48 protein-coding genes (2 of these 48 cut by a window edge) are annotated in these 57,671 nt (G+C 57.8%); 6 read left to right on the top strand and 42 right to left on the bottom strand.

Annotation, left to right across the window (positions count from 1 at the left end; all coding sequences use genetic code 11):
• On the top strand, positions 1–1,175 hold the 3' portion of the coding sequence (gene gltA / locus BLS30_RS12775; protein ID WP_046478758.1) for a citrate synthase. Its footprint begins 133 nt before the window's first position; 1,175 of the gene's 1,308 nt are visible here — the last part of the coding sequence; its start codon lies beyond the left edge, outside the window; the stop codon is at positions 1,173–1,175.
• An 84-nt stretch (positions 1,176–1,259) separates the two neighbouring features.
• Here gltA and lpxB read toward each other — a convergent pair whose 3' ends face one another.
• From lpxB to dnaE, 15 genes are all read right to left on the bottom strand, one after another.
• Positions 1,260–2,549 (bottom strand): lipid-A-disaccharide synthase, encoded by a 1,290-nt coding sequence (gene lpxB / locus BLS30_RS12770; protein ID WP_090229212.1) that lies wholly within the window; start codon positions 2,547–2,549, stop codon positions 1,260–1,262.
• Positions 2,546–3,850 (bottom strand): LpxI family protein, encoded by a 1,305-nt coding sequence (locus BLS30_RS12765; protein ID WP_139165346.1) that lies wholly within the window; start codon positions 3,848–3,850, stop codon positions 2,546–2,548. Before BLS30_RS12765 ends, lpxB begins: the two co-directional genes overlap by 4 nt.
• A 69-nt stretch (positions 3,851–3,919) precedes the next feature.
• Complete coding sequence (gene lpxA, locus BLS30_RS12760) at positions 3,920–4,720, bottom strand: acyl-ACP--UDP-N-acetylglucosamine O-acyltransferase (protein ID WP_046478762.1); 801 nt, start codon at positions 4,718–4,720, stop codon at positions 3,920–3,922.
• Positions 4,713–5,213, bottom strand: a complete 501-nt coding sequence (fabZ, locus tag BLS30_RS12755; protein WP_046478764.1) for a 3-hydroxyacyl-ACP dehydratase FabZ — start codon at positions 5,211–5,213, stop codon at positions 4,713–4,715. Before fabZ ends, lpxA begins: the two co-directional genes overlap by 8 nt.
• Before the next feature lie 149 nt (positions 5,214–5,362).
• Complete coding sequence (gene lpxD, locus BLS30_RS12750) at positions 5,363–6,394, bottom strand: UDP-3-O-(3-hydroxymyristoyl)glucosamine N-acyltransferase (protein WP_090229207.1); 1,032 nt, start codon at positions 6,392–6,394, stop codon at positions 5,363–5,365.
• 272 nt (positions 6,395–6,666) lie between these two features.
• On the bottom strand, positions 6,667–9,039 hold the full coding sequence (bamA, locus tag BLS30_RS12745) for an outer membrane protein assembly factor BamA (RefSeq protein ID WP_046478768.1): 2,373 nt from the start codon (positions 9,037–9,039) through the stop codon (positions 6,667–6,669).
• Between the two features lie 307 nt (positions 9,040–9,346).
• Positions 9,347–10,507, bottom strand: a complete 1,161-nt coding sequence (gene rseP / locus BLS30_RS12740) for an RIP metalloprotease RseP (RefSeq protein WP_090229203.1) — start codon at positions 10,505–10,507, stop codon at positions 9,347–9,349.
• Positions 10,508–10,571: 64 nt separating this feature from the next.
• Positions 10,572–11,807, bottom strand: coding sequence for a 1-deoxy-D-xylulose-5-phosphate reductoisomerase (dxr, locus tag BLS30_RS12735; protein WP_046478774.1), 1,236 nt, complete (start codon positions 11,805–11,807; stop codon positions 10,572–10,574).
• 94 nt (positions 11,808–11,901) lie between these two features.
• A complete protein-coding gene (locus tag BLS30_RS12730; RefSeq protein WP_170832469.1) occupies positions 11,902–12,780 on the bottom strand; it encodes a phosphatidate cytidylyltransferase in 879 nt (292 codons plus the stop codon).
• 11 nt (positions 12,781–12,791) lie between these two features.
• On the bottom strand, positions 12,792–13,550 hold the full coding sequence (locus BLS30_RS12725) for an isoprenyl transferase (RefSeq protein WP_046478775.1): 759 nt from the start codon (positions 13,548–13,550) through the stop codon (positions 12,792–12,794).
• A gap of 51 nt (positions 13,551–13,601) precedes the next feature.
• Positions 13,602–14,162 carry a ribosome recycling factor gene (gene frr, locus BLS30_RS12720; RefSeq protein ID WP_046478778.1) on the bottom strand — a complete coding sequence of 187 codons (561 nt, stop codon included), beginning with the start codon at positions 14,160–14,162 and terminating at the stop codon, positions 13,602–13,604.
• Between the two features lie 146 nt (positions 14,163–14,308).
• Positions 14,309–15,040 carry a UMP kinase gene (gene pyrH, locus BLS30_RS12715; protein ID WP_046478780.1) on the bottom strand — a complete coding sequence of 244 codons (732 nt, stop codon included), beginning with the start codon at positions 15,038–15,040 and terminating at the stop codon, positions 14,309–14,311.
• Positions 15,041–15,221: 181 nt separating this feature from the next.
• A complete protein-coding gene (gene tsf / locus BLS30_RS12710; protein WP_046480525.1) occupies positions 15,222–16,154 on the bottom strand; it encodes a translation elongation factor Ts in 933 nt (310 codons plus the stop codon).
• Positions 16,155–16,247: 93 nt separating this feature from the next.
• Positions 16,248–17,243 (bottom strand): 30S ribosomal protein S2, encoded by a 996-nt coding sequence (locus BLS30_RS12705; protein ID WP_046480526.1) that lies wholly within the window; start codon positions 17,241–17,243, stop codon positions 16,248–16,250.
• 267 nt (positions 17,244–17,510) lie between these two features.
• Positions 17,511–21,092 carry a DNA polymerase III subunit alpha gene (gene dnaE / locus BLS30_RS12700; protein ID WP_090229195.1) on the bottom strand — a complete coding sequence of 1,194 codons (3,582 nt, stop codon included), beginning with the start codon at positions 21,090–21,092 and terminating at the stop codon, positions 17,511–17,513.
• 376 nt (positions 21,093–21,468) lie between these two features.
• On the opposite strand from dnaE, the gene BLS30_RS12695 reads away from it, so the two are divergent.
• Both BLS30_RS12695 and BLS30_RS12690 read left to right on the top strand, forming a co-directional pair.
• Positions 21,469–21,996 carry a protein tyrosine phosphatase family protein gene (locus tag BLS30_RS12695; protein ID WP_082101138.1) on the top strand — a complete coding sequence of 176 codons (528 nt, stop codon included), beginning with the start codon at positions 21,469–21,471 and terminating at the stop codon, positions 21,994–21,996.
• Between the two features lie 279 nt (positions 21,997–22,275).
• Positions 22,276–23,235, top strand: coding sequence for a tetratricopeptide repeat protein (locus BLS30_RS12690; protein WP_046478784.1), 960 nt, complete (start codon positions 22,276–22,278; stop codon positions 23,233–23,235).
• Positions 23,236–23,384: 149 nt separating this feature from the next.
• Here BLS30_RS12690 and BLS30_RS12685 read toward each other — a convergent pair whose 3' ends face one another.
• From BLS30_RS12685 to BLS30_RS12665, 5 genes are all read right to left on the bottom strand, one after another.
• Positions 23,385–23,840, bottom strand: a complete 456-nt coding sequence (locus BLS30_RS12685; protein ID WP_046478787.1) for a globin family protein — start codon at positions 23,838–23,840, stop codon at positions 23,385–23,387.
• 84 nt (positions 23,841–23,924) lie between these two features.
• The gene (locus tag BLS30_RS12680) at positions 23,925–24,506 is read right to left on the bottom strand and encodes a Tll0287-like domain-containing protein (RefSeq protein ID WP_090229192.1); all 582 of its coding nucleotides are present in this window, start codon (positions 24,504–24,506) and stop codon (positions 23,925–23,927) included.
• A gap of 64 nt (positions 24,507–24,570) precedes the next feature.
• Complete coding sequence (locus BLS30_RS12675) at positions 24,571–25,998, bottom strand: cytochrome c3 family protein (RefSeq protein WP_090229190.1); 1,428 nt, start codon at positions 25,996–25,998, stop codon at positions 24,571–24,573.
• Between the two features lie 10 nt (positions 25,999–26,008).
• Positions 26,009–28,024 carry an FAD-dependent oxidoreductase gene (locus tag BLS30_RS12670; protein WP_090229187.1) on the bottom strand — a complete coding sequence of 672 codons (2,016 nt, stop codon included), beginning with the start codon at positions 28,022–28,024 and terminating at the stop codon, positions 26,009–26,011.
• Between the two features lie 562 nt (positions 28,025–28,586).
• A complete protein-coding gene (locus BLS30_RS12665; protein ID WP_090229184.1) occupies positions 28,587–30,170 on the bottom strand; it encodes a gamma-glutamyltransferase family protein in 1,584 nt (527 codons plus the stop codon).
• 244 nt (positions 30,171–30,414) lie between these two features.
• On the opposite strand from BLS30_RS12665, the gene BLS30_RS12660 reads away from it, so the two are divergent.
• Genes BLS30_RS12660 through BLS30_RS12650 form a run of 3 tightly spaced genes read left to right on the top strand, consistent with a single transcriptional unit; the run spans position 30,415 to position 33,388 of the window.
• Positions 30,415–31,503, top strand: a complete 1,089-nt coding sequence (locus BLS30_RS12660; protein ID WP_046478798.1) for a TRAP transporter substrate-binding protein — start codon at positions 30,415–30,417, stop codon at positions 31,501–31,503.
• Between the two features lie 21 nt (positions 31,504–31,524).
• Complete coding sequence (locus BLS30_RS12655) at positions 31,525–32,076, top strand: TRAP transporter small permease subunit (protein WP_046478800.1); 552 nt, start codon at positions 31,525–31,527, stop codon at positions 32,074–32,076.
• Complete coding sequence (locus BLS30_RS12650) at positions 32,066–33,388, top strand: TRAP transporter large permease (RefSeq protein ID WP_046478803.1); 1,323 nt, start codon at positions 32,066–32,068, stop codon at positions 33,386–33,388. The genes BLS30_RS12655 and BLS30_RS12650 overlap by 11 nt, the downstream gene beginning before the upstream one ends.
• A gap of 88 nt (positions 33,389–33,476) precedes the next feature.
• Here BLS30_RS12650 and BLS30_RS12645 read toward each other — a convergent pair whose 3' ends face one another.
• From BLS30_RS12645 to BLS30_RS12540, 22 genes are all read right to left on the bottom strand, one after another.
• Positions 33,477–34,190 (bottom strand): ABC transporter ATP-binding protein, encoded by a 714-nt coding sequence (locus tag BLS30_RS12645; RefSeq protein WP_076605337.1) that lies wholly within the window; start codon positions 34,188–34,190, stop codon positions 33,477–33,479.
• An 11-nt stretch (positions 34,191–34,201) separates the two neighbouring features.
• Positions 34,202–35,485, bottom strand: a complete 1,284-nt coding sequence (locus BLS30_RS12640; protein WP_046478807.1) for a lipoprotein-releasing ABC transporter permease subunit — start codon at positions 35,483–35,485, stop codon at positions 34,202–34,204.
• A gap of 38 nt (positions 35,486–35,523) precedes the next feature.
• Positions 35,524–36,870, bottom strand: a complete 1,347-nt coding sequence (gene proS, locus BLS30_RS12635) for a proline--tRNA ligase (RefSeq protein ID WP_046478808.1) — start codon at positions 36,868–36,870, stop codon at positions 35,524–35,526.
• A 558-nt stretch (positions 36,871–37,428) separates the two neighbouring features.
• Positions 37,429–37,698 carry a DUF1467 family protein gene (locus BLS30_RS12630; RefSeq protein WP_046478812.1) on the bottom strand — a complete coding sequence of 90 codons (270 nt, stop codon included), beginning with the start codon at positions 37,696–37,698 and terminating at the stop codon, positions 37,429–37,431.
• A gap of 84 nt (positions 37,699–37,782) precedes the next feature.
• A complete protein-coding gene (gene mce, locus BLS30_RS12625) occupies positions 37,783–38,187 on the bottom strand; it encodes a methylmalonyl-CoA epimerase (protein WP_046478815.1) in 405 nt (134 codons plus the stop codon).
• A 32-nt stretch (positions 38,188–38,219) separates the two neighbouring features.
• A complete protein-coding gene (locus BLS30_RS12620; protein ID WP_090229181.1) occupies positions 38,220–39,929 on the bottom strand; it encodes a ribonuclease J in 1,710 nt (569 codons plus the stop codon).
• 75 nt (positions 39,930–40,004) lie between these two features.
• Positions 40,005–40,766, bottom strand: a complete 762-nt coding sequence (locus tag BLS30_RS12615) for a biotin--[acetyl-CoA-carboxylase] ligase (RefSeq protein WP_090229180.1) — start codon at positions 40,764–40,766, stop codon at positions 40,005–40,007.
• Positions 40,767–40,783: 17 nt separating this feature from the next.
• Positions 40,784–42,238, bottom strand: a complete 1,455-nt coding sequence (nuoN, locus tag BLS30_RS12610; protein ID WP_046478823.1) for an NADH-quinone oxidoreductase subunit NuoN — start codon at positions 42,236–42,238, stop codon at positions 40,784–40,786.
• A gap of 16 nt (positions 42,239–42,254) precedes the next feature.
• Complete coding sequence (locus BLS30_RS12605) at positions 42,255–43,754, bottom strand: NADH-quinone oxidoreductase subunit M (protein ID WP_046480530.1); 1,500 nt, start codon at positions 43,752–43,754, stop codon at positions 42,255–42,257.
• 2 nt (positions 43,755–43,756) lie between these two features.
• Positions 43,757–45,718, bottom strand: coding sequence for an NADH-quinone oxidoreductase subunit L (nuoL, locus tag BLS30_RS12600; protein WP_090229178.1), 1,962 nt, complete (start codon positions 45,716–45,718; stop codon positions 43,757–43,759).
• A 28-nt stretch (positions 45,719–45,746) separates the two neighbouring features.
• The gene (gene nuoK, locus BLS30_RS12595) at positions 45,747–46,055 is read right to left on the bottom strand and encodes an NADH-quinone oxidoreductase subunit NuoK (protein ID WP_046478828.1); all 309 of its coding nucleotides are present in this window, start codon (positions 46,053–46,055) and stop codon (positions 45,747–45,749) included.
• 54 nt (positions 46,056–46,109) lie between these two features.
• A complete protein-coding gene (locus BLS30_RS12590) occupies positions 46,110–46,754 on the bottom strand; it encodes an NADH-quinone oxidoreductase subunit J (protein ID WP_090229175.1) in 645 nt (214 codons plus the stop codon).
• Between the two features lie 63 nt (positions 46,755–46,817).
• A complete protein-coding gene (locus BLS30_RS12585; protein WP_090229173.1) occupies positions 46,818–47,165 on the bottom strand; it encodes a hypothetical protein in 348 nt (115 codons plus the stop codon).
• On the bottom strand, positions 47,140–47,628 hold the full coding sequence (gene nuoI / locus BLS30_RS12580) for an NADH-quinone oxidoreductase subunit NuoI (RefSeq protein ID WP_046478833.1): 489 nt from the start codon (positions 47,626–47,628) through the stop codon (positions 47,140–47,142). The genes BLS30_RS12585 and nuoI overlap by 26 nt, the downstream gene beginning before the upstream one ends.
• A 167-nt stretch (positions 47,629–47,795) precedes the next feature.
• Positions 47,796–48,863 (bottom strand): NADH-quinone oxidoreductase subunit NuoH, encoded by a 1,068-nt coding sequence (gene nuoH, locus BLS30_RS12575; protein WP_090229170.1) that lies wholly within the window; start codon positions 48,861–48,863, stop codon positions 47,796–47,798.
• A complete protein-coding gene (nuoG, locus tag BLS30_RS12570; RefSeq protein ID WP_046478836.1) occupies positions 48,860–51,013 on the bottom strand; it encodes an NADH-quinone oxidoreductase subunit NuoG in 2,154 nt (717 codons plus the stop codon). The genes nuoH and nuoG overlap by 4 nt, the downstream gene beginning before the upstream one ends.
• Before the next feature lie 181 nt (positions 51,014–51,194).
• Positions 51,195–52,121: a GTPase Era gene (era, locus tag BLS30_RS12565; RefSeq protein WP_046478838.1), complete on the bottom strand. Its 927-nt coding sequence runs from the start codon at positions 52,119–52,121 to the stop codon at positions 51,195–51,197.
• Positions 52,114–52,851 (bottom strand): ribonuclease III, encoded by a 738-nt coding sequence (rnc, locus tag BLS30_RS12560; RefSeq protein WP_244466771.1) that lies wholly within the window; start codon positions 52,849–52,851, stop codon positions 52,114–52,116. Before rnc ends, era begins: the two co-directional genes overlap by 8 nt.
• A 10-nt stretch (positions 52,852–52,861) precedes the next feature.
• Entirely contained in the window at positions 52,862–53,632 is a 771-nt protein-coding gene (lepB, locus tag BLS30_RS12555; RefSeq protein ID WP_046478841.1) for a signal peptidase I, read from the bottom strand.
• Positions 53,633–53,964: 332 nt separating this feature from the next.
• The gene (locus BLS30_RS12550; protein WP_090229166.1) at positions 53,965–54,762 is read right to left on the bottom strand and encodes a pyridoxine 5'-phosphate synthase; all 798 of its coding nucleotides are present in this window, start codon (positions 54,760–54,762) and stop codon (positions 53,965–53,967) included.
• Positions 54,759–55,385, bottom strand: coding sequence for a DUF2062 domain-containing protein (locus BLS30_RS12545; protein ID WP_090229164.1), 627 nt, complete (start codon positions 55,383–55,385; stop codon positions 54,759–54,761). Before BLS30_RS12545 ends, BLS30_RS12550 begins: the two co-directional genes overlap by 4 nt.
• A gap of 58 nt (positions 55,386–55,443) precedes the next feature.
• Positions 55,444–57,671, bottom strand: the 3' portion of a protein-coding gene (locus tag BLS30_RS12540; RefSeq protein ID WP_090229161.1) for a RelA/SpoT family protein. It continues 16 nt past the right edge of the window; 2,228 of the gene's 2,244 nt are visible here — the last part of the coding sequence; its start codon lies beyond the right edge, outside the window; its stop codon occupies positions 55,444–55,446.

Raw genomic sequence — 57,671 nt, 5'->3', positions numbered from 1 at the left:
GTTTCACTTACGACCCCGGTTTCACATCAACGGCAAACTGCTCGTCGAAAATCACCTATATCGATGGTGACGCCGGGATCCTGCTGCATCGCGGCTATCCTATTGATCAGCTTGCGGAACAGTCTAACTTCATTGAAGTTTGCTATCTGCTGCTGAACGGAGAACTGCCAAACGAGCAGCAATATCGCGAGTTTGACCGGGCGATCACTCAGCACACCATGGTGCATGAGCAGATGAACCGGTTCTTCACCGGCTTCCGTCGCGACGCGCACCCCATGGCGGTTATCTGCGGTGTCGTTGGTGCGCTCTCGGCCTTCTACCACGACTCCACGGACATTAACGATCCTCACCAGCGGACGGTGGCGGCCCGGCGTATGATCGCGAAAATGCCGACGATTGCCGCTATGGCTTATAAGTATGCCATCGGACAGCCGTTTATCTATCCGCGGAACGATCTCGACTACACGTCGAACTTCTTACAGATGTGCTTTGCGGTTCCTTGCGAGCCATATTACGTCAACCCGGTCGTCTCGCGCGCGCTGGACAAGATCTTCATCTTGCACGCTGACCACGAACAGAACGCTTCGACCTCGACGGTACGGTTGGCCGGTTCGTCCGGAGCTAATCCCTTCGCCTGCATCGCCGCCGGTGTAGCCTGCCTCTGGGGCCCGGCACATGGCGGCGCCAACGAAGCCGCGCTCAACATGCTGGCCGAAATCGGAACGGTCGACCGCATTCCGGAATACATCGACAAGGCGAAAGACAAGACCTCCGGCTTCCGTCTCATGGGCTTTGGCCACCGCGTCTATAAGAACTACGATCCGCGCGCGAAGGTCATGCAGAAAACCTGTCACGAGGTGCTCGATGCGCTTGGTGGGCATGATGAGCCGCTTCTGAAGGTTGCGCTTGAGCTAGAGCGTATTGCCCTTGAGGACGACTACTTCATCGAAAAGAAGTTGTATCCGAATATCGATTTTTATTCGGGCATCACGCTGCGTGCGATGGGCTTCCCGGTTTCTATGTTTACGGCTCTGTTCGCCGTAGCGCGCACCACGGGTTGGATCGCGCAGTGGAATGAGATGATCGAAGATCCCGAGCAACGGATCGGTCGTCCACGGCAGCTTTACATCGGATCGCCGCAGCGCGATTTTGTGCCACTCAATCAGCGTGACTGACCGCCGAACCCTGTGTTCAGTTGTCTCGCTGTAGTTAGGAAATAAGGGCCGGAGGGAAAAAGACGCTCCCGGCCTTTTGCTTTTTTATTCGTCTTTCTTGGCCGCGGCTTCCGCCGACGTTGGCATGGCCGCTTGGCGGCCTTCGAGGATGAACCGGTGAACGATTGCGGCTGCGGTTTCACTTGGACTGTCGCCCTCGAACCGCATTTTATCTGGGAATTTCTCCAGCGCGTTCAGCTGCGCTTGGCGTTCCGGCGTGTCCTTGAGCAGCAACTCTACAGCGTTGGCCAATTTTTCAGGTGAGCACTCTTCCTGGAGGAATTCAGGGAACGCGTTCTCCCCAAGCACGAGGTTGGCAAGAACGACCGACGGCACCTTGAGCAGGAAGCGCAACCGCGCGGCTAGCGGATCGACGCGGTAGGCCACAACCATTGGGGTGCCGACCACGGCAAGCTCCAATGTTACCGTGCCGGACGCAGCAAGGGCCGCATCTGCGAGCGCGAAGGCCTTGAACTTATCTTCTTCACCTTCAACGATATGCACGGGCCCTGGCCAGGAGGCCGCATGCTGATCGATGAGTTCGCGCACCCAGGGTACAGCTGGAATGATGATCTGTGGGAGAGACTCACGTTTTTCCAGGAGAGAAAGTGCCGCGCCAAACGGGCCCATAAGGCGGCTAACTTCAGAGGCACGGCTTCCCGGCAAGACGACCAGAACGGGGCGCTTGGGATCAATCCCGCGACGGCGGGCCAAATCCAGACCATTCATAGCCCTGAGCGATTGCATGCGTTCGCTCAGGGGATGGCCGACATATGTGCAAGGTGGACCGCCGAGCCGTTCATGAGCCTCTGGTTCGAAAGGCAGTAGAGCGAGAAGATGATCGACATAGGCGGCCATTTTTGCCGCCCGACCTTCCCGCCATGCCCAGACGCTGGGGCTCACGTAATTGATAATCGGGATCGCTGGACGACGTTTGCGTATGCGCTTTGCGATGGCGTGTGTGAATTCTGGACTGTCTATGATGACGACAACATCGGGTTCGGCAGCAACGCAGGCGTTGACCGTGTGATACACACGGCGCACGAGACGCGGAAGACGCGATAGAATTGATAACGGCCCCATCACCGCGACATCAGAAAGCGGGAACTGCGAGATCAGTCCGTGCCGCTCCATTTCCTCCCCGCCGACGCCTAGGTAGCGAACACGACCAGAGAGACGCTTGTTTAGCGCTGCCATGAGCGGACCACCAAGCGCGTCGCCGGAGTGTTCCCCAGCAACGATAAAGACGCAGAACTGACGGCTGTCCTCTTCTATGACGAGCTTGCCCCTCTGCTTGATCTTCGCGGCCTCTTTCGTGTCCGCCGAAGCTGTCATCCTGGTTCTCCCTGCCCCCACGTCAAGCCAGCGATGAACAGTCCGCGCTTGTCGGCCTCTTCGATCACCTTCCGTTCGATAGCTAGCGCGGAATCCCCAAGCATGACCGCAATGCCAGCCAAGCCGGTTTCCGCCGCGCGGGCCAGTAAAGTCGCATCCAGGTCACGACTATCGGCCAGAACCGTCACGCCAGCATTACGCATCCATACTCCTCGGCCCCATTGGCGTAAATCGCCACTTCGCAACAGGATCTGATCAATACCTTCGCCTGTTTCGATTGCGAGCACATGCGCGCGATGGACCACCGTAGCGGCTGCGGCCACCCCCTCTTGGGCCAGCACAGTCAGTACGCCACCACCCTTGATGCAATCCGACCGCTGAGTTGCGCTGGCACGGCGCCGTCCAAAGACCTGAAGATCGAGCGTTACCCTGTCGGCCTTGGCGCGTTTCTGCAATTCCCCAAGGGCAACACCTTCAACGTAAACCCCCGCGGCATCAGCCGTATTTCGCAAATCATTGCGTTCTGCCGTCAGCGTGCATCCTACAGCAACGGCGATTCCGGATAATCCTGCCGCTTGAACGTTATGCACCGTGTTTGGACCAATAGTCGGCAAATCGATTCGCATCTCTTGGCCGGGTTTCGGCCCTTTGGTGAGCACGCCGCATTCCAAGTAGTTTTGATTTGCACGCCTCGCGACCAGCCGTTGGAGCATTCTATCGGTGCCTTCGGCTCCCTCTACGGCCAGCACAACGCCCTGTGCGACCACGACACCTTGGCCGACGTCAAAGGGTGCCAGTCTCCGGATGACCGCCAAGCCTTTGGCTATGTCGAGTTTTTGCTGGCTGTTGGCACCGTGACGCCCCAACGGGCCCGAAGATACCAAAAGTTCAGGAACCACATCAGCAGGGCCCACAATGCGAACCCCGTGTTTTTCAAAAAACGCGATGACCCCGCGCAGTACAGCATCGTCTCCGCCGGCGCGGATGAGCCGGATCACTGTTGGGACTGCGCGAAAAAAGCCGAGGTCGGGTTTGATGTTTGCCAGATCCGGGCGCTTGACGGAGCCTATGATGAGCATTTCCGTCAGCTTGTCATTTTTCAGGACGCTGAGAATCTTGCCAATCTGGGCGAAATCGACGCTCGTCTGCAGCGTCGCATCGTCCTTGATCTCAGCTGCGCCATTGATTGCCAGGATGTGGACGTGATCGCCACGCGCCTTAAGGCGATACGCGATTTCTTGCGGCAGGCTGCCGCCTCCTGCCAAGATGGCGATGCGTCGGGGCAAAGGGCTACCTGTCAACGATCCTCTGGCTCCCCAGTGCTCCGTATGTCGAATACGAGCCGGCAGCGAGCGAACATGCGCCCCGAATCAGGGCGCGTCCTTTGGCGTGCATAATGACCGCTTACCGCCTTCGCGTATGAAGTCCAGTATCTCGACGACGATGGCGTGGTCTGCAAATTCCTGCGCGACATCTTCCATTCGTTCGGCGAGGTTACCTTCATCGGCGAACAGCAACCGATATGCGCGTCGTAAATCATGGATTTGCTGGCGGGTAAAACCGCGACGCTGAAGGCCTACGATATTCAGGCCTGACAGGTATGCACGGTTGCCAAGCGCCATGCCGTAAGGGATTAAATCGTTTTCGAGCCCCGACATGCCCCCTAAAAATGCATGCGCGCCGACACGTGCAAATTGGATGACAGCGGCGCCTCCACCCAAAATCACGTAGTCACCGACCTGGCAGTGTCCGGCCAGCATGACATTGTTAGAGAAAATCACATGACTACCGACGTGACAGTCATGCCCGATGTGTGAGTTTGCGAGAAACGCACAATGGTCGCCAACGGTAGTTTCCATACCGCCGCCTTCAGTGCCGGGGTTCATCGTAACACCTTCGCGGATCATACAGTCGGCGCCGATCGTCAACGTCGACGGCTCGCCCTTGTACTTGAGATCCTGCGGCTGATGCCCGATTGACGCGAACGGAAAGATCCGCGTGCGTGCCCCAATTTTTGTGCGCCCCTGCACCACCACATGGCTTAGGAGTTCGACATCCTCGGCCAGTTCGACCTGAGGACCGACGATGCAGTATGGGCCAATGCGGCACCCCGCACCGACCTTGGCTCCATCTTCGATAATTGCCGTGGGATGGATCTGCAGATCAGCCATTCTTACTCGCAAAGGCACGTGCTTCGGCTGTATCAGCCAGCATAGCTGAAATTTCAGCTTCGGCGGCGATTTCACCGTTTACCTTTGCTTCGCCGTAGAATCTCCAGACGCGACCGCGATTGCGGATCTTGCGCACATGGTAGTGGAGTTGGTCGCCGGGGAGTACCGGCTTGCGGAACTTGGCCTTGTCGATTCCCATAAAGTACACGAGCTCGGCCTTATAACCTTCGCCAAGGCTGTGAACGCACAAAGCACCGGCCGTTTGAGCCAAACCTTCAATGATCAGCACACCGGGCATCACGGGATACTGAGGAAAGTGGCCCGTAAAGAACGGCTCGTTGATTGTGACGTTCTTCAGTCCAACCGCACTTTGATCGCCGTCCATATCGTAGATGCGATCAACGAGCAGGAACGGGTATCGATGCGGCAACAGCTGCATGACACGCGCGATGTCCGCCGTGCCCATCACCGGATTCTCGACCACCTCATCCATTTCCTTTTCGCTCCACTTCAATCATTCCGGGCGCGATGGCGAAGTTTTAAAGCACTCGCATCGCTCACGGCAAACTCTTCAATTACCAAGGCTTAGCCTTTGGCAAGTGTTAAACTCGCGACGGCGCATCAGCACACCGCCATAACACGTCAGTCCTCGCGTTTCGCCAGCCGCGTTAAAGCTGCCAGCTCCCGGCCCCATTGACGCAACGGCCGCGCCGGTGTTCCACCGACACGTGCTCCCGCTGGAATATCGTCCTTTGGGTGGGACGCTCCAGCCACCTGGGCGCCGGTGCCAATTTTGATGTGGCCGACGGTGCCCGACTGGCCGCCCATCACTACAAAGTCTCCCAGTTCGGTAGAACCCGAAATACCAGTGTGGGCCACGATCACGCAGTGCCGTCCGATACAGACGTTGTGCCCGATCTGTACAAGATTATCAATTTTCGTGCCCTCACCGATGACGGTATCCTTAAGAGCACCTCTATCTATTGTTGTATTAGCTCCAATCTCAACGTTATCTTGAATGATGACGCGGCCAATTTGCGGCACTTTCAGATGCCCGTCCGGCCCCATGGCGAAGCCGAATCCATCCTGTCCGATGCGTGCTCCGGCGTGGATGATGACTCGGTTGCCGAGCAATGCATGCTGCAGCGTCGATTGCGGACCGATGTAGCTGTCGCGTCCGACGTACACGCGGTACCCGATTACTGCGCCAGCAGCGATGCGGGAGCCGCGGCCGATAGAGGCCTGCGGGCCGATGATCGCGCCAGGTTCGATCGTGCAATCAGGCTCGATATGAGCCGAGGGATCGATGTTGGCACTTCCAGGCTCTGCAACGCGTGGCCAAAGCGCTTGCGGGTAAAAAGTACGAAGCGCGAGCGCAAAGCCGTGATATGGCCGCTTCGTGAGAAGCGGCACGGTCGCTTTCGGAACCCGCTCTACGAACGCAGGCGTCACGAGACAAGCTCCGGCGCGCGTTTCACTCAAGAGCGGCAGATATTTGCGGTTATCGAGAAATGCCACATCGTCGGGTCCTGCGTCGGCGAGGGTGCGGACGTCCGACAGCCTGCGGCTGGCCAATTCATCGGGAAGGCCTGCAGGAAGCGTTGCGGCCGTAGCTTTCGCGACCTCAGATATTGCGATCGGAGCTGCCCGGTCGAAGAAGCCTGGATGATCCATCGGCGCCCCCAAATTCCCGACATATCTTAAGGGTGGTACAGAACGGGCCACCAAGCGGACTATAGTTCCGGAAAGGTGGCTGGCGGGTGTCAATTGATAGCCATGTCCATAGAGGCTGAAAACCCTCTTGGGAAGCGCGATCCATGGACGCGTCACGGCGTTGCCATCTGAGGGATCGCTTTGCGCCAGAACCTTAAGGCGTTGGCTTTTGAGCTGAAACTGCTGAAGTGTAACGAAATAAGGGGGCCGAAGCCCCCTTAAATTCAATGGACTTAGAATTTCGATGAGGCGCCGAAGCGGAACCACTGCTCGTCGTCGTACTCTTCCGATGCGAGAACTTTGGAGAAGTCGACACGCAGCGGACCTACGGGCGAATTCCACAGAAGGCTTGCACCAACGGAAGCACGTACCGAGGCGTCATCTTCAAGGTTGTTGCCCAAAATGTCCTTCACGTGCTGGGAGGCATTAAAGAGCGAACCAGCGTCAGCAAAGACTGCACCACCAAGTCCGAGCTCTTCAGGCACGAACGGGATCGGGAAGCGGAGTTCCGCAGTTGCCGCCCAGTATGTCTTACCGCCGAGCGCGTCACCGGTTCGTGCGTCACGTGGTCCGAAACCCGAGCGGTCAAAGCCACGGACGGTCTCACCACCACGGAAGAACTGGTCGAGCACGCGGACATCCTCATCACCCCAGCCTTCGATATGGCCGCCAACAACGCGGCTGACGAAGGTGATGTTTTCCGTAACCGGGTAGTAGCCACGGGCTTCAGCCTGGACGCGGACGTATTCTGCGTCGCCACCGAGGCCAGCGAAGTCTGCCGTACCTTGCAGGTAGTAGCCGCTCGTTGGGTTGGTTGGGTGATTACGCTTATCGTAGGTGATCATCGTGCCGGCGGACGAAGTCCAGTACGTACCGTCGCCACAGTTAGCTCGGTTTGTCGCCAGGACCGTATCACCGCATGCGTCCTTGATCGCCAGCGATGCGTCATCTTCCACGTCGAAGATCTGATCGCGCGACAGCGAGTAGCTGGTCTGCATCCAGAGATCTTCCGACAGCGGGAAGCCAAGGCGCAGCTGACCGCCGCTCTTACGAGACCGGAAACCCGACTGATCGCGCTGATCGAGTTCCTTGTGATACAGGTCGAAGCCGGCCGACAGGTTACGGTCGAGGAAGCGCGGTTCCGTGAAGCTCAAGTCAACCTGGGCACGCTCGATGGAGCCACCGACACGGAGCCGGATGTACTGACCGTTGCCGAGCAGGTTGCGCTCACTGATGGATACGTCACCGATGACGCCTTCCGCTGTCGAGTAACCGGCACCAAACGAGAGCTCACCAGTTGATTGCTCGGTTACCTGCACGTCAAGAACGACACGATCGGGAGCAGAACCTGGGCGGCGCTTGACGTCGACGGCCTTGAAGAAGCCAAGGGCCTTCAAACGCTTCTCGGCGCGATCAACCATCAGCGGGTTAAAGGCATCACCTTCGGCCAGACGGAACTCACGACGAATAACGTGATCCTTCGTGCGCTCGTTACCCGAGATATTGATACGTTCGATATAAACCCGCGGCCCCTCGTCGATCACATAGTTGATTGCGATCGTGCGAGCGTACATGTCGGGTGTGGCGCGGGGACGGACACGAGCAAAGGCAAAGCCACGTTCCGCGACAGCAAGGGTCAAACGCTCAACGGTCTTGTCGAGCAGCGAGCCGTTATAGACGTCGCCGCTATAGGTCAACAGGTCGCCGCTCAGGGACGCAGCATCCAACCCCGTGAGCGAGCTGTCGATCACGATATTGCCGAAGTGATAGAGCTCGCCCTCTTCAACCGTGAAGGTCAGGAAGAAACCTGAACCGTCGCGATCGAGTTCGGCGTTAGCTGAAGTCACGCGTGCGTCGGCATATCCGTTCTTCAGGTAATACTGACGCAGAAGCTCACGGTCGAGATTCATGCGATCTGGATCGTAGATGCTGGTGCCGGATAGGAAATCGAACCAGCCAGCCTGCGTCGTAGAAATGATGTCGCGCAACTGCGCGTCACTGAAGGCGCGGTTGCCGATGAAGTTGATGCTCTTCACCTTCGTCGCAGAACCTTCCATGATCTCGAAAACGAGATTCACACGGTTCTGCTCAAGCTCGATGATTTTCGGCTCGACGTTGGCGGCATATCGGCCCTGACGGCTATAGACGTCAAGGATGCGCTGAACGTCAGCCTGAACGCGAGCGCGCGTATAGATCGAGCGCGGCTTCAGCTGAACTTCGGCTTGGAGAGTGTTGGTATCGACTTCGGAGTTACCTTCGAAGGCAACTTGGTTGATCACAGGGTTTTCTTCGACCCGGACCCGAACCACATTGCCATCACGGAAAATCTCAACGTCTGCAAACAGTCCCGTCGCGAAAAGTGCGCGCAAAGACTGATCGACGCGTCCAGCGTCGTAGACATCACCCGTCGTGAACTTCAAGTACGACCGAACCGTCTCGGGTTCGACACGCCGATTACCAATAACTTGAATTTCGCTGACAACGACTTGCGCATGCGCCGGAGTCGAAAATCCTACTGCATCGACACTGATGACTACGAACGCAGTCAAGAACAGTGAAAGAGCGACGCGTAGGGCCCCCAACGACATGATCCGATACTGAGACATTCGCGGATCTGCCCTCGTTTTGCCGATCCCCAGAGATGCGGTGCCTGTCGGCAACTGAACACCACACCTTGACCTTCTTTAAGGCGCGCAACCCGCCACCACGATCACTCGTAGTGCTTCCCTCGGGTCGTTACACCAAAGCTCACTATGGGTTTTAACGATTCCGCAAGCAGTAGGGAAGTGGCAAGAATGCGTCACCCGCACTGATTTCACTTCGTTTTCTCGGGTCAGCGCCCCTTTTTTAAGCGCAATAATTGGGAACCAAGACGGCCTGCAACGCACTGTTCGTCCCCAATTTTCTCACCGCTTAGCTGAACCAGGAGAACCATCGCGCCAAAATTCCACGATCGTTGTAGAAGCCGAACACCATCAGCATAACGATCAATGCCAACCCGATTCTGAAACTGAATTCCTGCGCACCCTCACTCATGGGCCGCCCTCGCACGGCCTCGATGCCGTAAAAGAGCAAATGTCCACCATCGAGAAGTGGGATCGGGAAAAGATTTACTAAGCCGATGCTCACTGAAATGAATGCTGTGAACAGAATCAGCTCGGCCACTCCAAGGGCCGCGAACTTACCTGCGGCGTCAGCAATTCTGACAATCCCACCAATCTGTTCCGCGCCCTGGCGGCCCGTAAAGACATCGCCAATGTAGGACAACGTGCCCGCGGCGATATCCCACGTGCGTTCCGTACCTAGCCAAACGGCTTCGAGCGGACCAACATCACGATGAACAATCCGGCTTGTTTCCCCTGAGGCTTCGATCCCGATAACTGGTCGGCGATGTTTCCCGGCTATGGCATCGTTCAGCTCACGCAGAGCTGGTGTTACCATCAAAATGAGCTTTTGCCCGTCACGTTCGACCTCGAACGCGAGTTTTCGCCCGACGCTGGTCGAGACGACCTGCTGAACGGTTGCGAAGCCATCCACCGGTGTTCCATCAATCGCAACGATGAGATCGCCCGCCAGGAAGCCTGCCGAAGCTGCTGGCGAGTCGGGCGCCACACGTCCCACACGCGGTTCCATCGTGCGATTGCCGAACAACCAAAACATCATCGCAAATATCAGAATTGCCAGGATGAAATTGGCCGCCGGGCCTGCAGCGACGACGGCTGCTCGTTGCCACAAAGGCTTGAGCTGAAACGCGCCTTTGCGCTCCTCCTCGGTCAGACCGCTCAGCGCGTCGCGCGATGGGACGCTGGCGGCATTCTCATCGTCCATAAACTTTACGTAGCCACCGACCGGAATCCAGGCGATGCGCCAGCGGGTTCCATGACGATCCGTGAACGAATAAATCTCTTTACCGAAGCCGATTGAGAACGCCTTCACAGTAACGCCGCACCAGCGCGCCACCAAAAAGTGTCCCATCTCATGGATGAAGACGACGATCGTTAAGGCGAACAGGAAACCGATCGCAATGATGAGCGCTCCCGATAGGTTTGCGCCAAGTTGCGAGATGAAATCCATGAACCGAGTTCCTTACGAGTGTGTCGACGGTTGGGGTGCTCGCGGATGTAACGCGACAGGATAATCAGGACAACCGTTCCAGAGCGATGGCGGCCAAGCGCCTCGCTTCGTGATCTATGCTCAGGATGTCGTCGAGACAAGCGGCTGGAGCAATTACACCCGCCCGATCGGCCTGTTCCAGACAGTTTTCTACGGATCTGGCGATATCGAGGAATCTTATACGCCCCGCCAGAAACGCTTCAACGGCTATTTCATTCGCGGCGTTGAACACTGCAGGCGCAGTTTCTCCGCGCGCCAACACTTCACGCGCAAGCCGCATCGCGGGGAATCGGTCTTCATCGGGGGGCTCGAAGGTGAGCTGGCCGATCTCCGCCAGATCAAGTCGCTTCGTCGGTGCCTGCATCCGGGCAGGCCAAGAGAGTGCCAGCGCGATCGGCGTGCGCATATCGGGTTCGGACAGTTGCGCCAATACGGAACCGTCGGCAAAGGCGACTAAGCAGTGCACGATTGACTGCGGATGCACGACAGCGCTGAGTTGATGGGGTTCCACCGGAAACAAGTGATACGCCTCGATCAACTCCAGCGCTTTGTTCATCAAGGTTGCCGAATCGATCGTGATCTTGGCTCCCATCGACCAGTTGGGATGACGGAGCGCCTCTTCACGCGTTGCCTTTTCGAGCCGTTCGCGTGACCACTCTCGGAAGGGTCCACCAGAAGCCGTCAGAGTAATCTTTTCAATTGCCGAGGGCTCTCCTGTTCCAATGAGCTGGAAACAGGCGGAATGCTCGCTGTCGACCGGGACGAGTTCGGCTCCCTGGCGTTCAACTTCGGCCATAAAAACGCTGCCTGCTGAAACGAGGCATTCCTTGTTGGCCAGGGCCAACCGGCTGCCTTGGGCAAGCGCCGCAAACGAGGGCTCAAGGCCCGCAGCCCCAACAATGGCAGCCATGACGCAATCTGCCGGCTCACAGGCCGCCGTTACGAGGGCTTCTGGTCCCGCCGCTGGCTTCACCGACGTTCCAGCCAGCAGACTCTTCAGTTCAGCAAACCGCGTCGCATCACCTATCACTGCGTAAGCCGCGTTGTGCTTGACCGCGAGACGCGCGAGTTCTGCCACGCTGTTTTGCGCCGTGAGAGCAACGATTTCGAACTCTTTGGGCTGGCGAGCGACGAGATCGAGGGTGCTCTGGCCGATCGAACCGGTGGCGCCCAGTATACTTAACCTACGCGCCCGAGGGGAACGGGTGCCGCGCGCCGTCTCGGTCCGATCAGGGACAACGCTGAGCCGTCCTGGTTCCACTCGTCATTTCCTCCAGCGTTGGCCACATCGGCAAAGAATTTTTAGTCTGCCCGAGAACGTAGAAACGAATTCACAGCTTCACGCAAGGCTAGGGTCACGCACCGAACAGGAGCGCCTTGGCAGGCTGGTTGATATCCATCAGCAGGCAGATCAGAGCGGCAAAGGCCGCCGCAGCGGCGATTCCGTCCAGACGATCCATGAATCCGCCATGGCCAGGGATCAGATTACTGGCATCCTTAAGCCTATATACGCGCTTAAATGCGGATTCCGCGAGGTCACCTGCCAGAGCCACCAACCCGAGCACCGTCGTACAGATGACCAGATAGAGTGACGGCGCGCCCGTCAGTAGGAACGAGAATATCGCGCCGACCAACGCACTCGCGACGAGGGCTGAGCAGGTTCCCGCCCACGTCTTATTCGGCGATATACTGGGCCAAAATTTTACTCCACCGACTGTCTTGCCCCCAACATAAGCGGCGGTGTCGGCGGCCCAGACGACAGAAAAGATCAGTAGAATCGCTGTGAAGCCATAAGGGACGTCATTGCGGAGCCAGACGAGTGAAATCGCTGGGATCCCGATGTAAAAAAGCCCGGCGGCCGACATTAGTCCATTCTGCCTGCCATAGGTGGCCGCCATAGCGATCGCAGCCACACCTAACGCGACAAGGGCAAGTTGAGATCTGCCAATTGCGGCGAGCGCAATGCAAACGACGATGGCTGCTGCGTGCAGGAGAAAGCCGAAATCGTAGCGTCGGGAGCGAACGATTCCACCCCATTCCCAAGCCATCATAATCGCCATAACTGCTACGAGCCCAGCGAAGGCATACGACCCGGCGAAGGTTGCGCCGAGGCTCACCAACCCGAGAAAGACACCGGACGCGATACGCGCGATCAACCGGCGCGGATGATGTCCGGTTGCACGTGAACGCGCATCTTCGCCGGTCCAAGGCTCATGCCAGGAGGGTTCGTGCATTGTGGTCATCCTCACGCCGTGGATCGACGCGACAATCCACCGTAACGGCGATCTCGGACGTGATACTTTGCGATTGCTTCTTCAAGCTGGTCTCGCCCGAAATCGGGCCACAGGCAATCCAGGAAGACAAATTCCGTATAGGCCGCCTGCCACAGCAAGAAATTCGACAGCCGTTGTTCCCCACTCGTCCGGATCAGGAGATCCGGATCCGGGACGCCGCTGGTATCGAGAGCCTGAGAGATCGCATCGACATCAATGGATTCCAGGCTCAACCGCCCTTCAGCAACTTCCGTTGCGAGATGCCGGGCCGCACGGGCAATTTCATTGCGGGCGCCATAGTTGAAGGCAATGACCAACGTCAGGCCAGTATTCGTGCTGGTAAGGTCCGTTGTCTCGTCCACAAGAGACAGCAGTTCGGGATCTACGCCTTCTCGGTCTCCAATCACCAGAATGCGGACATTGGCCTGATGAAGTTCGGCCAAGTCCCGGCGGATGAAACGCTTCATCAGCCCCATCAACTCGTCGATTTCTTCCGCAGGCCGTGACCAGTTCTCAGACGAAAAACTGTAAATCGTGAGATAGGGGATGGAGAGTTCGATGGCGGCCTGCACGGTCCGCCGGACGGCTTCGACACCTTCACGATGGCCAATGCTTCGCGGAAGGCCGCGTTTTTTGGCCCAGCGCCCATTGCCGTCCATGATGACCGCGACGTGTCGGGGCGCCTGCGGACCGAGTGGGGGTGTTCGCGGTGTCTGCGATAAATCGGCCAACGACTGGCCCCTATCTAGATGTTGCGGACATGTCTGAGAGAAGTATACGCCTCAAACCGTCTGAATTTCGGTTTCTTTCGTGGCCAACAAATTGTCGATCTCTTTGACGTACTTGTCGGTCAATTCTTGGACCTTGCTCGAGTTTTTGTGCTGCTCGTCCTCGCTCATGTCTCCAGACTTCTCGAGCTTTTTGAGCAGGTCCATACCTTCGCGGCGTACGTTGCGGACTGCAACACGCGACTGCTCGGCGTATTTGTGTGCCACCTTCACGAGCTCTTGACGCCGCTCGGCGGTAAGAGCCGGAATTGGAAGGCGTAAAACAGCTCCGTCGATCACTGGATTAAGGCCCAGGCTCGACTCGCGAATGGCCTTTTCAACGGCGGAGACGTTCGACTTGTCCCAGACCTGGACGGAAATGAGACGAGGCTCCGGAACAGAAACTGTTGCGACCTGGTTGAGAGGCATCCTGGCGCCATAAACCATCACCTGGATAGGATCGAGCAGATGGGTGCTGGCGCGTCCCGTACGCAGGCCACTCAGCTCACGCTTCAAGGCATCCATTGAAGCCATCATGCTTACTTCAAGATCGTCCAAACTAAATGTGTCGCTCATTTCCAATTTCCTTGCCGGTGCCGGCCGAGTTCACCCGACCGACCGAGCCACCTCTTTCGACGGGCTTCATCCCGCTCATAGCGTGCATGGCATCGAAAGACCAGCCGATGCCGCTGTATTCCGTTCAGAACCCCAATTCCCGCGCTTTAGCCGGGCTGGATTACTGTGGCGCGCGCCTCTCCCTTCAATAGTTTGAGGAGATTGCCTGGTTCAGCGATAGAAAACACAACTACCGGAAGACGATTATCGCGGGCAAGTGCGATCGCCGCGCCATCCATCACCTTCAAGTCTCGAGCAAGGACCTCGGAGTAACTCAGCGCATCATAGCGCACCGCATCCGGCGTCGTCTTGGGGTCTGCAGAATATATTCCGTCAACCTGCGTGGCCTTGACGACCGCGTCGCAACCCATCTCGATGGCGCGGAGTGTTGCCGCCGTATCGGTTGTGAAAAACGGATTGCCAGTGCCCGCCGCGAAAATTACGACGCGGCCTTTTCTCAGGTGATGCAAGGCCTTGGGACGAACGTAAGATTCGCAGACGGTCGTCATGGGAATCGCCGAGAGCACGCGCGAAGATGTCTTGAGCTGCGACAGTGCGCCGGATAGGGCCAGCGCGTTCATGACGGTTGCCAGCATTCCCATGTAGTCGGCCGTTGCGCGCTCCATGCCGCGGGCGGCACCCTGCAGGCCACGGAAGATGTTCCCGCCCCCAACGACAACAGAAATTTGGCATCCAGCGGCTGCGGCTTCGGAAATTTCCTTAGCAAGGCGCCCAACGACCTCAGGATCGATGCCGTATGCGCCGTCGCCTGCAAGAGCTTCACCGGAGAGCTTTAATAGAAGACGTTTGTATTTCAGTTCACTCTGGGTCCCGCTCATGATCCCTCCCGTGGCGTGTCCAGTTCAGCAGTGATCGACGACCTTGGGATCGCCCGTTGGCAGCTCATTGGCGGCCAAGACATGCCGCATCCCGGGGTACATGACCAGAGGTTAAAAAATACCGGCTGACTGCGAAAGCAGCCAGCCGGTATCATTTTTTGAATTTTCGCGGGTTATCGGCTTATTTTGCGCCCGAAGCCGCAGCAACTTCAGCAGCGAAGTCGTCTTCCTTCTTTTCGATACCTTCGCCCAGACCATAGCGCACGAAGCCCGTTACCTTGATGGGGGCGCCAACGGTCTTGGCTGCATTGGCAATCGCCTGCTCCACGCTAGCCTTGCCATCGAGCACAAATACCTGCTGAGGCAGAACAACCTGCTGGAAGAATTCCTTCCGCAGGCGGCCTTCCACCATCTTTTCGATGATTTCAGCCGGCTTTCCGGATGCTGCAGCCTGCTCCGTATAGATCGCCCGTTCGCGCTCAATGACGGTGTTGTCGAGTTCTTCCGGAGAGAGTGCCAGCGGGTTTGCCGCGGCGATATGCATAGCGACTTGGCGGCCGAATTCAGCGAGCTTGCTCTTGTCGCCAGAGCTTTCGAGGGCGACGAGAACGCCGATCTTTCCAAGGCCGTCAGCGGCCTTGTTGTGGACGTACTCAGCTACGACGCCATCGCTGACTTTAAGCGTGGCGGTCCGGCGTACCGTCATGTTTTCGCCGATCGTCGCGACCATTTCCTTGACGTAGTCTTCGACGGTCAGGGATTTGCCAGGATAGTTCATCGCCAGCAGCTTTGCGACATCGCCCTGCGCTTCGCTTGCAAGGGACGCAATGGTACGAACCATGTCCTGGAACTGGTCGTTACGTGCAACGAAGTCCGTTTCGGAGTTGACCTCGACAACGGCGCCTTCCGTTCCGGAGGCGGTTACCGCGACCAAACCTTCCGCGGCAACGCGGTCAGACTTCTTAGCAGCCTTTGACAGGCCTTTTTTGCGCAGCCAGTCGATGGCGGCTTCCATATCACCGCCGTTTTCCGTCAGCGCCGCCTTGCAATCCATCATGCCCGCGCCGGTTTTTTCGCGCAGCTCTTTCACCATCGAGGCGGAAATCGTCGTCATATCAATGCTCATTTGTTGGCGGGCTCAGCCAGTGCTAAGCCCGCTGCTTAAAGACTTTGTGACGCCTGCCACCGCTTGGGCGACAATTGCCGTTTAAGCGGCCGACTGTGCAACGATCTTCTTGGCGGCGTCGATCCAACCCTCGGTTGCGATCTGCCCCTTGAGCTTCAGCAGACGGTCAAGCGCTTCAGCCTGCTCTGCGTCAAGATCTGCAATTTGCCAGTAATGGAAGACGCCGGCGTCGTTGAGGCGCTGCTCAAGCTTCGGGTTGATGCCGGTAATCGCCTTGAGATCGTCCGGTTCGCCGCGTGGAGCTTCGATGCCCTTGAACGTCACCACAGCTACTGGCAGATCTTCAGCTACCGGCGCCTCCGAAGCGCCGATATCCACGCCGGATGCGGTTTGGCTGCGTTCTAGACCATCCAGTGCCGCGCGTGAGACCAAGTCGCAGTAAAGAGTGATCGCTCGGCCTGCGTCGTCGTTGCCCGGGATTGGGAAGTCGATGCCGTCAGGATCGCAGTTCGTATCAACGATCGCAATAATCGGGATACCCAACTTACGAGCTTCCTTGATCGCGATAGATTCCTTGTTCGTGTCGATAACGAACAGAAGGTCCGGCACACCACCCATATCCTTAATACCACCCAGGGACTGGTTGAGCTTGTCGCGCTCACGCTGGATGTTGAGGATTTCCTTCTTGGTGCGCCCTGAAGGCTCGGCGAGGATGTCATCAAGCTGACGCAGACGGCGGATTGACTGAGATACGGTCTTCCAGTTCGTCAGCGTACCACCTAGCCAACGGTGGTTCATGAAGTACTGCGCCGAACGCTGAGCAGAATCCGCAATTGCTTCCGAGGCCTGACGCTTTGTCGCGACAAAGAGTACGCGGCCGCCACCAGCAACGGTGTCGGAAATCTTAACCAACGCCTGATGCAGCAGCGGCACCGTTTGCGTCAGGTCGATAATGTGAATGTTATTGCGTGCGCCGTAGATAAAGGGCGCCATCTTGGGGTTCCAGCGGTGTGCCTGGTGACCGAAGTGAACGCCAGCTTCCAATAGCTGACGCATGTTGAAGGCGGGAAGCGCCATCTCGCAAATATCCTTGTTTTCCGGTTGGACCGCCGCGAACCTGGAGAAAGGCGCACCCCATACATATCTGGGGCCGACCTCACCGGAGCGACCGGACGGGGCTTTTAATCCGCCAAGCGCTGAAGGTTCGCGTGTGAAGTGCGACGGCTTATACGAGTCTTCGGCCGTGATTGCAAGAAGGGCGGGCAATTTCGGCTAGCACGCGTTCGTCACGGTCTCAGGGCGAGCCACGGGGCTCTAACTCACTTGTATCAGCGCCCATCCGGATCAGATTTCTACAATCTGCTCAATGCCACGTACGGTTGCCAAGATTCCTGCCTGGGCTGGGGAAACGTCATATTTCCCCGGAAGAGCGAACTCCAGCTCACGGTCTTTGACGGGCAGCACAAAACGCACCTGTCCGCCGCGCGCGCCGGGCGCGGGTGGCTTGAGGTAACTTTTCAACTCGTCGAAAGTTGCATCGGCGTTTTTGATGTGGGCTGGGCTGAAGCGCAGTAACAGTCCACGATCTATGGCCGCCGTGGCCGCATCCAGGCTTTCGAGACGCTGGACGCGCATTTTGACCGTGTCGCCATCGCGTTCGGCTTCGACGGTCACGAGAACGGGCGTGCCCGCCTGGAGCAGATCGCGTCCGGCAGCCAGGGTATCGGAGAAGATGACAGCCTCGAACTGACCGCTGGCATCCGAGAACATTGCAAAGGCAAACTTATTTCCCTTCGCCGAGCGCCGTTCGCGCGCCGATACTACGATGGCCGCAAGTCGGGCCGAGGTTGCCCCCTTCGCCGTTGCGAGCTCGAACTCCGCATAGCGGCGGACGCCGAGCTTTTCGAGAACCATGGCGTACTGGTCCAAGGGGTGACCAGACAGATAGAACCCGACACTGGCAAACTCGTTTTCCAAACGCTCTAAAGGCGTCCAGCCTTTGGCGGGGCGCAATGCCAATGTGGGCTCGGTTTCGCCCAATCCGAACAAGTCGTTTGTGCCCGCTGCTGCATCGGCATCGCGCCGCTGTGCCGCTGCGAGGATAAGGTCGGCATTTGCACACACGATCGCGCGATCGGGTTCGAGCGCGTCGAGCCCGCCCGACTGTGCCAACATTTCGATCGCGCGTTTGTTGACCGCCTTTGGATTCAGGCGGCTCGCAAAGTCGGCCAATGACTTATAGCGGCCGTTCTCCTCACGCGCCGCCACGATGGTTTCGACGGCGGCCGGACCTACGTTCTTCAACGCCGCGAGAGCATAGCGGATTGCTCCCCGTGCAGGCTGAGGCCCTGACGGTGCCTCCTCGGGTGAGGGTTCAGCGAGAAACTCAACCTCGGACGCATTCACGCACGGTGGCTTGATCTCGATGCCGCTTCGTCGTGCTTCGGCGACAAACACAGCAAGCTTGTCGGTGTTGGCCATATCGAGCGTCATCGACGCCGCAAGAAACTCTTCGCGGTAGTTCGCTTTGAGGTAGGCCGTGTGATAGCTGACCAGCGCGTAGGCGGCGGCGTGAGATTTGTTGAAGCCGTACCCGGCGAATTTGTTGACCAGTTCAAAGATATAAGCTGCGTCGGCTTTCTTCACACCGCGCTCGACGGCCCCCTCAATGAACCGCGCCTCGTGGCGCGCCATCTCGGCTTTGTCTTTCTTACCCATGGCGCGCCGAAGCATGTCGGCTTGACCAAGCGTGTAGCCGCCCATCACCTGGGCAATCTGAATGACCTGCTCCTGGTAGATGATAACGCCGTAGGTTTCCGAAAGGATGCCCTCGAGCATCGAATGGAGACAATCAACGGGCTCTTCGCCATGTTTGCGATTGATGTAGGTGGGGATGTTGTCCATCGGGCCAGGCCGATAGAGAGCAACCATAGCGATAATATCTTCGAAGCGGTCGGGCTTGAGACGCTTCAAGCTCTCGCGCATGCCCGTGGATTCCAACTGGAACACACCGACCGTATCAGCCCGAGCTAGAAGCTCGTAGCTCTTGCGATCGTCGAGCGGCAGCGCTGAAAGATCAATCTTTATGCCTCGACAGCGTTCGACCATTTCAACGGCCTTCTGCAGCACTGTCAGCGTTTTGAGGCCGAGGAAGTCGAATTTCACGAGGCCCGCGGCCTCCACCATCTTCCAGTTGAACTGGGTGACGGGCATCTGCGATTTCGGATCGCGGTAGAGGGGGACGAGTTCGTTGAGCGGCCGGTCCCCGATCACCATACCAGCGGCGTGCGTCGACGCGTGACGGTAAAGCCCCTCAAGCTTCTGCGCTTTTTCTAGAAGCTGAGCGACGATGGGTTCGGCATCTCGCTCCTCCTGGAGACGTGGTTCGGTCTCGATCGCCTCCGCCAATGTGACTGGATTGGCCGGGTTGTTGGGAACGAGCTTGCAGAGCTTGTCGACCTGCCCATACGGCATCTGCAGCACGCGGCCGACGTCGCGTAGAACCGCGCGTGCTTGCAGCTTACCGTGCGTGATGATCTGGGCGACACGATCCGCCCCATACTTTTCCTGCACGTAACGGATTGTTTCGTCACGCCGGTCCTGACAGAAGTCGATGTCAAAGTCCGGCATCGAGACGCGTTCGGGGTTCAGGAAGCGTTCGAACAGAAGGCCAAACCGCAACGGATCGAGGTCTGTAATTGTCAGCGCGTAAGCAACCAACGAGCCCGCGCCGGAGCCGCGCCCAGGACCCACCGGGATGCCCTGCGACTTACTCCATTTGATGAAGTCAGAAACGATGAGAAAGTAGCCGGGGAACTTCATCTTCGAGATAACGTCAACCTCGTAGGCAAGCCGCTTCTCGTAATCTTCCCGAGTAAAACCCGCCGCGAGAGGATGAGCCGCCAATCGCCGCTCCAGACCCTCTTCCGCCTGACGTTTAAGTTCGGCGGCCTCCTCTTCGAGCAGATCTTGCTCAGTCTTGCCTTCCAGGCTTGCAACGAACCGCGGCAAAATCGGCTTGCGGCCGAGCGGCCGGTAATGGCAGCGCTGTGCGATCTCAACGGTGTTCGCCAGGGCCTCAGGAAGGTCCGCGAATGTCTGAATCATCTCCTCGCGGGATTTGAAGTAATGCTCCCGCGTCAGGCGCCGCCGGTTGTCTTCAACGACGTAGGACCCTTCAGCGATGCAGATCAGGGCATCGTGGGCCTCATAGTCATCCGGCGTCGCGAAGTAGGCCTGGTTGGTGGCAACGATTGGAATTTCAAGATCATACGCCAGTTGCAGAAGTTGTGGCTCGTTTGTCTTTTCGACGCGGACACCGTGCCGCTGAATTTCAACGTACAGACGATCGCCGAAGGCCGCTCTCAGCTTTGTCAGCCGTTCATGGGCGAGTTGCTGTCGATCCTGCGCCAAGGCCGTATCGATCGGTCCGTCGGGGCCGCCTGTGAGGACGATAAGCCCTTCGGCCAGTTCGCAGAGAGCAGAAAACTTCACATGCGGTGGCTCTCCATCAGCCACATCCAAATGCGCCGCGCTGACCAACTTCATGAGGTTTGCGTAGCCGGTCTCGGAGGCCGCCATCAGTGCAAGGTAGCCATCTCGTGCAAAGCCGACGGGCCTTTCGGCGCGGCGCAGCTCATCCTTTTCCCCATCCTCAAAATCGACGCTCAGCGTTGCGCCGACGATGGGCTGAATGCCGGCTCCGGCTATCTTTTCTGAAAACTCTAGGGCGCCAAACAGATTATTCGTATCCGTAAGTCCCAAAGCCGGATAGCCATGCGTGGCGGCCAAGCCCGTGAGCTTTCCGATCGGCAAGGCGCCTTCCAGTAGCGAGTAAGCAGAATGCACCCGCAGATGCACAAAACCTGGCTGCGCCGTCGCAGCTACCGGTTTGGCGGTCACGGAGGATGGAGTTGGAGCGTTCATAACGGGCGAACTTATAGGATTCTATCCTCCGAAAGCGAGTAGGTCCCGTCGTCCTGTTAACAAGCTGGTGATGGCTGGCGTGGAGGATTTCCGTGGCTCGGAGAAAACACACGACCCGAAATAAACGGCACGTGTCCTTTCGAACACTAAACACTCAACAATGTCGCCATATCACACTCAGTTGAACGTTCGGCAATCCCTGGCAAAACGGCGCATTCCATCCCCCCGCGACGCAGGCGAATCGCTGACGAAATAAAAAACGAAGCTTTCCTCCAGCTATATTCTTCATTCGACTTTAAACTCAGGTTTTTTTTCGGGGAACATTTCGCCCAGTGCGGTCGTTGCTTTTTTGACAACACCACCGCAAGTCGGTGACATGCTGGGGAAATCGGCGCGTAGCGTCTCGATCACCGGCCATAATCTAGTAGCCTCGTGGAGACGAACTTGGGCGATGCAAAACTTAATTACGATAAACAAAGATTTTGCCGTCGCGAAATCTGAACCACACCCAGAGCAGCTGAAGGAATTCGCTGCTGATGGTTTTCGTTCGATCGTAAATCTGCAGCCCAAAGAAGAAAAACAAAAGATTCCCGAGGATGTCGAAAGGCGATTGGCTAAAGAAGCTGGGCTTACTTACCGCCACATCGCTGTTTCGAGGAATGAGCTGGATAGCCAGGTCGTGGAGAAATTTCGACAGGAAGTCGAAACGCTTCCCAAGCCCGTGGTAGTCCATTGCGCTTCCGGCAAGCGTGCAGGGGCGCTCACAATGATGCATGTCGGTGTGACGACAAATCAGTCGGGAGAGGAGACTCTCCAGCACGCCAAAGCAATAGGATTTGACTGTGACACGCCACAACTCGCAAACTTCATCCGGGACTACGTCGACCGCGCCCGCGACGCGTAAAATGGGTTCGCCTGCCCCTCTTGACGTAAGACATGCGGCTGGCTTGGTGCTGTACGGCTCCGTAGATGGAACCTCTGATGCGCTCAAGCAGTTCATTCGATTGGCGAAGAATGATCGCTCGCTTATCGAGAAGCTTCGCTAGATCGGCGTGCTTCGCAGATCTCGTTTCATAATGGAGTTCCCCGCGTAACATCCCACAGCATTTGGAGCCCGTAGAGTTTGGGGAAGCGGATAACGCGCTTTTGCGTTGTCCCCATCACCTCAAAGGGCCGCAATGCTATGCGTCGGGCAATCTCCGTTCTTGGAATTGGCATTCTTTCGCTTTGGGCTTCCGTCCCTAGTTTTGCCGGGATGCAGAATGATTTGAAGGACTGCGCTGCGGCAAACCGTACGCAGAGTGCGGGAGCATGCACACGCATCCTCGCCAGCGGCCGTCTTCCGAAAAAGCAGTACTACATCGCATACTTCAATCGCGGCTGGTCCCACCGCAACGCGGACGACAATGCGAAGGCGTTGGCTGATTTCAATCGTGCCGCGAAATACCATCCCGGCTACTCTCGGACATATGCGAGCCGCGCTCTCGTCCACAACGACCTGGGAAACCTCGAGGAGGCCGTTCGTGACCTCGACCGCGCGATCGCGCTGAACTCTGCGGATTGGTCCGCGTTTTTCAGCCGGGCCGTTATCCTCCGCAAACTCTCGCGTCGCGAAGATGCGCTCACCGATCTGGATAGATCCGCGCAACTCAAGAAGGACGAAGCCAAGGTCGGCATCTTGCGCGGGCTCGTTCTCGCGGAATTGGGCCGCTTCGATGCGGCGCACCGCCAAGTTCAAGACCTCGCGTCTACCAAAGCCAGCAAGGCGGAAGTTTCGTATGTGCGCGGCGTGCTGGATCTGCGCGAAGGAAATTTATCGAACGCATTGGCTCACTCCAACACTGCTATAGATCTGGAGCCGACATTTACCGCAGCATATGCCCTGAAGGGCGAGATCATGGAAGCACGCGGCGATAATGCGGCGGCCAAGATAGCGTACGAGCGAGCGCTCAGCGCGCCTCCTCGCCTCCTGGATGGCAAGCAGGCCAAGCTCACAGCGCAAGAGCGTGTTGCGAGTCTGACCGGCAGGCTGCCTTCCGGAACGACGGCGATGCAGAACAAACCTTCCGTTTCAGATGGTCCGTTAGGATGTCGCCGGTACATCCCCGGAGCGTCACTGACGATCGCTGTTGCTTGCGACTAGGTCCGGCAGCAACGCTGCTTCCTTCTCAGAGACAATTTTCGAATATCAGTCGGGCGGTAGACCCATTAGATCCACCGCCCGGCTGCCCCCGATCGCGTCACCCTGCATGATACTAAGACGCGCCTTGGCTCACGCCGAATAGTGCGACGCTAGCCAAACATTTTTGCGAAGAACCCTTTCTTTTTAGGAGGGGCGGCCGCAGCTTCGGCGGCTTTGGTCATTACGCCTTCGAGAGTTGTATACGTAACGAGCCAGGCTTCTTTCGTCTCTGGCGTAAAGTCATCACCCAACCCCTTCTCCAGAGTGTAGATGAGCGCGGCACCCACAGGCTTATAGTGCTCGGCCGTTACGCCATATCCGACGTGACGACGTCCGAGATCTTCCACGGCCGGCAAAATCTTCTCGATCTGGTGAAGATTGGTGACCGCAGTTGCCAGCATGCTCATCAACTTATCCTTCTGACCTGAAAGGTCTTCGGGAAAGAGAGGACGAACTTCAGGCGCGATCTCGAACAGGCGCGTGTAGAAAATATCCGCCGCCTGTGGTGCGATCGGCACGACTTTCTTGAAACTCTCCTGGACGAGTTTGACTTGCTCCGGTGTCATCATTTATCTCCGACGTTGTCCAATGGCCGACCGCCGCGCGCTTGTTGCCCAGCGCACTGAGCACACGCTTGGTTACGTTGTTCCTTACTCGGTCATCGGAATGCGGATCACGACGCCGCCCAACACGTCTCCCAACTTGAAATCCGTGCGCGGACTGTCTTTGTGACCGTTGTGGCAAGATGCACAAACCGGCGCCACGGCAACGTCTGCATAGACGGCGGTGAAGTACTTCTTGCCGCCGAGCTCTTCGACCGCGGTGTACTTCTCGTCCTTGTTTTTAGATACGAATTCCAAGCCAGCCTTTTCAGCGTCTGTGCGCGGAGCGTTTTGCTTGTTGATCGGCCACAGCGACAAGAGCGAGTAGGAGAACTTGTCAGTCTTGTCGGCGACCATCTCAGCACCGAATCGGAACATCTGCGCCGGCAAAGGGAGCGCCTTGTTGTCTTCGAAGTGCTCACTTGCCGTGATGACCTTGTCTTTAGTGGTCAGACGCCCAACGACCTGTTTGGTGTATACGGTGCGGTCGGCGACCATGACTGCGATCAGCATGTCGGCGACGTCTTCATATGCGACCCCTTTGGCGTTGACTGCCGCCGCCGCACCCGCGCACAGCACAACAGCACCCGACAGGACCGCTACAACAGCCGACTTCGAAAATTTGATCATGTCCTTCTCTCCTTTTCACCACCTGTTAGACTTCTCGAAACTCCGACGTTTTCTTTGATGGCCATTATTGGTTGGCCTTGGCTTTCTCCCGTTCCTCAACACGCTTCTTCACCCAGTCGATGCTTTCGACCTTCACGGCGGGCTGTCCCGAAAAATTGCGTTTGATGAGGTTTTGATCGGCGAGGGCATCGATCGAAAAACCGAGTCCATGACACTCCATGCAGACGGAGCGGATCATCTTTTCGTTGGGTCGCAGATTGTCGTTCTGATTGTGGTTTGCGACGATGCGTTCACTGTAGGTCGCAGGATCTTCGACCCATTGCCGTGGCATATGGCAGGTCGCGCAACTGACGCCCGTTCCCTTCGGTTTGACGCCTGCGATTTCATCTTGCCAGAGCTTGTAATGAGACGATCGCTCATAGGCCTTCGTGTGCTCGTCTGCATGGCAGGACGTACAGCTTTCGACCTGGGCTTTCATGGCATCGAATGTGTGGGCGCCATGACAGCTTGTGCAGGTGAGTTGTTCCGCATGGGCCTTGCTCGACATCGGCAAGCGGGCCATCGAGACCTGCATGGGCGTCAGCGGCTTGTCGCGAAAAATGCCGAAGAGGCCTGCGACTTCGCTTTTCAGCCCCTTCGCCAATCGCATGCCGTGCTTGCCTTGGGTGAAGGACGAGGCTTCGGGCGCATGGCATGTCGTGCAGACGGCGGTACTGGGCTTGTCGGTCCAGGCGTCAGCTATTTCGGCTGCGTCCTTTTTGTCGGGTGCGTGACAGCCCGCACAATTCACACCGGCTTGTGCGTGGGTGGTGGCCAACCAATCATTGTTGATCTTTTGGTCGCTCAGCTTGTCTGCTGGTGCATTGGCCACGCCGATAGTGATCAACGGTTCGCGCGGTTCAAGCGGCTCATTCTTTTCCGCGCGCAGCTTGAAGATTGCCAGCTCTTTCACATCCTGCTGGCCGGCGTGCTTTTCCAAGAAATCTTCATAGAGAGCGCGGTTGTCATGGTAGTTGTGGCACCCTGCGGACGCACAAGTATCAAAGCCAATATTCAAGTGGCTCGGACGATCCTTGCCGACTTTCTCGTGGCACAGTTCGCAATAGTCGCCGGGCAGCGTGACTCCCATCGGCCCCGTGATGTCCGGCTTGTGCTCTCGATGGCAGGTTACGCATTGCGTCGCGTTGAGCTTGGCCAATCGGTCGGCATTACGAGGATCGCGAAACTTCTTGAGCGGGTGTGAATCCTTGGCGGCGGCAAGCTCGGCCTTGTGGCAGCTGAGACAGGCTTCCTGCAGCACCTCTCCTCCACCAAACGGTGAAGTATGGCAGGCTTCGCAGGCCAGTTCGATCTGGTGATGACCACTCGTAGTCTTCCCAATTAGAAGGCTGGCGCGCAGAGGTCCTCCGTAGATCATCGCAGCCAGCAAGATGCCGCCGCCGACGAGCGTTGAAACTACCCACAAGATCCATAATTTTGCGGTGCGGCTCACGGGTGCGACCTCAATAAAAATAGACGCTGAGGATGTGCAGCGAGAGCAGCGTCGGCAGAGGCCAAAAGGCCAAGAGGTGCAACCAGAACGATGCATCCTTTAGTGTCGCCGCCGTCCCTGCATTACCGAACAACCGGTGTTCCAAAGCCGTTGCTATTCCTGCCGCCGCGCCTGCTAGCGCGAGGGTTAGAAAGCTCGCCATCAGCCAAAGATTGAGATTGTCTCCCAGACGAAATCCGGTGTGCGCGGCGAGGACCGCCAGCGCGGTAACGCCCATGAAGATGTGGAACACGCGCCAGCCCGCGTAACCTCCGAGCTTGCGCAGGATGGGGACACGCTTACGCACTGATAAAACGACGGCGAGTACGGACAAGGCCAGCAAGACGTAGCCGCTGATCTGTTTCGTGATACCATCAAGAAAGAGGAGTTCGGGTAAGCCGCGTCCCGTGATCGTGGTCGCTGTCGACCAGATCGGCAGAACCAATATCAGCGCCGCGAGGATCGCTGCTATGCCAGATGTCACCGCGATTGCCGTTGCCGCGCCGGCAGGTTCGCGTTTCGGCGGCGCTCCCAACAATTCGCCGATGTGTATTTTACAGCTTCCGCACACGGTCGACGCGCCGGTGTCGCGCTTGATGTCGTCGAGTGATCCCGCACCAAGCGCAATCGCATCACCAATCTGGCCGCGTGTTACGCCTGTGCAATTGCAAACGGTCGCGGCGCGCGGCCAATCACGCACTGATTGAGGTTCGCGTTCCGGCCAGACGATGCCATTCGCTTTGAAGCGGAACCGCTGCCAGGGCAGCAGAAGCATCTGCTTCCTGATTGCTTCCTGCAGCCGATTGATTTCAGACCAATCGCCGATCGCGACCGCACCGACAAGGCGGCCACGCTTCAAGACCAGGCGGCGATAAATTTTGCCGTCGGCGTCGGCATAGGTCAGGCTGTCGAGTTCTGGGCGCTGATCAAGTTGTTCGGTATCGCCCATGCTGAAGACATCGGTGCCGATGACTTTCAGCTTCGTCACGGGCATCGAACCGTCGTATGTCGAAGCCTGACCTGTTATGTGGCGGGCGGCGATCGCCGCTTGGTCCAGGCCGGGTCCCACCAGACCATAGACGTGTCCGTTGAACTCCGCGCATTCGCCAGCGGCATAGACGTCAGGATCGCTCGTTTGAAGTGTGGGGCCGACCTTGATGCCGCGTCCTACGGCCAAGCCGACATCGCGGGCGAGTTCCATGTTCGGGCGGATGCCGGTGCAGATTATGATTGTATCGCAGTCCAGCACTTCGCCGGATACCAGCTCCAACCCGGTTACGCGATCTTCTCCAACGATGCGGCTGACCGTGCTTCCCGTGCGCACGCCGATGCCCATTGCTTCGACGTCACGTGCCAAGAGTTCACCGGCGCACGCATCGAGTTGGCGCGCCATGAGGTAGCTTTCGTGTTCAACAACAACCGTGTCGACGCCCCGGTCCGCCATACCGCGCACGGCTTCCAGGCCCAGAAGTCCACCCCCGATGACGATGGCTCGTCTGGCGCGAAACGAGCGCGCGACAAGCTTTTCGACATCATCGAAATTGCGGAACGTGTAGACGCCATTTTTGTGCGCTCCCGGAATGGGGGGAACGTGGGCGCGTGAACCGGTGCAGATGATCAACTTACCATAGGGCCAGATGCTGCCTTGGCCGGTCGTGACGACCTTATGGGTGCGGTCTATGTCGACGACGCTATGACCGGAATATACGGCGACCGTTCCTGGCCCGGAAAACTCCAAGCTTTGCGTGACTTGTCCAAGCTGGACTTCTCCGGACAACAAAGGTGTGAGCTTCACGCGGTTATAAGGACGCCAGCGTTCGGCGTTGAATACGATGACGTTCTTGCCGGCACGTGACAGTTCCTGAGCGGCGCGAATGCCCGCCGGACCACCGCCGATAACGACGATGGGGTCCTGTGCGATGCCGCGCTTTCCGTCGACGAGGGTCGATGCGTCTTTCAGTGTTTCGGCGCGGGCCGTGACGTTCATGACCGCAACTCCCAGGTACGCCTGGAGGCGGTTCTCGTCACGCTGTGGATCGTGGCTCTGTTAGAGTCGTTCAATCGTGCCCCCGCGAATTTTTGGTGCGGCGCGCCCGATGTCAGTTGCTGCCCGAACGCGCCGCTTCTATCCCGAAGGCCACTAAGGCCCCCGATGCGGCGGAGCTCCTTGCCGAGCGGCTCCAACCGCGGGTGCAGTGCGAATGACGGTCGTAGAGTTCGCACATGCGATCTGCTTAAGAACAAGATCTGTGCCAATCTGCTGCAACGCAGCATTGGCGGGCTTTCGCGAGATAAAAGCGGTATCAATCAGTGTGGAATTGACTGCCGAATTGGCAGTGTTGCCATGTAAATGTTCACGCCATCTCTAATGGCCGCGAAAATCTCGCGGCGCGGCGAGGGAAGCCCATTTCCATTGGGCCAACGCAGTCGTTTCGGGCACTTGAACGCTCTGCAAAGGGAAATAAAAATAATAATCGCAGCAATAAATGCGAGGCGACGTGCGTGATATTCCACCACGCCGCCTCGGTCATTTTCTGAGGTCGGCGACTTTAAAGGGATGCCGTTGCGCCGTCAGCGCGTGGATCCGTGGCACCTGAAATGACGCCGTCCGGTCCGATCGAAACCATGCCGGCATGCCCCATCATGTCGTCGTAAGCCTCAACGACTTCGACGTCATGACCAACCTTCCGCAGCGCATCGATCAGTTCCGGCGCGAACCGGCTTTCGACTTTCAAGTTTGTAGAGTCTTCTCCCCACGTCCGGCCGAGTAGCCATCTCGGTGCGGAAACGGCAGCCTGCATATCCTGTCCGAAGAGAACGTGGCGGGTGAAGATCGCGGCCTGTGTTTGCGGCTGCCCCTCGCCTCCCATCGTGCCGTAAGCGACCGTGCGCCCATCATTTAGCCGCGCGAGAGAGGGGTTCAGCGTATGGAACGGCAAGCGGCCGGGTTCCAATTCGTTTGGACCTGGGTGAAGCGTGAAGCTCGCTCCCCGGTTCTGCCATACGACTCCAGTGTCAGGGACGACCAGTCCAGAACCAAATTCCCAGTAGATGCTCTGGATATAGCTGACAACGTTGCCGTGTCTGTCGGCCGCGCCCATCCAAATCGTATCGCCAGGCTTTGCCGTGTGAGGCCACGGCGCTGCACGGGCGGTGTCGATCGCAGCGCCTTCGCGATCGAGCGTCGCCTGTTCGAGCCATGTTTTCCAGATGTCGCCCATGCGATCTGGATCGCCCAAGTGAGCGTTGCGATGGATGAAGGCCCGCTTTGTCGCCTCAACGAGACCATGGATGTGATCGAACCCGTCGCGCTCTTTGACGCCGAGACGCTCAAACACACCTAGGATCATCAATGCCGACGCGCCCTGGGTCGGGGGCGGCATGTTGTAGACATCGCCAACGGCGAGACGGACGGTGGCAGGTGTCACGCGCTTTGCGCGGAATGCTTCGAGATCATTTAAACTCAGAGGGCTGCCCGTCGCCTCCAATCCGGCTCCTAGCTTGCGCGCGAGATCGCCGCGATAGAAATCATCAAGCCCCGCATCCACGAGCTGTTGCAGCGTGCTTGCGAGTGCCGGTTGCTTCAGGACTTGCGCGAGCTTCGGCGGTCCATCGGAGGCGAACGTTGCCGTGAAGCCCGGCACGTCTTTCAGTTCGCTCCACTTGGCTTGCGTTAGGTGGACCTGTGATGCCGTGACAGGCACACCATCGCGCGCATGCCGGATGGCGTCTTCAAGCAACCGTGCAATCGGCACGCGCCCTCCGGCCTCAGCCGCCAGACTGTGCGCTTCCGCCCATCCCGAGATGGCTCCGGCAACGGTCAGCGCCGCACGCGGTCCTCGCGTCGGTATCGCGGAATCACCATGCTCTTCGTAGAAGGCCTTCGTCGCTCTCGCCGCAGCTGGTCCACATGCGCGTACGCCGACCGGCTCTTTGCCGGGGCGGGAAATCACCCAAAAGCCATCTCCGCCAATGCCATTCATGTGTGGATAGGCGACCGCTACGGCTGCTGCTGAAGCGATCATAGCCTCGATGGCATTGCCACCCTCACGCAGGATTGTGGCGCCAGCCTCCGCCGCCAGATGGTGCGGTGCGGTCACCATTCCGCCGAGGCATGTGCGTGTGCGAAGCATGTTTTCGTCCTTCTCTTTCTGGATATCCCGAGCTAGTCTTCCGTTGTCTGCACATTAATCAGGCACCATCAGACCTGAACCGGACTAGGCAGGATACGGACTGATCAATCTCTAAGCATTGTGACCTTCGATCGAGCAGCGAGTTATTCTGCCGAATGCAAAACTGGCGCGGATTCAATTGGTTATTCACTGGCATGGCAGTTGCTAGCATGTTTGGGTCCGCAACACGGGTAGGAGGATTGCTATGAAACGACGGGATTTTCTAAAGGCCGCCGGTGTGACGTCTGCAAGCACCGCTGCAGTCGTCGCCGCACCAGCGATCGCGAGGGCACAGAGCTCGTTCAGCTTTAAGATGACGAACGCGTACCCACCGGGAGCGCCTTTCTACACAGTAGGGCCGGGCAGTCCGACCGACTTCTGTAAGAAGGTCGAGACAATGTCAGGTGGCCGCCTCAAAATCCAGCACTTTGCAGCCGGTGAGTTGATCCCTGCTCTTGAAGGTTTCGATGCAGTCCAGGCCGGCACCGTCGAAATGAATGCCGCCAACGCCTACTTCTGGGCCGGCAAACTGTTCGCTGCTCAGTACTTTACGACCGTCCCATTCGGCCTGAACTTTTCAGGCGTGAATGCATGGCTCTATCACGGCGGCGGTCTCGAGCTCTGGCACGAATTGTACAAACCGCTCGGTCTTATCGCGTTCCCGATGGGGAACACGGGCTTGCAGATGACCGGCTGGTTCCGCAATCCGATCAAGTCGGTCGACGACTTCAAGGGCCTCAAGATGCGTATCCCGGGCCTTGCGGGGAAGGTCTACAAGGAGCTTGGCGTCGATGTGAAGCTGTTGCCGGGTGGCGAAATCTTCCCGGCTCTGGAGCGCGGCGTTATCGATGCTGCCGAGTTCGTCGGACCGTTTCAGGATCGCCGACTGGGACTGCAGAACGCAGCGAAGTACTACTACACGACGGGCTGGCATGAGCCTTCCAACGTTACGGAACTCCTTATCAGCCTCAAGGCTTGGGAGTCGCTGCCACCAGACCTCCAGCAAATCGTCAAGACGGCGGCTATGGCTTGCAACCTGGAAAGCTATGCCTGGTCTGAAGCCAACAACGCCGATGCGCTTGAGGATCTCGTCAAGAACCATGGTGTGAAGGCGGACGTTCTCCCGCCAGATGTCGTGACGAAGCTTCGTGAAATTACCTTCAAGGTCTTGGACGAAGAAGCCGCCAAGGATCCGCGTACGAAGAAAGTTCACGATGCATTCATGGCCTTCCGGGCGAAACATCGTTCCTGGTCAAACCTCAGCGAAAAGCCTTACCACGACTCTCTCGAATAGCTCCGGGGCGAAATTGCTCTCATGCGAACAACGCTCATGTCCGCCGTCGGCCGGATCGACAGTTTTGTCGGTCTGGCCGGCAGGGTGACCGCATGGCTAGTCCTTGGACTGGTTCTGTTGGTCGCCTTCAACGTGCTCCTGCGCTACGGCTTCGCGGTCGGCACTGTGGCTTCACAAGAACTCGAATGGCACATCATGGCGGTTACTGCTCTGATCGGTATGTCATACGGGATCAACAGAGGAGATGAAGTCCGCGTTGATATTCTCTACGCAGACTACGGCCCGAGGATGAAAGCTGCCGTCGATGTGCTGGCAGGTGTTCTGACGTTTTTCATCGCTCTCGTTTTCGCCTACCTCTCTCTGGCTTATGTGGCGCAGAGCTATTCCTTCCAGGAGGGATCTCCTGATCCGGGTGGGCTACCTTACCGCTACATTCTCAAGGCGTTTCTAACGGTCGGATTTGTATTGCTTGCGCTGCAAGCGATCGTGCAGACGGCCCGAGCCCTTGTTGCTTTCCTCGATGCCGGGAAGAGTGGCGCACAACAAGCGAGTGTTTCCCCAAATGGAAAATGACGTTTTGGCCATGTTGATGGTCGGTGGGTTCTTCCTGCTGCTCATCACAGGGATTCCAGTTGGGATCAGTCTTGCTGTTTCCGGATTGGTTTGCGGTTATCTCGGCTTCGGTCCGGGCCTCTTCAACCTCCTGCCGGCACGGGTCTACGGCGTCGTTACGAATTATACGCTGCTCGCTCTGCCGTTATTTATCTTCATGGGGGTGATGCTCGAAAAATCCCGGTTAGCGGAGGACTTGTTAGAGACGATAGGGCTCGCGATGGGCGGGCTGCGGGGGGGAATGGCGCTCGCCATCATTCTCGTGGGCGTGCTCATGGGGGCTTCGTCCGGCATCGTCGGTGCGACTGTTGTAACGGCCGGCCTGATCGCGTTGCGTCCGCTCATCAAGCGCGGCTACGATCACGGGGTTTCCTGCGGCGTCATTTGCGCATCCGGCACGCTCGGCCAGATCATCCCTCCTAGTCTCGTTCTCATTCTGCTTGCCGACATTATGGGGGAATCTGTCGGCACTTTGTTTGCCGCTGCTCTCTTTCCTGGGCTGCTGCTTTCCGGCCTCTTCGTGCTCTACGTTCTCGGGCTGGGACTACTGGCTCCCAAGACAGTCCCGGCCATTCCGCAAGACGAACGCCAGGCTCTCTCGAGAGGTGAGCTCGCGAAACGATTGGTGAAAGTCGTCCTGCCGCCGATTGGTCTCGTCATAGCGGTCCTTGGCTCGATTATCGGCGGGGTCGCCGCCCCAACGGAAGCAGCTTCGCTCGGTGCGTTTGGCAGCGCTTTGCTCGCGTTGGCATCCGGGCGGCTTTCCTGGAATGTGTTACGTCAAGTCTCTCGTGCGACGCTGTCGACGAGCGCCATGGTGTTCTTCATCCTGATTTGTTCACAGCCGTTCAGCCTGTCCTTCCGCGGGCTTGGGGGCGAGCACATGGTCCAGGAGATGTTTGCCTTCGTCCCAGGCGGTCTTGAAGGTCAGATCCTGTTCTTGATGCTGATCCTGTTCGTGCTCGGCTTCTTCCTTGAGTGGATCGAGATTTCTTACATCGCGCTGCCGATGTTCCTCCCGATCTTCGCATCTGCCGGCGTGGACATGACCTGGATCGCAATCCTGGTTGCGGTCAACCTGCAGACGTCGTTCCTGACCCCACCTTTCGGATGGGCACTCTTCTTCCTGAAAGGGGTCGCACCTCCAGAAATCACCACTGGGGACATCTATAGAGGCGTTGTGCCCTTCATCATGATTCAGTTGGTAGGGCTCAGCATGCTGTTCTTCTTTCCGGGCATTGCCACGTGGCTACCGAATGCCATTGGTTGGTAGCGCTCACCAAACGCAAACGGGCAGCGAAATTCGCTGCCCGTTTCGGTTTCATTCCTCTCAGTTTCATTCCCCTCGAACGCATTGACGGTCAGACGAGTTGACCCGGCGTCATTTCCACGAGATGGCCGTCGGCCAATCGCACAACACGATCCATACTCGCGGCCAATTGTAGATTGTGCGTCGCGATGAGCGCGGAAACGCCAGTGCGGCGGATCAGATCAATCAGCGATTCAAATACATGATCCGACGTTTTCGGATCGAGGTTGCCAGTCGGCTCATCAGCAAGAAGCAGGCGCGGCGCATTGGCGAGCGCACGGCAGATGGCTGTGCGTTGCTGTTCGCCACCCGACAATTCCGCCGGCCTATGATGCAGACGTTCCGCGAGCCCCATGTTGCTTAGCAATTCACTGGCGCGGTGATTGGCTTGCCGCCGTGACGTGCCCAGGATCAATTGCGGAATAACGACGTTTTCGACCGCGGAGAACTCTGGCAGAAGTTGGTGGAACTGGTACACGAACCCCATCTCATGCCGGCGCACGCGCGTCCGTTCACGATCCGAAAGCTTCGAACAGTCGCGCCCTCCAATAAGGACGTGACCTGAATCCGGTGTCTCCAACAGGCCGGCGACATGTAGCAGCGTCGATTTACCCGCGCCGGACGGACCGACGAGAGCGACGGCTTGGCCGGGGTAGATTTCGATACTCGCACCGTCGAGCACGCGGATCTCACGGTTGCCCTGACGATAGTGGCGCCGCAGATCTGCGAGTTGAAGAACGGGGTGGATGCGGGGTGCCTCAGTCACGGTAGGTTGCCTCACTCGTAACGAAGGGCTTCGACGGGATCGAGCGTAGAGGCTCGCCATGATGGATACAGCGTCGCGAGGATCGACAACGCCAACGCCATTAGCACGATGTAGATTGTCTCATGAACATCGATGCTGGCGGGCAAACGTGTCAGGTAATAGACGCTCGGATCAAAGATCTGCGTGTTCGTGATCCAAGCCACGAACTGACGGACCTCCTCGATGTTCGCGCAGAACACAATGCCAAGAATCAATCCTGCGAAGGTTCCCACGATACCAATCGAAGCGCCGGTGATCAGGAACACGCGCATCATTGCGCCTCGGCTGGCCCCCATCGTTCGCAAGATTGCGATATCTCGTCCCTTGTCTTTGACCAGCATCATCATGCCGGAAATGATGTTGAGCGCCGCGACAAGGATGATCAGCGACAAGATGATGAACATGACATTGCGTTCGACTTCGAGCACGGTGAAGAAGGACGCATTGCGCTGCCGCCAGTCTGTGACCTGCACTCCCTCTCCGGCCGCCGCTCGTATGGCATTCGCGTATTCGCCAACCCGTTCGGGATTATCGACAACAACTTCGAGAACGTCGGCAGCGCCGTTTCGCGAGAAGTACTTCTGCGCCTCGTCGAGCGGCATGAAGATCATCGTGCGGTCGTATTCGGACATGCCCATCTCGAACACGGCCTGGATCTTGTAGGCCTTGGTGCGCGGCGCAGTCCCGAACGGGGTGGTGGCGCCACGCGGGGATACGAGAGTTATAGAGTCGCCAAGCATCACGCCCAGCGCGTTTGCCAAGCGCGTGCCTATGGCGATGCCGCGGGCTTGGTCAAAGCCATCAAGCGTTCCGAATTGGATGTTGTCGGAAATGAGCTTAAGGGCTTTGACGCCATCTTCGGTTATGCCGCGGACCAAGCCGCCGGTTGCTTGCGCCGGCGAGGAGACCATGACCTGGCCTTCAACCAGGGGAAGCGCATGGTGTACGCCGGGCACCCTTTCGATCCGCGCTGCCACATCATTGTAGTCGGTGAACGGTTCATTGGTTTTCAGCACGACGATGTGACCGTTTAACCCGAGGATTTTTGAGAAAAGATCCTCGCGGAAGCCGTTCATGACCGCCATCACGATGATGAGCGTGGCGACGCCGAGCATAATGCCGATAAAGGAGAAACCCGCGATAACGGAGATAAAGCCTTCTTTACGGCGGGCCCGCAGATAACGCCAAGCCAACATCCATTCGAAGGGCGCAAACGGAGCCGTGTCAGGTATCGACGTCTGCTTCACGTTTGCCATCCGCTTTCCTCTGGTTGCTACCGTCCGTCCGCTGCGTCCTAGCAGAGAACCCGCCCGGACTGCACCAGATCTATGACGCGCGCAAGGCCAGCTTCGAGCGAAACGGTCTCACGGGTGCCGTCGGCACGCACCTTAACCTCAAGTTCGCCCGTTTTGAGGCCCTTAGGCCCGACGATCAGTTGATACGGTATGCCTATGATATCCATAGTGGAAAATTTCGCCCCGGCGCGTTCGTCGGTATCGTCATATAGAACATCGATGCCGGCGTTGCGCAGTTTCCCGTAGAGATCTGCACATGCCGCATCCGTTGCCGCGTCGCCGGTGCGCAGGTTGAGAAGCCCGACTTCGAACGGTGCAACAGGCAGAGGCCAAACGATCCCTGCGTCGTCGTGGCTTGCTTCGATAATCGCCCCGACGAGACGGGACACGCCAATGCCATAAGACCCCATTTGGAGCGTAACCATCTGGCCGTCCGGGCCCTGCACACGCGCGCCCATGGGCTCTGCGTATTTCGTGCCGAAGAAGAAGATGTGTCCGATCTCGATGCCCCGCGCCGTAACTTGGCTTTCTGCGGGTACTTCTGTGTCGAAGCGCTTCGCATCGTGCATTTCATCGGTCGCCGCGTAAAGCGATGTCCAGGCGTCAACGATCGGAGACAGATCTCCCAGGAAGTCGGTATCCGCTGGGGGAATTGCGCCTTCGATGAGGTCGCGATGGCAGAAGACCTGGCTCTCACCCGTATCGGCGAGAATGATGAACTCGTGGCTCAAATCACCGCCTATGGGGCCGGTATCCGCGGCCATAGGTACTGCCTTCAGTCCCATACGGGCAAACGTGCGAAGGTAAGCGACGAACATGCGCTGATAGCTGCGCCGCGCGTCTTCCGCGGTAAGATCGAACGAATAGGCATCCTTCATAAGGAACTCGCGACCACGCATCACCCCAAAGCGGGGGCGGATCTCGTCGCGGAACTTCCACTGGATGTTGTAAAGGTTCTTGGGAAGGTCGCGGTAGCTCTTCACGCTGTCGCGAAAAATAGCGGTGATCACTTCTTCGGCAGTCGGGCCATACAGCATGTCGCGCTCATGGCGATCGGTGATGCGCAACATCTCCTTCCCATAGGCCTCATAGCGCCCGGATTCGCGCCAGAGATCGGCCGATTGCACCGTCGGCATAAGTACTTCAACAGCGCCTGCGCGGTTTTGTTCTTCGCGCACAATCGCTTCAATCTTCTTGAGCACCTTGAGCCCCAGAGGGAGCCAAGAATAGATCCCCGCGGCGGACTGCTTGATCATGCCCGCGCGTAGCATCAGCTGGTGGGAGACGATCTCTGCTTCCTTAGGCGTGTCTCGCAGAACAGGAAGGAAATAACGGGAAAGATGCATGACGCGCGTTTCGTCTCCTAAGATGGGATCGCAGATGTTTCGCGGATCGCGGCAGCTCGGAGCAACGGAAGCACGAAGACGATCCCGCTCCCCATGCGTCAAACGTCAAATCTATACGGCCGTCGACCTGTGCCGCTCATAACCATGATTGGTGTAGCTTGCAATCCTGCCCGCGATTTATGCCGCGTTCTGCAGGGTTATATGCTGTTCTCAGTCCCAGCTTTTCGCGACACGAAAGTCCGTTTTCTCGGCTTCGAATTTTCTTTGCAGATTCTGCACTTTCCACCGTGACAGTCGGCCGCAGCTGAGCTATGTTCCGGCCGTCAAGAAAAAGGGTCGAAGCCGATGTATCGAGCGGTAAGCGCCCAAGTCTAGGGGAAGAAGCACCATTAGAGCCGACTCGTTTGGCTCCAATGTACTCCAGTTACCCTGTTCGTGTAGCAGGGGGAGGTCCTAATAAGAAAGGCGGTTCAGCCGCCGACCAAGAAAGGAGCAGCGGCTTACACCGGGCTCCTTTTTTGTTGTCTATTGCTCGTCGGTTCACAAAGTTCGTAGCGTTCAACTGGGACGTGCGCCCGGTGCCGTCGGCATTCCAACATCGATGAGCCGATACGTAATGACGACCCAGACGATCGCAAACACGATGGCGGCAACCAACGTGTTGATGAGGAAAGTCCGCAGCATTCGCGGCCTTGCTGGAGCACTTTCCGGCGTACCTGGCACAATCTCCCCTTCTTCATCTTGGCTCCGGACGCCAAAGGGAAGCACCGCAAACAGCGTCAACCACCAGATAATGAAGTATAATGCCGCCCCGAGGGTGAAGTTCATTTTTCATGTTCCTTAGGTGCGTTGGCTCGCCGCTTGTCGGGCTCTGCGTCCGACGCGGGAGGCCTATGGCGTTGTCGCGAGGACTTACGCTTGCTCCAATTCGGTCAGCGTTCCGCAGAAGTCTTTCGGGTGCAGAAACAAGACCGGCTTACCATGTGCGCCAATTTTCGGCTCTCCGTCACCGAGCACACGCGCACCTTGCGCTTTCAATTGGTCTCGCGCAGCGATGATGTCATCGACTTCATAGCAAACGTGATGAATGCCACCATCAGGATTGCGCTCTAGAAATTTGGCAATCGGCGAGTTCTCGCCCAGCGGCTCCAAGAATTCGATCTTGGTGTTCGGCAGTGTCACGAAGACGACCGTTACGCCGTGGTCAGGCTCGGCCGTAGGTTCGGAAACAGTGGCACCTAGCGCATTGCGATAGACGGATACCGCCGCGTCGAGATCGCGCACAGCGATCGCCACATGGTTCAAACGGCCGATCATTCTTGAAGTCTCCTGAATTCTGAAGTTGCTTGTTATTTCGAGCGGGGCGCCGACTGCTGGTCGATCACATGTAGCAATACTTTTACGATCGGCTTCTTTCCCCACTCCTCATAGATAGAGGAGCGTACCGCACGGCGAACCGCATCACGGACCATCTCGTGGTCCTTGCGTCTTGCCACCGGAATGCTGGCCATTGTGGCATCGACGGCATCGAGCGCAACATCTTCCATAGCATCGCCATCCTCCGTAACGAAGGGGATGCCATCCATCGCGAGATCGGCTTCGCCAATCATGATGCCACGACGGGACAAGGCGATCGATACCACCACAATTCCAACGACAGAAAGCTTGCGGCGCTCGCGGACGGGACCTTCTTCAGCGGGAATGATCAAACGGCCATCGCGATAGAGTCGGCTGGTTGGGACGTTCTCTAAGATCTCGGCTGGCTGCGGTGCGAGCCGAACGATATCGCCGTTCAATGGGCTCACAACCTGCGGCACGCCGGCGTTGGTTGCTAGGCGCGCGTGCTCTCGTAGATGGCGTGCTTCTCCGTGCATCGGCACGGCCACCTCCGGTTTGATCCAGCTGTAAAGCTGCTTGAGTTCATCGCGGCGTGGGTGGCCCGTAACGTGCACGAGCGCTTCATTATCTGTGAGCACGTCGCAACCTATTTGCGCGAGCTTGTTTTGTATGCGGCCCACTGCCTTTTCGTTTCCGGGAATGTTCCGGGACGAGAAGATCACTAGGTCGCCCTTGGAGAGTTGTATATCTGGATGTTCGTTGTCTGCTACGCGCGCCATCGCCGCGCGGGACTCTCCCTGGCTTCCGGTCAGGAGCAACACGACGTCGGAGCGGTCGATGTATTTGAATTCCTGCTGATCCAGATACTGCAGCTTCTCAGGCAGATAGCCGGTTTCTTTCGCGACCTCTATCACGCGATGCAGGGCGCGGCCCGCGACGACGAGTTGTCGGCCGGATGCTGTGGCTGCCTCGGCGACGGCTTTGACGCGACCGACATTCGAGGCGAAGGTCGTAACAGCGACGCGATGCGTGGCCTTTTTGATGATTTCGGTCAACGACCGCGCAACCTTGCTTTCGGAAGGAGAGATCCCTTCCCGCAAGGCGTTGGTTGAATCGCAGATCATCGCGTGGACGCCCTCGGCTCCGAGAGCCTGGAGCTTCGCGGCATCGGTTGGTTCGCCCGTCATAGGCTCGGGATCGATCTTCCAATCGCTCGTGTGCAAAGCCGTGCCGACGGATGTGCGCAAAATCAGGCCGGAGGTTTCCGGAATAGAGTGGGCCATGGAGACCAACTCAACGTCAAAGGGGCCAGCCTGAAAGCGCCCGCCGACCGGGATCTCGTTAATCTCGATGGCCATTTGTCCGCCGAACTGCGCCAACTTTGCGCGCAACATTCCGACTGTGAACGGCGTTGCATAAATCGGGACCTGAAGGCTCGGCCATAGCTCTATGACGGCACCAATGTGGTCTTCGTGCGCGTGCGTGATAACGATCCCAGCGAGCGCATCTCGCTGCGCTTCGATGAAACGCAGATCCGGCAGCACCACATCAACGCCCGGCTCGCCCTCTCCGGGAAACGTAATCCCCAGATCGACCATCAGCCATTTGCGCGACTTCTTTGCGCCGACCCCGTACAGGTAGGCGTTCATACCGATTTCGCCCAGCCCGCCGAGGGCTAAGAATACGAGTTCGTCTTCGCCATTGGCGGGTTTGCGCGCCATCAATGCCTTCTTTTTGTTTTCAGTTCGTCGGATGGGCAATTTCGTCGGCCGAGAAATTCCCGGTAGTCGGAGGGTTTAGGCAAGAGCGTCCACAATCTCGCCAAATGCAATCCGGCGAATCGTCCCGCCGTCTTCCTTCAGCAAAAGTGCCCCGTCGAGATCCAACCCGGCGTAACGGCCTGAAAAGCGGGTTCCAGAGGCATTCACGGAGATCGCCTCGCCAGGTGTCCCCGCGAAGCGCTGCCATTCCGCACAAATGACTGGAAAACCAAGCCCTAATTTCCAATCCCCCATGCGCCGCCCCATCGTGGCGTCCAAGCTCGCAAGCAGGGCCGAGCTGTCAGTCACCATCCCGTGGTCATAAAGGCATGTCACGGCCCGGTCGAGCCCCTCGGGGCTGGCTTTAATGTTAACGCCGAAGCCAATCACACAAGCGAGCTGGCGCGCCTCGATCACGCTGGTCTCGACCAATATCCCGGCACATTTTGTCGTTCCAAGCAGCAAGTCATTCGGCCACTTAAGCCTGAGGTTGCCTGCTACACGCTCAAAGCCCGGTTGTTCTGCGACGGCTTCCCGCAATGCGAGGCCGGCGACAAGGGAGAGCTGAGTGGCGGTTATCGGCTCGCAGGCCAGCCTGATGAGGAGGCTCGCACTGAGATTTCCGGGCGGCGATGTCCACGTACGTCCCTGCCGACCTCGTCCGCCAGTTTGTTTTTCGGAGGCAACCCAAAAGGGGCCCGCCTCACCAGCGAGGGTGAGGCGCATAGCCTCGGCGTTCGTCGAGGCGCATTCTTCGAGCTGCAAAACTGGAGCAAAGAACTCAGAGTGATCACTCATTACGTCAGATGCACTTGTCAAAATCTCAGCGATTTAGCTGCCGCACCAGCTGCGTCAACGATAAGTCCGCCGACAAATGGCGTCGCAAATACGAAGATGAAAACTAAGGACGCAGCCATTACGAAGCCAAGCTTCCCGGACACCGGCGCGAATTTCTCTTCCGGGTCCTTCACGAACATAATGAGTACAATGCGAATATAGTAGTAGGCACCTACGACACTCGCCAAAACGCCAATGACCGCGAGCGGGAAGAGCCCTGCCTGAACGGCGGCGCTAAACACGTAAAGCTTGGCAAAGAAACCGGCGAGCGGCGGGATTCCAGCGAGCGAGAACATGAGCATGCCCAGCGTAAAAGCCATGGGCAGATTTGTCTGGGCCAGTCCCGATAGCTGATCAATTTCTTCGATCATCTCGTCGCCGCGGCGCATCGACAGAATGCATGCGAACGTTCCCAGCGTCATCACGATGTAAATCACAAGATAAATGAGAACGGCTTGCGCTCCCTCATGCGTTCCGGCGGCAAGACCGACGAGCGCAAAGCCGACATGACCAATCGACGAATAGGCCATCAGCCGCTTGATGTTTGTCTGGCCGATCGCAGCGAACGAGCCGAGCAACATCGACGCGATGGCGACAAACCAGATGATCTGGAGCCATTGCGGTTCAAGACCGGGGAAGGCTACGCCCAGCGAGCGCATCAAAAGCGCCATTGCTGCGATCTTCGGTGCGCTCGCGAAGAACGCTGTCACAGGCGTTGGCGCCCCTTCGTACACGTCGGGCGTCCACATATGGAAAGGAACCGCAGACACCTTGAAGGCAAGACCGACAAGGAGAAACACGAGGCCCACAATCAATCCGACGTTCTGAGCGGCATCGTGGGCTTGGGCGACTCCGGCGATGACGGGGAAGCTCGTCGAGCCTGTGAAGCCGTAGATCAACGATGCGCCGTACAGCAGCATGCCGGAGGCCAGGGCGCCCAGGACGAAATATTTCAAACCCGCTTCACTTGACCGAAGATTTTCCCGCTGCATCGACGCCAAAACGTAGAGCGCCATGCTCTGCAATTCGAGGCCAAGGTAAAGCGCGATGAGGTCGTTGGCGGAAACCATCATCATCATGCCGACCGTGGAGAGAAGTACGAGCACCGCGTACTCGAACTTCATCAGTCGTTTCTTCTTCAGGTAATCCACCGACAGCAAGAGCGCGCCGGCCGAACCCAACAGCACCAGCAGTTTTATAAACCTGCTGAAGCGGTCAACGACAAAGGCTCCCTCGAAGAGTTGCTCGGTCTTGGGCGGTTGCAGAACTATAAGCGCCGCTGCGGCAACGATCAGCAAGAGGGCCAGCCACGTAATCTGCTCGCCGGATTTTTCGTTGTCGGGACCGAAGGCGCCCAGCATCAGCAGCGCCATCGCGCCAACCGCTAGCAAGATCTCGGGCAGGACCGGAGCGTAACCGACCAATATGGACATGCGTTGGTCCCTTCCCTTATTGCGCGGCGACCGCTGCGGCCTGGCCGATAGCAGCTTGATAGTTCATCACGAGATTCTTCACCGACACCGCCATAACATCGAGCAGTGGCGCCGGATAGAAGCCGAAGAAGATCGTCAGGATGACCAACGGAGCAATGATGGCGATCTCACGCGGTTTCATATCCGCAATGTTCATCAGCGACTGCTTTTCGAGCGGCCCGAACACGACACGACGGTAGAGGTAAAGCGCATAGCCCGCCGACAGAATGATGCCCGTCGCCGCAAGGAACGCCACCCACGTATTGGCTTGAAACGCCCCGAGCATGGTCAAGAATTCGCCAATGAACCCAGAGGTCCCCGGCAAACCGACGTTGGCCATAGTGAAGACCATAAAGCAGAATGCGTAGATGGGCATACGCGCGGCAAGTCCACCGTATGCTGCGATTTCGCGCGTGTGCATTCGGTCGTAGATGATGCCAACGCAGAGGAAGAGCGCTGCCGAAACAATGCCGTGCGAGAGCATCTGGAAGATGGCGCCATCGATTCCCTGATGCGTGAACGTGAAGATGCCCATGGTCACGAAGCCCATATGCGCCACTGAGGAGTAGGCGATGAGCTTCTTGATGTCTTCCTGCGCGAGTGCCACGAGCGACGTGTAGATGATGGCCGTCACGGACAAGACGAAGATGAGCGGAGCCAGCTCATGGCTTGCCAGCGGGAACATCGGCAGCGAGAAGCGCAAGAAGCCGTAGCCACCCATCTTCAGCAGAATGGCCGCCAGGATGACCGAACCCGCAGTCGGGGCTTCAACGTGCGCATCCGGCAACCAGGTGTGGACCGGCCACATCGGCATCTTCACCGCGAACGAGGCGAAGAACGCCAACCACAACCACCACTGCATGTCGCGTGGGAACTCTGTCTGCATCAGGGTCGGGATATCGGTGGTCCCGGCCTGCCAGTACATCGCCAGCATGGCGATCAGCATGAGCACTGAGCCCAGCAACGTATAGAGGAAGAACTTGAAACTCGCGTAGATGCGCCGCTTACCGCCCCAGATGCCGATGATGAGGAACATCGGGATGAGACCGGCTTCGAAGAACAGGTAGAACAGGATCAGATCCAGCGCGCAGAAGACGCCGATCATCAACGTCTCAAGCACCAGGAACGCGATCATGTATTCCTTGACGCGGTGGTTGACGGATTCCCAGCTCGCCAGAATGCACAGCGGCATCAGGAACGTCGTCAGGATGACGAACAGCATCGAAATACCGTCGACACCCATCTTGTAGCGCAGGGGCCCGAGCCACGCGTGCTCTTCCACGAACTGGAAATCAGCCGTCGTTGGATCGAAGTTGAGCCAGATCAACAATGATATAACGAAGGTGAACAGCGTCGCGTAAAGCGCGATCCAACGGGCATTGCGATCGCCCGCCGGTGTGCTTGGCAAGAATGCGATGCATAAAACGCCAAGCAGCGGCAGGAAGGTGATGATCGATAGGATCGGCGTAGTGGTCAGATTCATTGGCCAGCTCCACCTGTCATCACGAGGCTGCGCAGGAAGTAGGTCAGGATCAGCGCGACGCCGATCAGCATGGCGAACGCATAGTGATAGATGTAGCCGCTTTGCAGTTTGACGACGCGTCCCGTTGTCCATTGCACGCTGTCGGCCGTGCCATTGATGGTGCCATCAATGACGGCGCCATCGCCCGCCTTCCAAAGGAAGCGGCCCAGACCTTTGGCGCTCCTGACAAACAGCCAGTTATAGAGTTCGTCGAAGTACCACTTATTCAGCAGGAACAGGTAGATCGGGCGGAATGTGCGTGCCGTCGCTTCGGGCAGCCAGGGAGCCTGGACGTAGAAGATCCATGACAGCGCAAAGCCTGAAGCCATGGCCAGGAACGGTGCCCAGTAGACCCACTCTTCGACGTGATGCATGTCGTGAAGAATGTGATTTGAGGGAGCGGTGAAAAGCGCCTTGCCCCAGAACTCAGCGTAGCTTTCCCCGATGAAGTAGGGCGCGAACACAAAGCCTGCGACAACGGCACCAAAGGCCAAAACGAACAACGGCACGAGCATGACCCAAGGGCTTTCGTGGGCATGCTTGAAGACGTCAGGCGCGGCGCGCGTTTTGCCGTGGAATGTCATAAAGACGAGCCGCCACGAGTAGAACGCGGTCAGGAAGGCCGTGAACACGAGCACCCAGAAGACGAAGTTGCCAGGCGTGTGCGCGGCGAAGGTTGCCTCGATGATGGCATCCTTTGAGTGGAAGCCTGCGAACCCAGCCACATGCGGAATACCAACACCGGTCAAAGCCAGCGTGCCGATCAGCATCATTGCCCAGGTGATGGGAATTTTGCCGGCGAGGCCACCCATGTTCCGCATGTCCTGCTCGTGATGCATTGCGTGGATCACGGACCCGGCTCCGAGGAAGAGCAAAGCTTTGAAGAAAGCATGGGTGAACAGGTGGAAGATGCCGACGCTATAGGCCCCGACGCCCAAGGCTGCAAACATGTAGCCCAGCTGAGAACACGTCGAATAAGCGATGACCCGCTTGATATCGTTTTGAACGAGGCCGACGGTAGCTGCGAAGAATGCGGTAACGGTCCCAACCAGCGTCACGACCTCGAGCGCAGTGGGTGCATACTCGAAAATGGGTGATAGCCGGGCGACCATGAAGACACCGGCGGTTACCATCGTTGCTGCGTGGATCAGGGCGGAAACTGGAGTTGGGCCTTCCATCGCGTCCGGCAGCCAGGTGTGCAGCAGGAACTGCGCCGACTTACCCATGGCTCCCATGAACAGCAGCAGGCACAGCGTCGTCAGAATATCGACCTCGTACCCGAGGAAGTTGAACGATTTGCCGGCGGCCTGCGCGGTCGCTTCAAACAGCGGATCGAAGTTCAGCGTGTTGAAGACGAAGAACAAGCCGAACATGCCAAGCATGAAACCGAAGTCGCCGACACGGTTCACGACAAAAGCCTTGATAGCGGCGGCATTCGCTTCCGGCTTCGTGTACCAAAACCCAATCAGCAAGTACGAGGCGAGGCCAACGCCTTCCCAGCCAAAGAACATCTGAAGCAGGTTGTCGCTGGTCACGAGCATGAGCATCGCGAAGGTAAAGAGCGACAGGTAAGCGAAGAAGCGAGAGCGGCTAGGATCTTCGTGCATATAGCCGATGGAGTAAACATGCACGAGTGCAGACACAGTCGTCACCACAACCAGCATGACGGCCGTCAAGGTATCGATGCGTAACGACCACGCGATGTCGAGTTCACCGGAGGTGATCCATCGCATAACCGGGACGCGGGCCGTCTCGGCATCGAAGCCAACGCGCACAAAAGCAACCCACGAGAGAACGGTGGCGATGATGAGCAAGCCGGTCGTGATGAATTCCGAGGCCCGCGCTCCGATAAAGCGCCCAAATAGCCCGGCAATCAGCGCGCCAACAATCGGCAGAAAGACGATGGCAAGATAAATCATGGAGGCCGGCTCCTAGCAGCGCGGGCTGCTAGCCCTTCATCATGTTGATGTCTTCGACGGCGATGGAGCCGCGATTGCGGAAGTAGACGACGATGATGGCAAGGCCGATGGCACTTTCGGCCGCCGCCACGGTCAGGACGAACAGAGCGAACACCTGGCCGACCAGATCACCTAAGAAATGAGAAAACGCGACCAGGTTGACGTTGACCGCCAGGAGCATCAGCTCGACCGACATCAAAATGACGATGACGTTCTTGCGGTTGAGGAAGATTCCAAAGATGCCGAGCGTGAATAAACACGCGGCAACCGTCAGGTAATGCCCGATGCCGATATCCATCTCAATTCCCCCTCAACCCGCGCACATGGCGGGGCCTGATGAAGTGCGGCTCAATCATGAATTCTGTCCTTGGCTAGAAGGAACGATGGCGCTGCCGGACGGAACCTTCACGACTTCAACGGCCGTAGCTGGATTACGTGCGACCTGAGCAGCAATCGATTGGCGTTTCACGCCTTCCTTGTGGCGCAGCGTCAGTACGATTGCGCCGATCATCGCGACGAGCAAAATGAGACCAGAAGCCTGAAAGAAGTAGACGTACTTGGTGTAGATGAGCCGGCCCAATGCCTCGGTATTCGCGATCCCTGATTCTATTGGCGGCGTTGCAGCCTGCAGCTTTCCTGCGGTGCCAAGATCGAACCCGTGGACAATGAACAATAACGCCAGCTCCACCAGGACAATGCCGCCGACGACGGCGCCCACAGGGGCATTCTTGATGAAACCCGCCTTCAGCTCGGCGAAATCGACGTCAAGCATCATAACGACGAACAGGAACAACACTGCCACAGCGCCGACGTAGACGATGACAAGCAGCATCGCCAGGAACTCGGCACCGAGCAGCACGAAAAGTCCCGCTGCATTGAAGAATGCCAAGATCAAGAACAACACCGCGTGAACCGGATTGCGCGCGATGATGACCATTGCCGCCGACGCGATGCATAGGACAGCGAACACATAGAAGAAGAAGGCAATCAACGTCATTTCGATCCCGCGTGCTTTTCGTCGTCCCTGATGGACCTCCGACCCGACGGTCCGTTCGCTTGTTCAGTTCGCATCGCCCTGGCGGCGACGCGCCATCTCCTGTTTCACTGCCGCACAGTGGCCTTGCCACAGCCGTCGAATTTTGGCGCTGCGCCAAGGCCAATAGAGCAATCCGACCGCTGCCACCGACGCGTAGAGCGTCGACATGTCCGGCCCCTGCCGCGCGGCACGCCACACAAGCCAGACCGTCAGTGCGACGGAGGTCGCGAGCAGGAATAACTGGGCCCAGGCCCAACGGCGCTCCTGTCGCACCTGATCCATGGCCATAGCGGCGTACTGGTCGAGTTCCTCGTCACTCAGGACCTTGAGAAGCTCGCCCCAGCCCTCACCGGAATTTAGCGTCGAGCCCAATGTTCTTTGCTATCTCCCTCTCCCAACGATCGCCGTTATCAAGGAGGCGTTCCTTGTCATAGAACAGCTCCTCTCGGGTTTCGGTGGCAAATTCAAAATTTGGCCCTTCCACGATAGCCTCGACCGGGCAAGCCTCCTGGCAAAGACCACAATAGATGCACTTCGTCATATCGATGTCGTAGCGCGTCGTGCGGCGTGTGCCGTCATTGCGCCGGGGCCCAGCCTCAATGGTAATCGCCAAGGCCGGGCAAATTGCTTCGCACAATTTGCAGGCAATGCACCGCTCCTGGCCATTCGGATAACGCCGCAGCGCATGCTCCCCGCGAAATCTTGGGCTGAGTGGCCCCTTTTCGAACGGGTAGTTCACCGTCTTCTTCGGCATGAAGAAGTAGCGCATGGCGAGAAAGAACGCCGAGACGAACTCGGTGAGGAACATCGACCTGACTGCTTGGGCGATCGCCATATTTTAATTCGCCTCCAGGTATCGTCGAACCGCATAACGGGCGGGGGTCCGCCGCGAATATGCCGTAACAATCGGGCCCAGGACATACCTGAGCGTCATCAATAAGGCCAGCCCTTAGAGAGCCGTAATCCCGTCATTACTCCAACCGGTTGTCCGGCTGTGCGCATTCACACGAACCCGCCGTATTGGAGGACGCCGGCAACCACGACGACCATCAGGAGCGACAACGGCAGGAATACCTTCCACCCCAGGCGCATGAGCTGGTCGTAGCGGTATCGTGGAACCATCGCCTTGACCATGGCGAACATGAAGAACACCGCCACGACCTTCAGGAGGAACCAAAAGAACCCAGGGATCCAGTTGAAGGGCGCAACATCGATCGGCGGCAGCCAACCGCCCAGAAACAGGATCGTAGTCAAGGCGCACATGGTGGTGATGGCCACGTACTCGCCGAGCATAAACAATAGATAGGGGGTCGAAGAGTATTCGACCATGAAGCCTGCCACGAGTTCAGATTCAGCTTCTGGTAGATCAAAGGGCGGCCTGTTCGTCTCGGCCAGGGCCGAGATGAAAAACACTACGAACATCGGCAGCAAGGGCAGCCAGTACCAGTCGAGGAACGAATTCGGCAAACCTATGCCGGTACCGAGCCCCTCCTGCTGTGCATTCACGATTTCCGTAAGGTTCAGTGAACCGGCGCAAAGCAGCACGGTGACAATGACGAGGCCGATGGAGACTTCGTAGGAAACCATCTGCGCGGCTGAGCGCAGGGATCCCATAAACGGGTATTTCGAGTTCGATGCCCAACCGCCCATGATAATGCCGTAGACACCGAGGGATGAGATTGCCAACAGGTAGAGAACCCCGACATTGAGATCGGCGATTACCCAGCGCCCCCAATCGTTTTCACTCACTGGGATTACGGCCCAAGCAGTGAGTGCAAGAGTTGCCGTGGCGACCGGCGCGGCGAGAAACACGCCTTTATCGGCTCCCGCCGGAATCACAGGCTCCTTGAAAACGAACTTCAGAAGGTCGGCGAACGATTGGAATAGTCCGAAGGGCCCGACGACGTTGGGTCCCTTGCGCATTTGCACGGCAGCCCAGACCTTACGATCCATCAGCAGCAAATAAGCGATGATTAGCAGCAGGCCGACGATCATCAGGAGGCTGAAGCCGATGACCGTCAGCAGCCAGATTCCGTAGGTCCAAAGCGTGTCTATGGTTTCCTGCGTCATGCCTCTGGGCTCATCTGGTATTGGACGGACGCTTCGTCCGTACCGAACGGCGTCACGCGGGCGTCGGTTGCCGCGGCGGCTTTCAACGCGCTTAACTGGGCCATGACACGGGATGCGCGCGCGATGGGATTGGTGAGGTAGAAGTCGGAAATCACCTCGGCAAACGGCGTATCACTCACTTTGCCCTCTCGTGCGATGAGTGCCGAACAGGGATCTTCCGTAGCCGGGGTGACGTCGTCAATACGCTGAAGTTGAGGGGCCTGCTTGTACATGGCAGCGCGCAACTCGGTCAGATTATCGAAGGGCAGGGTATGACCGAGCTGCGCCGACAGCGCCCGTAAGATCGCCCAGTCCTCCTTGGCTTCCCCCGGGGCAAAGACCGCTTTGAGCCCCAACTGCACGCGTCCTTCGGTGTTCGCGTAAGTGGCGCTTTTTTCTGTGTAAGCGGAGCCGGGAAGGATCACGTCCGCGCGGTGTGCGCCCGCGTCACCATGGCTGCCTTGGTAGATGACGAACACATCGTCAGGCGGCGGCATATCGAATTCGTCAGCACCCAGCAGATAGAGCACTTCAAGCCCGTCATGCTTGGCAAATTCGAGCATGCCGGCCGTATCAAGGCCGCCTTTGCCAGGCACGAACCCAAGGTCCAGGCCTGCAACGCGTGCGGCGGCAGTATGAAGCACGTTGAACACGCGCCAGTCGGCAGCTTTGTCTTTTCCTGCGGCTCGTGCGATGCGTGCAGCAAGAGCCATGACCGCTTCGCCGTCAAACCGCCGATAGGCTCCGGCTCCAACGATCACCATTGGCGCCTTCGCCTTGCTCAGAATTTCTGCGAAGGCATGTTTTCCATCGGCCAGCTCAGAAAGCGCGGCAGGCCCTGTTCCCAGATGTTCGTAGCGATATGTCAGGGGCACCTGAGCCCCAACGAGAGCAATCTCACAACCGCCCTTTAGATAGCGCTTGCGAATACGCGCGTTGAGAATCGGGGCTTCCAGACGCGGGTTCGTTCCCACGAGGAGGATCGCGTCGGCGTCGTCGATGCCCTCGATTGTCGTGTTGAACAGATAGCTTGAGCGCGGAAGCGAGGGATCAAATGCTTCGTGGGCTGCGCGGCAATCAACGTTGGCCACACCCATGCGATCCATCAAGGATTTGAGTGCGAACATCTCCTCGGCGCCACACAGATCGCCTGCGATAACGCCGATCCGGGAGGCTTCCGTCTGAGCTAATTTCTGCGTCACTACCCCCAGCGCCTCTTCCCACGTCGCAGGACGCAGTTTGCCGCCACGGCGGACGTAGGGCTGGTCAAGCCGCTGTGTCTTGAGGCCGTCCCAGACGTGACGCGTCTTATCCGAGATCCACTCCTCATTCACTGAATCGTTGTTCCGTGGAAGAATGCGCATGACTTCCGGCCCGCGCGAATCGACCCTGATGTTGGAACCGACGGCGTCCATGACGTCGATCGTTTCGGTTTTCCGCAGCTCCCATGGCCGCGCCGTGTTGGACCACGGGCGATGGGTGAGTGCACCCACAGGGCACAGATCGTTGACGTTGGCGGAGAGCTCAGAGAGCATTCCGTGCTCAAGGTAGGTCGTTATCTCCGCGTCTTCACCGCGTCCGATGAGACCCAATTCGTCGACGCCGGCAACCTCAGTCATGAAGCGCACACAGCGCGTGCAATGAATGCAGCGGGTCATGAACGTGCGGATCAGCGGGCCGAGGTACTTTTCTTCAACAGCGCGCTTGTTCTCAACGTAGCGCGAACCGCCGACCCCATAGGCCATCGCCTGGTCCTGCAAGTCGCACTCGCCGCCCTGATCGCAGATTGGGCAATCAAGCGGGTGGTTGATCAGCAGAAATTCCATCACACCCTCGCGCGCTTTCTTAACAAGCGCGCTCTTGGTGAGAATGACGTTCGGCGAACCGTCTGGATTGGGGCGCAGTTCGTTCACGGTCTGCGCGCATGAGGCTATGGGCTTTGGCGCGCCTTTGACCTCGACGAGGCACATGCGGCAGTTGCCGGCAATGGACAATCGTTCGTGGTAGCAAAACCGCGGAATCTCGGCGCCCGCCTGCTCGCAGGCCTGAAGCAGCGTGATACCGTCTTCAACCTCGATTTCAGTGTCGTCGATGATGAGCTTCTTGGACATTGGTTCTCCCGCGCAGAACCGCTTCCGGCGTCGTCGACAGCCAGGCTCACAAAGTGATGTTTCCTGGTAACGCGTGAACGACGCTATGGAAAGAGTGACATGCTGACCGGATCGTCGGCACTCCTGTAACCGCTAGAACCCCACAAGCGCAAGCGACATTGCCGCAAAGCCCAAAGGTCGATCAATCTTTTGGGAAATTGAGCCCCATTTCACGATAGCGTTCAGGATCGCCCTCCCATCCTTCGCGGACCTTGACGAACAGGAACAGATGAACTTTCGTCTCAAGTATCCCTTGGATTTCCTGACGTGCCTGCGATGAAATCTGCTTGATCGTCTGTCCGCCTTTGCCCAGCACGATGCTCTTCTGACTGGCGCGCCCGACAAAGATCGTCTGTTCGATACGAACAGATTTATCGCGCAGTTCCTTCCAACTCGTCGTCTCCACCGTAATCGCGTACGGTAATTCCTCGTGGAGCCAGTGATATATGCGCTCGCGTGTGATTTCGGCCGCCAACAAACGCATGGGCGCGTCCGAAATATCTTCTTCGGGATAGTGCCAAGGCCCTTCAGGCGCCGCTGCGGCCAACCAGGTCTTCAAATCCTCGACACCATCGGTATTTAGGGCCGAGATCATGAAAACCCGCTCGAACGGAACGCGCGCGGACAACTTGGCCGCAAGATCAAGCAATGTCGCCTTGTTGGCGACCCTGTCGACCTTGTTGAGGATTAGGATGCGCGGTAGCGAGATATCCGCCAGCCTACCGACAATCGCGTCGACGCTTTCCTCCAATCCCCGTGCGGCATCAACGATCAAAGCAACGATATCTGCCTCGCCCGCCCCACTCCATGCGGCATCAACCATGGCCCGATCGAGCCGTCGTCGCGGCCGGAAAATTCCCGGAGTATCGATGAAGATAAGTTGGCTCGGGCCCGATATCGCAATGCCACGAATGGGAGCCCGGGTCGTCTGAACCTTGTGGCTGACGATCGTGACTTTGGCTCCCACGAGGGCGTTTACGAGGGTCGACTTTCCAGCATTCGTCGCGCCGATAATGGCAACAAAGCCACACTTGGTGCCTCCCGGCGTGGCAGCTTCTGAATTAGGCATTGTCATTGGTTACCCGCCGCACGCCTTCGCGCTGCAAAACAGAACTCGCCGCAGCCTGTTCGGCTGCGCGCTTGGATGGGCCTTCGCCACGGCCCGGCTCAGTGCCGTCGATTTGTACTTCCGCTATGAAAACGGGTGCGTGATCGGGGCCGGTCCGAGAAATCTCCACATAGCGCGGCAACGGCATTCCGCGGCCTTGTGCCCACTCCTGAAGTGCAGACTTCGCGTCCTGGTCGCTACATGATGGTTGACGGCACTGTGGCTCCCATAGGCTGCGCACGGTCGCGCGGGCCTTAGGAAAGCCACCGTCGAGAAAAATTGCAGCAAGCAGGGCTTCCATGGCATCGGCCAAAATCGTGTCCTTGTCACGCCCGCCATTGTCGGATTCGCTCGGAGAAAGAATAAGGTAGCGTCCGAGATTTATCTGTCGCGCTACGGTGGCGCAGGTTTCACGGCGTACGAGTTGATTGAATCGGCGTGCAAGATCGCCCTCGCGGGCGGTCGGCATCGTTTCGCCGAGCAATTCGGCCATCACCAGCCCGAGCACTCGATCTCCAATAAATTCGAGGCGTTCGTTATCGTCGGTATCGGCGTCCACGCTGCGCGCACTTGAGTGCGTCAACGCGCAGCGCAGCAAATCATGCGACTTAAATTTATAGCCCAGCGCCGTTTCAAGCGCCTTCAGGTCTTTGTTCTTTTTGATCATGCGGCCAGTTAAGTAGGCCAGCATTCGAGCCCTATCAACGGACAAGTTTGAAAAAACGCGTCCAACGAATGTCAAACGGCCAAGTCCACGGGGTGAGCAGATTAAACGCCCCCGGCTCATCCACAGCTGCGGAGAAGAAAATGATCTCGGCACGTCCTATCAGGTTTTCGTAGGGAACATACCCAACACCCCAAAGCGCGCGGCTGTCAGTGGAGTTGTCGCGGTTGTCGCCCATCATAAAATAGTGGCCCGCGGGCACCTTATAGGGGCCCACATTATCGAACGGGCCATTGGGCTCGGCGTCCAGAACATCATAGGAGACACCATTGGGGAGCGTTTCCCGATACCGGGGAATTGTCTCCGTGACACCTCCGTCCTCGTATGTCTTGAACGTTCCGGCAGGTGTTCGCTTCACTTCATCGCCGTTGATGAAGAGTATACCGCCGCGCACGACAATCTCATCGCCCGGCAAGCCTATGACGCGCTTGATGTAATCGGTCGAGTTATCGCGCGGGAGTTTGAAAACAACGACGTCGCCGCGATGTGGCTCAGCGCCAAAAATGCGACCATCGAAGAGGTCAAGGCTCAACGGAAACGAATAGCGGCTGTAGCCATAAGACAGCTTAGATACGAACAAGTAGTCACCAACCAGCAACGTGTCCTTCATAGATCCTGAAGGGATGTTGAAGGGCTGATAGAAAAACACTCGCACGATCATGGCGATGGCGAGGGCCTGAATCACGATCTTGATGGTTTCCCACCATCCGTTAGCGCGACTCCTGCTTGCGTTCGTATCCAGGCTCATCGGTTGATCTCCACCGCCGACTTTTCGGGCGACTCATTCAAGGTCTTTATCAACCGGCAGCTTGCGTAAGCCGGATGGGTTTTAACTATTGGCCCGCTATAGCCACTTATGGTGACCGCTGCAAACGAGCAGCTTGTCCAAGTGCGGACTTTTCTAGTAGCGCCAATGCGGAATCGAGGTGCTGGAGCATTACCGGTTTAGGCAAAGGCTCACGTAGCTCATATTTAATTGGGCACTATCGCTGAGGGTTCTGTTTGCGCGAGCACGTAGGTTGTCACGCGGCGAAATGTCTTTCTGAACTATGGATTTAGACTCTTTGGCTAAGATATGGCTCACGATAGCTGATCTGCCATACGCCGCGCGCGGGCTTCGCTTTCGCGGCGCGCCTCATTCATCAATTCGCGCATATGCCTGACAGCCGCATTCAGCCCGCCAAAGATTGCCTCGCCCACCAAAAAGTGACCAATATTCAGCTCGACAACCTCGGGCAGCGCCGCAATCGCTTTAACCGTGTTGTAGGTCAGCCCGTGCCCTGCATGAACCTCAAGTCCGGAGTCAGCGGCCATGGCTGTTGCCTGGGTGATCCGGTTTAGTTCTCCGGCGAGTGCCTTAGCGTTGTCTTCCAACGCCTTTTCGCAATACGCGCCTGTGTGGAGCTCGACGATGTCAGCGCCGATTTTCGCGGACGCGGCAATGGCGCGTTCATCCGGCTCAACAAAAAGCGACACACGAATTCCCGCAGCCTTCAGCTCTTCCACAATACGCCGCAACTGGTCTCCTCCGGCAATTACGTCAAGCCCGCCCTCGGTTGTGCGCTCTTCCCGCCGCTCGGGTACGATGCAGCAGGCGTTGGGAATATGGCGTAGCGCGATCGCCAGCATCTCATCGGTCGCAGCCATTTCGAGATTGAGTGGGCGCGTCAGCTCGGCCTTCAGGCGCGCGATATCCGAATCGGAAATATGCCGCCGGTCTTCACGAAGATGTGCCGTAATACCATCGGCACCCGCTTCGACGGCGATGTGCGCGGCGCGCAATGGGTCCGGGTGACGACCACCCCGTGCATTACGAATGGTCGCGACATGATCAATATTCACGCCTAGGCGCAAAGGCTTGGCCAAGCGGTTACTCATGAGTATTCCGGATCATACGTCGCCAGCAGATCGCCGAGCGGATACCCGCTGCCTTGCGGCGACAATCTGCGGCGACGTTGTTGATGCGCGAGCGCCGCACGCTTACAGAAGATATAGCAAACAGTGGCGATAACAGCGCCGACGGGCAATGTGCCAATTAGCATCGGCTTCATATAGGGCCACGCCAATCCTAATGCGGCGAGGATCATCTCGGGAGACAACTGCCAGACGGTATCCCAGAAGAGGCTAAGCTGCTGCGCAAGGTCGGCTGTCTTGGTTGCTGCCGGTATTCCAAGCAAAAAACTGCCTGTTGCATAAGTTGCAGGCCAAACGATAGCCCACGTCAGCGGATTTCCGAAAAACGTGCCAAGCATTGCTGCCGTGAAGCTCGCCCGCAGAGCCAGGGTGATTACCCCCGCGATCAGCATCTGAATGCCGACCAACGGCGTAATCGCAGCGAAAACACCCACGGCAAAGCCCAGCGCCAACTGGTGAGGTGTCGCGCGCACGCGCATCAGCCGCAAGGCGATGTACTTTAGTGATCTTTCCCAGGTATGCCGCGGCCACACAAGAACCCGCACCCGCTCAAGGAAGGTTGGCGGCGTACGCCGCTTGAAGATCATCTATCAGGCCCCCCGACCTGTGGTCTTGACGATGCCGCACATGCCTACTTCCCTCAGCTCAATCAAACACGCGGTCTGCATGGCTGACAACGCTTTGCGACTTCAAACCTGACAAAATCATATTCAAATGTTCCAGATCCCACACTTCCACCTCTATGAGCATTTTGGTGAAGTCAGGGCCTCGACCAACCATTCTGACTTGGTCGATGTTGCCGCTAGCTTCGCCAATTACATGGGCGATCTGGGCTAAAGTTCCAGGCTCATTAAGGGCGGTGACTGCGATGCGGGCTGGAAAGCGCTCTGGCTGGTCACGATTGATATCCCATGTGACGTCGATCCAACGTTCATGCTCGTACGCCTTCAAGCGTGGCGAGTGGATCTGGAAGATGCGGATTCCCTCCCCTGGCGTCAACACACCGACGATGCGATCACCGGGGACAGCGCCTCCATCCTCAAATGTCACAGGAATATCGCTCTTGAGCCCCCGCAAGGGGATGCTGCCAGGCAGCGACATTCCTTCTTCGATCTCTTGCCCGACACGAAATTTCAGGCCCATCACCTTGGAAAGATTGAACCATCCTTCTTGGTTCGAGGGCTGGTGCCGGCGGGCTTTCGCGCGCGGCGATTTCGCCAGCGCCGGCAAGTTGGCATCTGGGAGAATGGCTCGCACAACCTCGTCGACCGCAATTTCATTGCGTGCCACGCCAGCGAGCACGTCTTCCACCGTTTTCCCGCCGGCGATGCGCGGAAGCGCACCTTTGAGCCGATCGTCAGAGTAGCTTTCGCTTTGAGCCTGAAGGGCAGAGGTTACGAGCCGGCGCCCAAGTTCCGTGTACTGCCGCCGCATCGTATCGCGGGCTGCGCGGCGAATTGCACTTCTGGCTCTACCCGTAACGGCAAAATGCTCCCAGGCAGCCGGAGGGGTGTGCGTCTTCGACGTTAAAATCTCGACTTCGTCGCCATTGCGGAGCTGGGTGTCGATAGGCATATGCCGACCGTTAATGTACGCCCCAACCGCGGCATTGCCGATATCCGTATGGACAGCATAGGCAAAATCGAGGGGTGTCGCTCCGTGGGGCAGCGCAATGAGGCGCCCTTTTGGCGAGAAGCAGAAGACCTGATCCTGGAACAATTCCAGCTTGGTATGCTCTAAGAACTCAACGGGATTTGACCCCTCCAGCAGAGTGTCGACCAATCTACGCAGCCAGTGATACGGGCCGCTGTCGGGATTGAGCACCGTTGAGCTACCGTTGCCTGAGGCCCCATTTGTCGGTTCTTTGTAGAAGGTGTGCGCGGCAACCCCGTATTCGGCCACATCGTGCATTTCCTTCGTCCGGATCTGCAGCTCAACGCGCTGATGACGCGGCCCTACAATGGTCGTGTGGATCGATTGGTAGCCGTTCTGTTTGGGCGTTGAGATGTAGTCCTTGAACCGGCCGGGAACGGTTCGCCATGTCGTGTGAGCGACCCCGAGCACGCGATAACAGTCGGCAATGTTTTCGACGATGATGCGAAAACCGTAGATATCGGAGAGTTGCTCCAATCCGATCTGCTTGTTCTGCATCTTGCGCCAAATCGAATAGGGCTTCTTTTCCCGACCGTGTACGGCAGCCTGTATTCCAACGTCTGAAAGCTTAGCTTCAAGCGCTATACGGATTTCTTCGACAAGCCCTTCATTTTTCTCGTGAATATCAACCAGTTTGTGAACGACCGTTTCATACGCTTCCGGATAGAGCCAGCGAAACGAGAGGTCCTCAAGTTCCTCACGCATGGCCTGCATACCCATCCGTCCGGCCAGCGGCGCGTAAACCTCGAGTGTCTCCTCCGAGATGCGCTGTCGGCTTGCCGGCTTCATGTATTCCAGCGTGCGCATGTTGTGGAGACGATCCGCAAGCTTAACGAGTAGGACGCGGATATCACTTGAGATTGCAATCAAGAGCTTGCGGAAATTCTCCGCCTGCTCCGCCTGCTTCGAGACGAGGTCGAGCCGCTTGATCTTGGTCAGTCCATCGACCAAAGCCCCGATTTCTGCCCCGAACAGCTGATCGATTTCCGCGCGCGTTGCATCGGTATCTTCGATCACGTCGTGTAGCAGCGCCGTGGTAATGGTCGCGCTATCCAAATGGAGATCGGTCAAGATCGCCGCAACTTCGAGAGGATGTGAAAAATAAGGGTCGCCGGAGGCACGCTTTTGGTGACCGTGCGCCTTCATGGCATAGACATAGGCCCGGTTCAGGAGAACCTCATCTGCGCCAGGATCATATTTCGTTACGCGTTCAACCAGCT

The organism is Filomicrobium insigne, assembly GCF_900104305.1.
GTDB lineage: Bacteria > Pseudomonadota > Alphaproteobacteria > Rhizobiales > Hyphomicrobiaceae > Filomicrobium > Filomicrobium insigne.
Note: the sequence above shows the minus strand (reverse complement) of the source record. Positions and strands in the feature narration are given on the sequence as shown.

What these genes read in the sequence shown, in the direction of transcription:
- lpxB (WP_090229212.1), bottom strand. Translation starts at nt 2,549, where the DNA reads ATGACAGCTTCGGCGGACACGAAAGAGGCCGCGAAGATCAAGCAGAGG.
- lpxA (WP_046478762.1), bottom strand. Translation starts at nt 4,720, where the DNA reads ATGGCTGATCTGCAGATCCATCCCACGGCAATTATCGAAGATGGAGCC.
- fabZ (WP_046478764.1), bottom strand. Translation starts at nt 5,213, where the DNA reads ATGGATGAGGTGGTCGAGAATCCGGTGATGGGCACGGCGGACATCGCG.
- lpxD (WP_090229207.1), bottom strand. Translation starts at nt 6,394, where the DNA reads ATGGATCATCCAGGCTTCTTCGACCGGGCAGCTCCGATCGCAATATCT.
- bamA (WP_046478768.1), bottom strand. Translation starts at nt 9,039, where the DNA reads ATGTCTCAGTATCGGATCATGTCGTTGGGGGCCCTACGCGTCGCTCTT.
- rseP (WP_090229203.1), bottom strand. Translation starts at nt 10,507, where the DNA reads ATGGATTTCATCTCGCAACTTGGCGCAAACCTATCGGGAGCGCTCATC.
- BLS30_RS12730 (WP_170832469.1), bottom strand. Translation starts at nt 12,780, where the DNA reads ATGCACGAACCCTCCTGGCATGAGCCTTGGACCGGCGAAGATGCGCGT.
- frr (WP_046478778.1), bottom strand. Translation starts at nt 14,162, where the DNA reads ATGAGCGACACATTTAGTTTGGACGATCTTGAAGTAAGCATGATGGCT.
- pyrH (WP_046478780.1), bottom strand. Translation starts at nt 15,040, where the DNA reads ATGAGCGGGACCCAGAGTGAACTGAAATACAAACGTCTTCTATTAAAG.
- tsf (WP_046480525.1), bottom strand. Translation starts at nt 16,154, where the DNA reads ATGACGACGATTTCCGCCTCGATGGTGAAAGAGCTGCGCGAAAAAACC.
- BLS30_RS12705 (WP_046480526.1), bottom strand. Translation starts at nt 17,243, where the DNA reads ATGGCGCTTCCCGCCTTCAACATGCGTCAGCTATTGGAAGCTGGCGTT.
- dnaE (WP_090229195.1), bottom strand. Translation starts at nt 21,092, where the DNA reads ATGAACGCTCCAACTCCATCCTCCGTGACCGCCAAACCGGTAGCTGCG.
- BLS30_RS12695 (WP_082101138.1), top strand. Translation starts at nt 21,469, where the DNA reads ATGCTGGGGAAATCGGCGCGTAGCGTCTCGATCACCGGCCATAATCTA.
- BLS30_RS12690 (WP_046478784.1), top strand. Translation starts at nt 22,276, where the DNA reads ATGCGTCGGGCAATCTCCGTTCTTGGAATTGGCATTCTTTCGCTTTGG.
- BLS30_RS12685 (WP_046478787.1), bottom strand. Translation starts at nt 23,840, where the DNA reads ATGACACCGGAGCAAGTCAAACTCGTCCAGGAGAGTTTCAAGAAAGTC.
- BLS30_RS12680 (WP_090229192.1), bottom strand. Translation starts at nt 24,506, where the DNA reads ATGATCAAATTTTCGAAGTCGGCTGTTGTAGCGGTCCTGTCGGGTGCT.
- BLS30_RS12670 (WP_090229187.1), bottom strand. Translation starts at nt 28,024, where the DNA reads ATGAACGTCACGGCCCGCGCCGAAACACTGAAAGACGCATCGACCCTC.
- BLS30_RS12665 (WP_090229184.1), bottom strand. Translation starts at nt 30,170, where the DNA reads ATGCTTCGCACACGCACATGCCTCGGCGGAATGGTGACCGCACCGCAC.
- BLS30_RS12660 (WP_046478798.1), top strand. Translation starts at nt 30,415, where the DNA reads ATGAAACGACGGGATTTTCTAAAGGCCGCCGGTGTGACGTCTGCAAGC.
- BLS30_RS12655 (WP_046478800.1), top strand. Translation starts at nt 31,525, where the DNA reads ATGCGAACAACGCTCATGTCCGCCGTCGGCCGGATCGACAGTTTTGTC.
- BLS30_RS12650 (WP_046478803.1), top strand. Translation starts at nt 32,066, where the DNA reads ATGGAAAATGACGTTTTGGCCATGTTGATGGTCGGTGGGTTCTTCCTG.
- BLS30_RS12640 (WP_046478807.1), bottom strand. Translation starts at nt 35,485, where the DNA reads ATGGCAAACGTGAAGCAGACGTCGATACCTGACACGGCTCCGTTTGCG.
- proS (WP_046478808.1), bottom strand. Translation starts at nt 36,870, where the DNA reads ATGCATCTTTCCCGTTATTTCCTTCCTGTTCTGCGAGACACGCCTAAG.
- BLS30_RS12630 (WP_046478812.1), bottom strand. Translation starts at nt 37,698, where the DNA reads ATGAACTTCACCCTCGGGGCGGCATTATACTTCATTATCTGGTGGTTG.
- mce (WP_046478815.1), bottom strand. Translation starts at nt 38,187, where the DNA reads ATGATCGGCCGTTTGAACCATGTGGCGATCGCTGTGCGCGATCTCGAC.
- BLS30_RS12620 (WP_090229181.1), bottom strand. Translation starts at nt 39,929, where the DNA reads ATGGCGCGCAAACCCGCCAATGGCGAAGACGAACTCGTATTCTTAGCC.
- BLS30_RS12615 (WP_090229180.1), bottom strand. Translation starts at nt 40,766, where the DNA reads ATGAGTGATCACTCTGAGTTCTTTGCTCCAGTTTTGCAGCTCGAAGAA.
- nuoN (WP_046478823.1), bottom strand. Translation starts at nt 42,238, where the DNA reads ATGTCCATATTGGTCGGTTACGCTCCGGTCCTGCCCGAGATCTTGCTA.
- nuoL (WP_090229178.1), bottom strand. Translation starts at nt 45,718, where the DNA reads ATGATTTATCTTGCCATCGTCTTTCTGCCGATTGTTGGCGCGCTGATT.
- nuoK (WP_046478828.1), bottom strand. Translation starts at nt 46,055, where the DNA reads ATGGATATCGGCATCGGGCATTACCTGACGGTTGCCGCGTGTTTATTC.
- BLS30_RS12590 (WP_090229175.1), bottom strand. Translation starts at nt 46,754, where the DNA reads ATGACGTTGATTGCCTTCTTCTTCTATGTGTTCGCTGTCCTATGCATC.
- nuoI (WP_046478833.1), bottom strand. Translation starts at nt 47,628, where the DNA reads ATGGCGATCGCCCAAGCAGTCAGGTCGATGTTCCTCACCGAGTTCGTC.
- nuoH (WP_090229170.1), bottom strand. Translation starts at nt 48,863, where the DNA reads ATGACGCAGGAAACCATAGACACGCTTTGGACCTACGGAATCTGGCTG.
- nuoG (WP_046478836.1), bottom strand. Translation starts at nt 51,013, where the DNA reads ATGTCCAAGAAGCTCATCATCGACGACACTGAAATCGAGGTTGAAGAC.
- era (WP_046478838.1), bottom strand. Translation starts at nt 52,121, where the DNA reads ATGCCTAATTCAGAAGCTGCCACGCCGGGAGGCACCAAGTGTGGCTTT.
- rnc (WP_244466771.1), bottom strand. Translation starts at nt 52,851, where the DNA reads ATGCTGGCCTACTTAACTGGCCGCATGATCAAAAAGAACAAAGACCTG.
- lepB (WP_046478841.1), bottom strand. Translation starts at nt 53,632, where the DNA reads ATGAGCCTGGATACGAACGCAAGCAGGAGTCGCGCTAACGGATGGTGG.
- BLS30_RS12550 (WP_090229166.1), bottom strand. Translation starts at nt 54,762, where the DNA reads ATGAGTAACCGCTTGGCCAAGCCTTTGCGCCTAGGCGTGAATATTGAT.
- BLS30_RS12545 (WP_090229164.1), bottom strand. Translation starts at nt 55,385, where the DNA reads ATGATCTTCAAGCGGCGTACGCCGCCAACCTTCCTTGAGCGGGTGCGG.